The sequence below is a fragment of the Pseudomonas sp. 2FG genome (genome assembly GCF_005502935.1).
Classification (GTDB): Bacteria; Pseudomonadota; Gammaproteobacteria; order Pseudomonadales; family Pseudomonadaceae; genus Aquipseudomonas.
On the sequence record NZ_SCMP01000023.1, the window covers coordinates 1 to 44562 of the forward strand.

A 44562-nucleotide genomic window follows, 5' to 3' on the forward strand; every position below is an offset into this window, starting at 1 on the left:
CCTGCCGCATCGGCGAGAAGAGCGTATTTATCCTCGGGCTATCAGGCTCAAATCCCCGAAATATCCGATCAGAAACAAAAATGCCAATCAGCTTAACTGACTGGCATTAGCCCATGGGGCGCTTTTTTTGTGCCTGAGTGGCTTCAGTCCATGGCAAAGCCCTGCTGGCGCCAGGCCTCGTAAACCACCACGGCCACCGCGTTGGACAGGTTGAGGCTACGGCATTCGGGGCGCATCGGCAGACGCAGGCGTCGCTCGTCTGGAATCTGCGCGAGGATGTCGGCGGGCAGGCCGCGGCTTTCCGGGCCGAACAGCAGTAGATCGCCGCGGCGAAACTCGGTCTGCGCGTAGCTGTGGCTGGCTTTAGTGGTAAATGCCAAGACTCGGTCGGCAGAGGTTTCTGTGATACAGTCGGCCAGCGAATGATGGCGTTTTAGCGTCGCGTATTCGTGGTAGTCCAGCCCGGCACGGCGCAAGCGCTTGTCGTCCAGTTCGAAACCCAACGGCTCGATCAGATGCAACTGACAGCCGGTGTTCGCACACAGACGGATGATGTTGCCGGTATTCGGGGGAATCTCGGGCTGGAACAGAACGACATGGAACATAGAGCAGGCTCAGGGACAGGGCTGAAGGCAGCATTCTACAATTTAGTGCCGCGATCTGTCGTTCGCCTGGGGCGAAACCTGCGGATCGCGGCCGGCAGGGGAGCGCGCAGTTGCGGTGGTTCGCGAGAAAAAGAACAACAGCGGACGGATTACTGGGTATCGAAACCGGGCCTGAGGGCATTGCCCTGGCTCGCGTGCTGCGCACCCCCGGCGGATCACCGCGCCTGCTCGACTGCCAGTTTCGCCGGGCCGCGCCCGCGGAGCAGCCCGCGTTGCTGAAAACCATGGTCGGCGAATTGGGTCTCGGCGGCATGCCGGTCAACCTGCTGCTGCACCCCGCCACCTACCAGATGCTCCTGCTTGACAGTCCCGACGTGCCGGCCGAAGAGCTGCGCGACGCCATGCGCTGGCGGGTCAAGGAGCTGATCGCCGAACCCATAGATCAGGTCGTGGTGGACGCCTTCGCCCTACCCGCCGATGCCTACCGCGGTCGTTCGCGCATGGCTTACTGCGCCGTGCTGGCCAAGGCGCGCATGCAGGCCTGGGTGGACATGCTCAAACAGGCCGGTCTGACCCCGCTCAGCATCGACGTCACCGAAATGGCTGTGCGCAACCTCGGTCTGCTGGCCGGTGCCGCGGGTATGAACCTGGCGCTGCTGCGCCTGCGCTCCAGCGAGGGCTTGATCTGCGTGCAGCACGGTGGTGACCTCTATATGGCGCGGCGCATCGAGCAGGGCCTGGAGCAGGCCGGGCAGGATTTCGCTGCGGTGGCCCTGGAGATCCAGCGCTCCCTCGATTACTTCGAAAGCCAGCTGGGCAAGGGCTATCTCAATCGTTTGCTGTTGTTGCCGATGAAGCGCAACGGCGCGGCGGCCCTGCAGGCGCTGTCCGTAGGGCTGGCGGTGAAGTTGCAGGCCCTCGACCTGCGTGAACTGTTCCCCGGCCAGGCCGCCGCCGAGTTGGGCGAGCAGGAGCAGGCCTACTGCATGACCGCCGTCGGCGCGGCGCTGCGTCAGGAGGGGCTCTGATGCAGAACCTCAATCTCTACCAGGTCGAACGGCAGCGCCACAGCGGCCCGCAGAAGGCGCAGATGCTCGCTGGCCTCGCCGTGCTGGCGCTGCTCTGCCTGTTGCACGCGGTCTGGCAGGGCTGGCAACTGCGCCAGGGTGCGGCGCGTCTGGCTCAGGCCGAGAGCGCAGCACAGGAGCAGGAAACCCGCCTGGCCGCGGTTAAGTCCAGCTTTGTCGAGCCGCAGTTGGACGGCCGTCTGCCGACCGAGCTGGCCGAGCGCGAGGCCGGCAACCAGGAGCTGCAGCGCTTGATTGGCTACCTACAGCTGCTGGGCAGCCAGCAGAGCACGGGCTTTGTCGCGCCGCTGCAGGCGTTGGCCCAGTACCACCCGCAGAGCGGCCTGTGGCTGAGCGCCATCAGTCTGCGTGCCGGCGGTACCGAGGTGCGTCTGCAGGGTAGTAGCCAGGATCAGGAGCTATTGCCGCAGTATCTGCAGCGGCTGGGGCAGAGCCCGGTATTCAAGGGGCGCGAGTTCGCCCGCTTCGACGTGCGGCGTGGCGAGGATCAGCTGTTGCGTTTCGATCTGTCCTCGCGTGCCGATGACGGGGAGAAGGTCCATGAATAAGTGGTTGCAACGCTGGCAGGGCCTGGCGCCGCGCGAGCAGTGGCTGACCTACGCGGTTGGCCTGGTGGCGCTGGCTATGCTCCACCTGCTGCTGATCGGCGATCCACTGGCCGCCAGCCGGGCCAAGCAGGAGTCCGGCTACAAGGGGGTCGAGGCGCGCCGTCTGGAGGCCGAGTCCGCTCTGGCCGAGTTGCGGGCCAGGCTCGCGGCCGATCCCAATATGCCCTACCGCAGCGCCTTGCTGGCGGCCTCGGCCAGCCGCGAGGAGCTGATCCGCCAGATCGATCAGAACACCGCCGAACTGGTCACGCCGGACAAGATGAAGGCGGTGCTGGAAGACCTGCTGCGTGCCCAGCCGGGTCTGCGTCTGGTTGGCCTGGAGAGTTTCAGCGAGCCGGTGCAGCTGCCCTCCGTGGCCGCGGCCAAAGCGGCTGCCGGCGCAGCGGTCGCTGCGGCGCCGGTCACCCTCTATCGGCATGGCCAGCGTCTGCAGCTGGAGGGTGGCTACTTCGACCTGCTCAATTACCTGCAGGCCATCCAGGGCTGTAAGTGGAAGCTGAACTGGGACAGCCTCGACTATCGGGTCGGCGAGGCCGGTCCGCGGCGGGCGCAGATCAGTCTGCGGCTGTATACCTTGAGTCGTCAGGCGGGGTGGGTCGGTGTCTAGAGTCCTTCTATTGAGTCTGCTGCTGTGCAGCGGCATGGCCACTGCCGCGGTCGCGATCGACCCCACGCAGCCGCCGGCCAACCTGCTGCCCGCCGCCAGCACAGGCGACACGGCACCGGCAGCGCTGGTGCTGCAGTCGATCCTGCGCGGCGCCCAGGGCAGCCGCGCGGTGATCAGCGGCGAGGCGCTGCGCGTCGGCGATGAACGCGCCGGCGCCCGCGTGCTGGCCATCTACCCGCAAGCCGTACTGATTGAACGGCAGGGCCAGCGCGAGCTGCTACGCCTGGCCGAACCCGTTATGAAAACGAGCCGATGATGCCCATGACCTCATTTATGTCTAGCTTTGGCCGGCCGAGCCTCGGCCTGCTGAGCCTGGTTTGCCTGCTGAGTGCCTGCCAGACCTTCCAGGATGGCGACCAGCAGCTCTACGAGCAGAGCGGCAAACTGCTCGACGAAAGCCTGCAGCAGGCCCAGGGCAAGGTAGCGCCGCCGCCGTCGGTACAGGCCGCACTGATGCCGCCGCTGAGTGGCGGCAGTAGCCTGGACAGCGGCCCGCGCTTCGACGTGGCGGCCAAGGACATGCCGGCCCGCGAGTTCTTCCTCAGCCTGATGGAAGGTGCCGGGCAGAACCTGGTGGTGCACCCGGACGTGGGCGGCAGCATCACCTTCAGCCTGCGCCGGGTGACCCTGGAGGAGGTGCTGGCCGCGGTGCGCGACAGCTATGGCTATGACTTCCGCCGCAGCAGCTACGGCTACCAGATCCTGCCCAACCGCGCGATCACCCGCAGCTACAACCTCAACTACCTGAACCTGCAGCGCCTCGGCCAGTCCGATACCCGCGTCAGCTCAGGCCAGGTGGTCAGCACCGATAGCACCGAGAGCAGTGGCAGCAACAGTTACGGCAATAGCGGCAGCAGCAGCGACCGCTCGGTGACTACCCTCAATGCCAGCCAGGTGACCACTTCGAGCAATGTCGATTTCTGGCGTGAAGTGCGCGAGGTGGTGGCGATGATAGTCGGCGGCGAGCAGGGCAACAGCGTGGTGGTCAACCCGCAGGCCAGCCTGCTGGTGGTGCGTGCCAACAGTGCCGACCAGGAGAACGTCGCGCGGTTCCTCGCGCAGGCGCAGCGCAACTTGCAGCGCCAGGTGATCCTGGAGACCAAGATCCTCGAAGTGCAGCTGTCCGACGGCTTCCAGTCCGGAATCAGCTGGGAGCAGCTGGGGGGCGATGTCAGCACCAGCCTGGACGGCGAGGCGCTGAGCGGCCCGACCGGTATCGGCGGGGTATTCAGCAGCGTGCTGTCCTTCGGTGACTTCACCGCCCTGATCCAACTGCTGGAAACCCAGGGCGAGGTGCGTGTGCTGTCCAGCCCGCGGGTTTCCACGCTGAACAACCAGAAGGCGGTGATCAAGGTCGGTACCGACGAGTTCTTCGTCACCGAGGTGTCGTCGACCAGCTCGACCACCACAGTCGCCGGGGTCACCGAGCCGACCCAGGACATCACCCTGACCCCGTTCTTCTCCGGCATCTCGCTGGACGTGACGCCGCAGATCGACGAGAACGAGACCGTCACCCTGCACGTGCGCCCGACGGTCAGCCGCGTGCGCGACCAGAACAAGCTCATCGTCCTGGGCGAGGATAACGTGTTCAACTTGCCGCTGGCCTTGTCCACCACCCGCCAGTCCGACTCCATCGTGCGAGCCCGCAGTGGCCAGGTGGTGGTGATCGGCGGGCTGCTGCAGAACACCAACGAAAACACCGACGCCGAAATCCCCTGGGCCAGCACCCTGCCGATCGTCGGCAACCTGTTCAAGCAGCAGCGCAAGGCCCTGCAGAAGAGCGAACTGGTCATCCTGATGCGTCCGCAGGTGGTCAGCGACGAGGTCTGGCTGGATGAGCTGCGCAAGAGCGCGGAAACCTTCAAGGAACTGAGGTAAGGCGATGTACGAAGCCTTCTTCGGCCTGCGCGAGAAACCCTTCGCCCTGACCCCGAACACCGGATTCCTGGTGCAGCTGGCGCCCTATCAGGCCTGCCTCAATCTGCTGCGCGTGGCGCTGGCCGAAGGCGAGGGTTTCATCAAGGTCACAGGTGAAGTCGGCACCGGCAAGACCCTGCTGTGCCGCGCGCTGCTCAACCAGTTGGACGCCGAGCGCTACCAGTTGGCCTACCTGCCCAACCCGGGGCTGAGCCCGGTCGGCCTGCGCCAGGCGCTGGCCCGCGAGCTGCACATCGAGGGCTGCGAAGAGCTGGATGCCCAGGCTGTGCTGGAGGCTTTGCATCGCCGTCTGATCGAACTGGCCGCCGCCGGCAAGAGCACCGTAGTCCTGATCGACGAAGCCCAGGCGCTGCCCACCGCCACGCTGGAAGCGCTGCGCCTGCTGACCAACCTGGAAACCGAGCAGGCCAAACTCTTGCAGGTGGTGCTGTTCGGCCAGCCGGAGCTGGACGCCACCCTCGAACGCAACGAATTCCGTCAGTTGCGCCAGCGCATCACCTTTTCCTACCGCCTGCGCCCGCTGGACGTGAAGGACACCACTCGCTATCTACAGGAACGTCTGGCGGTCGCCGGCTACCGCGGCGAGCCGCTCTTCGCCCCGGCCGCGGTACGCCGGTTGGTGCGTGGCAGCGGCGGCATCCCGCGGCTGCTCAACATCCTCGCGCACAAGGCGCTGATGGCCGCCTATGGCGAAGGTCGCCGGCAGGCCACGGCCCGCCATGTGCGCCGCGCCCAGCTGGATACCGAAGGTGCGCAGCCGTTTCTGCGCCGCAACCCGCGCTGGCTGAGCTGGAGCCTGGCGGCCGGCGCCTTGTCGCTGCTGCTGGTGGGCGGCGCCTGGCCCTGGCTGGCGCACTGGCGGGAGCTGCTGCCATGAGCCTGGTCAACGACATGCTGCGCGATCTGGAAGAGCGCCGCGCCGCGCCGACCGAGCGCCTGCAGCTGGATGGCCTGCACGCCGTGGACGAGGCCGGTGCCGCTAACCGCGAGCGCCTGGAGCAGGTACGCCGGGGCCTGATCTGGCTGGTCGCGGCGGTGCTGCTCGGCCTGCTGGCGGGGCCGATGATCGGTAGGCTGGTCAACGAACCGCAGCCGCTGAGCAGTGCGCCGCCTGCTCCGGCGGCCCCTGCGGCTGTCGCACCCGTCGTAGCGCAGGTGCTGGAGGTCTTGCCGCAGCACGATGGCCGTGGCCTGGTGCTACAGCTGCTGCTGGACCGCGCGGTGCCCTACCAGCGCAGCGAGGAAAGCGGTGCGGTCAGCCTGCGCCTGGCCGGCGCGCAACTGGGCGGCGCGCCGCAGCAGGGCCGGCTGCAGCGTGACGGTCGCAGCCTGTCCTGGCGGGTGGAAGCCCAGGGCCAGGATGTGCAGGTACTGCTGGTCGGCCTGGGTGACGGCCTGGAGGTGCGCGATCGCCTGGAACCGGCCGGCGACCGCTGGCTGCTGTGGATCGAAGTGCCGCTGACGTCGTCGGCGCCGGCTGCCGAAGCGCCAGTCGAGTTGGAAAACCTGCCGGCTGCCGCACCGGCAACCCCGGCAGTAGAGGCACCGCTGCCGGCCTGGGCCAGCGCTCCCGTGCCGCCGGCCAATGCGCCGGTAGAAGCGGTGCCGGCGCCAGTCAGCCCTGAGCCGGTGCGGGTCAGCGGGCCGCCCGAAGTCAAGATCGCCCCCTACCAGCCGGATGCCCTGAGCCAGGCGCGTCAGGCCCTGCAGGCGGGCGACTATCCGCGGGCGATCCGCGAACTGGAGGCTCTGCAGCAAAAACGCGGGCGTGATCCCGAGGTGCTGCGCTGGCTGGCCCGCGCCTACCTGGCTGGCGGCGAGCAGGCGCGCCTGCTGGCCTGGCTGCCGGCGCAGTTGGCGCAGCTGCCCCATGACAGCGAACTGCGGGTGTTGCTCGCCCGTACCCAGCTGCAGGCTGGCGATACCCAGGGCGCGGTAGCGACCCTGGAGCAGAATCCGCCGGCGCTGGCCCAGGAACCCACCTATTTCGCCCTGCTGGCGGCCAGCTACCAGCAGACCGGGCAGTGGCAGGAGAGCGCCGCGCTGTACCGGCAGCTGCTCGCCCTGCGCCCCAGCCAGTCGACCTGGCAACTGGGCCTGGCGATCGCCCTGGAGCAACTGGATCAGCCGCTCGAGGCCGGCCGCCATTACCGCCAGGCCCAGCAGGGTCAAGGCCTGGACGACAGCGCGCGACGCTTCGCCAGCGAACGCGCTGCGGCGCTGGGAGCTCGTTGATGACTCAGGAAGACGTTCGTCAGCGCAAGATCCGCCTCGGCGACCTGCTGATCCAGGCCGGGCTGATCAGCGATGCGCAGCTGCAACTGGCCCTGCAGGAGCAGAAACGCACCGGCTCCAAGCTCGGTCGCACCGTGATCGACCTCGGCTTCGTCGGCGAAGTGCGGCTGCTCACCGCGCTGTCCGAGCAGCTGCAGATTCCCTTTATCGAGCTCAAGCACTTCAAATTCGACAGCCAGTTGGTGCAGAGCCTGCCCGAGGCGGTGGCCCGGCGTTTCCGGGTCATGGTCCTGTCCCGCGAGGGCGGCGGCCTGCTGGTCGGCATGGCCGACCCCCTCGACCTGTTCGCCCTCGACGAGCTGGAGCGCCTGCTGAAGGTCCGCGTGCAGCCGGCGGTGGTGCGCGAGGCCGAGCTGCTGGCGACCCTCGATCTGGTCTACCGGCGGACCAGCGAAATAGCCTCAATCGCCGGCGAGCTGGAAGGCGAGTTGCAGGACAGCGACTTCGACCTGTCCAAGCTGGGTGCCGACAATAACAGCGACGCGCCGGTGGTGCGCCTGCTGCAGACCCTGTTCGAGGACGCCGTGCAGATGAAGGCCTCGGACATCCATATCGAGCCGGACGAGGGCGTGGTGCGCATCCGCCAGCGTATCGACGGGGTGCTCAACGAGCAGGTGATGAAGGAGCGGCGCATCGCCTCGGCGCTGGTCATGCGCCTGAAGATCATGTCCGGCCTGGACATCTCCGAGAAGCGCCTGCCGCAGGACGGCCGCTTCAATATCCGGGTGAAGCAGCACAACATCGATGTGCGGGTTTCCACCATGCCGGTGCAGTTCGGCGAGTCGGTGGTGATGCGTCTGCTCGACCAGAGCAGCGGCGTCGCCAGCCTCGATGCCAGCGGCATGCCGGCGGATATGCTGGTGCGTTTCCGCCGCCTGCTGCAGCGGCCGTATGGCCTGGTGCTGGTCACCGGCCCCACCGGCTCGGGCAAGACCACCACGCTGTATGCCGGGCTGGCCGAATTGAACAGCCCGGAAAAGAAGATCATTACCGTCGAAGACCCGGTGGAATACCGCCTGCCGCGCATCAACCAGGTGCAGGTCAACGCCAAGATCGACCTGAGTTTCGCCCGCGTGCTGCGCGCCGCCCTGCGTCAGGACCCGGACATAGTGCTGGTCGGCGAGATGCGTGATCAGGAGACCGCCGAGATCGGCCTGCGCGCCGCCCTGACCGGCCACCTGGTGCTGTCCACCCTGCACACCAACGACGCCCTGACCTCGGCCATGCGCCTGGTCGATATGGGCGCCGAACCCTTCCTGGTCGCCACCGCCCTCAACGCCGTGCTGGCCCAGCGCCTGGTGCGCCGCGTCTGCGAGAACTGCATGGAAGAGCACGCGCCGGAGCCGCGTCAGCTGGCCTGGCTGGAGGGCCTGTACGGCAGCAGCCTGAGCGGGCGCAGCTTCAAGCGCGGCAGCGGTTGCCACCAGTGTCACAATACGGGCTACCAGGGGCGCCTGGGGGTCTACGAGCTGCTGGAAATGGACGAGGCAATGATCGCCGCGCTGCGCCGCAACGACCCGCAAGGCTTCGCCGAAGCCGCCCAGGCCAGCCCCAATTACCGGCCGTTGGCCGCCTGCGCGCTGGACTATGCGCTGGCCGGGGTGACCAGCGTCGCGGAAGTGCTCAAGGTCTGCGCCACCCTCACCGATGAGGTGCTGGCCTGATGGCGCAGTTCCGCTTTACCGGGCGTGACGCCCAGGGCGGCAAGGTCAGCGGTAGCCGCGAAAGCGGCTCGGTCGACGCGCTGGCCAGCGAGCTGCTGGCGCAGCAGATCACCCCGCTGACCATCGAGGAACAGGCGGCCCAGGGTGGCGCCGATGTGCTCGCCGTGCTGGCCGAGCGCCTGCGCCGCAAGCGCGTGGACCTGGAAGAACTGATCATCTTCTGCCGCCAGATGTACAGCCTGAGCAAGGCCGGGGTGCCGATCATCCGCGCCATCAACGGCCTGGCCGAGTCGCACCGCAACCCGTACTTGCGCGAGGTGCTGCAACAGGTGCGCGCCGACCTGGAGGGCGGCGTGGCCATGGCGGTGGCGCTGAACGCTCATCCCCAGGTGTTCAACCGCCTGTTTGTCAGCATGATCAGCGTCGGCGAGAACACCGGCCAACTCGATCAGGCCTTTCGCCAGCTCTCCGAGTACCTGGCGCTGGAGCGCGAGACGCGCAAACGGCTGAAACAGGCCACCCGCTACCCGATCCTCGTGTTGGTGGCGATGAGCGTGGCGCTGGTGGTGATCAACCTGTTCGTCATCCCGGCCTTCGCCAAGGTCTTCGCGCAGTTCCACGCCCAGCTGCCCTGGGCCACCCGCGTGCTGATCGCCACCTCGCAGTTCTTCCAGCACTACTGGTGGCTGCTGCTGATCGGCCTGATCGGCGTGCTGATCGCCTTCTTCAGATGGATAGAGACCGAGGCCGGCGCCCTGGCCTGGGACCGTGCCAAGCTGCGCCTGCCGATAGTCGGCGGGATCTTCGAACGCATCGCCCTGGCCCGCTTCACCCGCACCTTCGCCATGATGTACCGCGCCGGCGTGCCGCTGCTGCAGACCCTGTCGATCAACAGCGCGACGGTCGGAAACCGGCATATCGGCACCGCCATCCTTGGCATGCGCGAGGGCGTCGAGCGCGGCGAGGCGCTGACCCGCACGGCTTCGGCCAGCGGCCTGTTCACCCCGCTGGTGCTGCAGATGATGGCGGTCGGCGAGGAGACCGGCGCGCTGGATGACCTGTTCGTCGAGGTGGCGGACTTCTACGAGCAGGAAGTGGATTACGACCTCAAGCAACTGGCCGATGCCATCGAACCGCTGCTGATCGTCGCCATGGGCGTGCTGGTGCTGATCCTCGCCCTCGGCGTATTCCTGCCGATGTGGGAACTGGCCTCGGCGGCCCAGGGGAAAATGTGAGGGCGGAGTATGACAGCGCCGCCACCGTGCGCCGGGCGCGCCGGCTGGGCTGGGGGCTGACGGGCGTGATCCTGCTCGGCGTGGCGCTGACCCTCGGCTGGCGCATCCTGCAGGTCAGCGAGGCGCGGGCGCTGGACGCCATGCGGGAAAATCTGGCGGCCAGCCTCAACAGCCTGGCCGCCGAGGGTGTCGCCCAGCGCCGGCCGCCGGCAGCCGTCTGGCTGACGCTTAATCCTTTCGTCCTGCTGCGCTGGCAGCCGGACAGTTACTGCGGTGAGCTGGCCGAGGGCCAGGCACCGCGCCCGGGCTGCTGGCATTTCCTGCCGCGGCAGGCCTGGGTGCTGTATCGCGCGCGCTTCGCCGGCGCGCGCGCGGAAATGGTGGAGCAGACGCTGGCCTGGCGCCTGCGTCTGCTCCCCGAGCCGATGCGGGCCGGCACCGGTCAGGCCGAACCGCCGCTGACGGTGGAACTGCAGCCGGTGCCGGCCGCGGAGTTACGCAACAGTCTGTTCGCAGGCTAACCCTAGAGAGAGCTCATGAGAAAACAACAAGGCTTTACCCTGATCGAGCTGGTGGTGGTGATCGCCATCCTCGGCATCCTGGCGGCGGTGGCGCTGCCGCGCTATATGGACGCCACCCGCGATGCCCATCGGGCGGCCTTCAACGGCGTCGCCGGTGGTTTCAGCTCCGCCGTGGCGCTGGTGCGCGCACAGTTCGAGGTGAACAGGAGTGGTGGCCTCAATGGCTGCGCCGCTAGCAACTGCTTCGTCAACGTGGCCGGTTTTGGCGCCGGTAACCTGGACGTCAATGCCAACTTCTTTCCGATCGGTATTGCCGGCGCGGGTAACCCGCCTGCGGTTGCGACTCCTGCCCTAGGCGAATGCGTGAGCCTGTGGACAAACCTGCTGCAAGGCTCCGCTCCCAGCGTCGGGGCCGCGGCCGGCACGGTGGACTATGTGGCGACTGCCACCCCGGCCGACAGCTGCACCTACACTTACCAGCTGGATGGTGCCGACGACAGCATCGTTTACGACACCAGCACCGGCAACCTGACCCGCACCTTCAATTAGCCCCCCCCAAAAAAAACAGGGATTACTGAAAATGAAGAAACAACAAGGCGGTTTTACCCTGATCGAACTGATCATGGTCATAGTGATCCTCGGCGTTCTGGCGGCCTTTGCGCTGCCACGGTTTGCCGACCTGGGCCAGGATGCTCGTGTGGCTACATTGAATGGTGCGCTGGGCTCCGTGCGCTCTGCAGCAGCAGTTGCGCACTCTACCGCACTGGCAAGAAACACGACCGGCGCGGTCACTCTGGAAGGTCTGGCTATTACCATGGCTAACCAGTACCCGACAGCCGATGCCGCAGGGATTTTTGCTGCTGCCCAGCTGAGCGCTGAGTTCGACACCACTGGTGGCGGTGCTGCTGCGCTGGTGATCCGCGTAGCAGGAGCTACCACCCCGGCCAACTGTTCCTTCAGCTATACCGCCGCCGCCGCAGGCGCGGCTGCGGCGATCAGTGGCCTCACCACCAACGGCTGCTGATGACCGCTATGCGCGGCTTTACCCTAATCGAGCTGCTGCTGGTGCTGGTCATCCTCGGCATCTTGTCGGCCTTCGCGTTGCCACGTTTCGCCAGTCTCGGCACCGACTCGCGAGTGGCGTCTTTGCAGGGGTTGATGGGCGCCTTGCGTTCGGCTTCGGCTACGGCTCATACGTTGCAACTGAGCCGGGGGTTGGGGCAGAACGTGGCGGTGACTCTGGAGGGGCAGGTGGTAAGCATGCTCAATCGCTATCCGACGGCCAACGCCAATGGCATCGGCCGGGCGCTCATTGCGCAGGGGTTCACCCGAACCGGCGGCGGTGCCGGGGCAAATGCCATCAGCAACTTCGGAATCACCGGCTACACCCCCGCCAGCGGTCAATGCCGGGTGCGTTATCAGGCCGCCAACCCCGCAGCCGGTCGCCCGGCTCCGCTGTTGACCCTGCAGACCAACGGCTGCTGAGATGAGTAGAAGTCGCGGCTTCACCTTGGTCGAGCTGATTCTGGTGATAGTCATCATCGGCATCCTCGCCGCCGTGGTGGGGCCGCGTTTCTTCGACCGGCAGGTGTTCGACGGGCGCCTGTATTTCGAGGAGACCCGCGCCGCCGTGCGTTATGCGCAGAAGCTGGCCTTGGCCAGCGGCTGCCGGGTGCAGGTCGGTCTCGGCGCCGGTGGTTATAGCCTGCGTCGAGACGCCAACTGCGGCACCGGCAACCCGGCTAATTATGTGGCCCAGGTGCTAGGTCCGGATGGGCAGCCTTATGCGGATGCTCCTGCGCCCAGTGGTGTTGCGGTGGTTCCGAACAGTTTCCCCCTGGTGTTCGACTCCCTGGGCCGCCCGTCCAACGCGGCGAACGCCAACATCGGCGGCTTCGTGCTCAGCGTGAACGCCGACACCGGGCTGGTGCAATGAAGCGCCAGCGCGGCATGACCCTGGTGGAGCTGGTGATCGCCATAGTGATCATCGGCATCGCCGCGGCGGCGCTGTACAGCGCCATGGCCGCCATCAGCGGGCGCTCGGCCGACCCCCTGCTGCGTCAGCAGAGCCTGGCCATCGCCGAGGCCTATCTGGAGGAGATCCTCCTGCAAGCCTATCTGGACCCGAGCAGCGCCGTCTGCCCGGCCCCGCCGGCCAATCGCGCCGACTACGACAACGTCTGCGACTATGCGGGGCTGGTCGATAACGGCGCCCGCGACGCAAGCGGCCAGGCCATCGCCGCCTTGGCCGCCTACGGCGTGAGCGTCACCGTCACGCCCCAGGCCTGGAACGGCCTGGCCGAAGCCGCTGCGCTCTACGTCGAGGTGACGGTACTCGATCCCGCCGGCCAGAGCCTGGTCCTCGGCGGCTACCGGACGCGCTATTGATGACTGGTGCGATGAAAACTGTAGGAGCGAGCTCTGCTCGCGATCAGGGCCGCCGTCGGGCCATCGCTCGCGATGCTCGCTCCTGCGCTTGCGCCATGCCACAAACACGCGGTTTTACCCTGGTCGAACTGGTGATGGTGATCGCCCTCGCCGGCATAGTCGCGGTGATGATCGGCACCGTGCTGTCGAGCCCGCTGGAAGGCTTCGTCGCCCAGAGCCGGCGCGCCGGACTGGTCGATCTGGCCGCCACCGCGTTGAATCGCCTGAGTCGCGATGTGCGCCTGGCGGTGCCCAACTCGGTGCGCCTGTCGGCCGATGGGCTGACCCTGGAGACCCTCAATATTCTCAGCGCCGGCCGCTACCGGCCGAACCGGGTCGGTGGCGAGGGACTGCGCTTCGCCGCCGGCACCGATGCGACGTGCACGGCCATGGGCAATCGCTGCGATGCCTTTCAGGTGCTCGATCCGGCCTTGAACATCGCCGGGGCGCGCTGGCTGGTGCTGTACAACATCGGCGTCACCTCGGGCGGCAACCCGGTGACGGGCAATCTCTGGGCCGGCGTCAATCCCGGGGTGATCAGCCCGAACGCCGTGACCTTCGCCACGCCGGGCGGAGCGCCGGCGGGGGAAACCCTGGTGGTGCTGAACAACTTCGGCGGCGGTTTCAGTTTCGCCTACGCCTCGCCCCAGCGGCGTTTCTATTTCGCCGATCAGGTGATCGGCTATCGCTGCGATCTGCCCGGCAGGCAATTGCTGCGCTATACCGGCATTGCCCTGAGCGTAGCGGCGCCGAACGTGGCGCCGGCCGGCGCGCAGGTGCTGGCGAGCAATGTCAGCGCCTGCACGCTGACCTACCAGCCCGGCAGCACCCAGCGCGCCGGCCTGCTGACCATCGGCCTGGGCCTGACGGACCCCGCCAGCGGCGAAAGCATCCAACTCCTGCAGCAGGTGCACGTCGACAATGCGCCCTGAGCGAAGTGAACGCAGTGAGCAGGGTTTCGCCCTGGTGGCGGCGCTCTTCGTGATGGTGGTCATCGCCCTGGTGGTGGTGGCCATGGCGCGGCTGTCGGCCAACCAGCACGGCACCAACAGCCTGGCCATCCAGCAGGCGCGCGCCTACGAGGCGGCGCAGGCGGGGCTGGAGTGGGGTATCAATCAGGCGCTGGCCGGTAACTGCCAGCCGGTGCCGACAGCCGTAGGCCTCGCGGGTTCTAATCTGGCGGAATTCAACCTGCTGGTCGTTTGCAGCGTCGCCGCCTATGTCGAAAACGGCGCTGCGGTGAACATCTATCGGCTGACCGCCACGGCGGATAACGGTAACCCGGCCAATCGACCGGATTACGCCTATCGGCAGCTGACCGCGGTGGTGGAATGAACAATCCGTCGATGTCGCCGGCCCGGGCGGCGCTGCGCCGCCTCGGCCTGTTCGGACTGGCCCTTGCGGCCCTGCTCTGGAGTCTGGGCGCGCAGGCCTCGCCAGCGGTGCGCGCGGTGAGAGCGCCGACTTTCGTCGTCACCGCACTCACGACTGTGGTCGTACGCCAGCCGACCGGCACGCTCGTCGGCGACCTGTTGATCGCCACGGTTTATGTGCGCGGCAACGCGACCATAAACACCGTGCCGGCCGGCTGGAACCTTATAGTCAACACCGCGAACGGAACCAGCCTGCGCCAGGCCGTGTACTGGCGAGTCGCCACGACGGCCGGCACCGGCAGCCATACCTGGAGGCTCAGCGCCTCGGGGCTGACGCGGGGCGGCGGCATGCTGGCGATCAACGCCGGCTCGTTTGATGCGGGCACTCCCGTTGCCGCCGTCACGACCAGTAACACCGGCCAAAGCCGGGCGATGACGACGCCGGCCCTGGTGACCAGCGTCAATGACAGTCTGGTTCTCGCCGGCTTTGTTAGCGATCGCGGCAATCGAGCCCTGGTCGCCGTCAGCCCCGTTTCCACCGTCTTCAACGCGCGGAACAATGCCGCTGCTGGCCTGGCCACGCTGCTCACGCTCGCGACCCAGAGCACCGCCGGTAGTTTCAGCCCGATCAGTGCCACCGCGTTCAACGCCAGTGATCGCTGGGTCGCCCAGGCCTGGTCGGTCAGGCCGTCGAACCGCCCGCTCGCGCTGCGCTTGAGCTGGAACCTCGACGAAGCCGCCTGGACCGGCGCCCCAGGGCAAGTGCTCGACGGCTCCGGCAACAACCTGAACGGCACGGCTTTCGCCAGCGCAAACACCGCCGGGACCACGCCGGCGCTGACCACCAATGGCGCCGGCCAGGGCACTTGCCGTTACGGCAGCTTTACCAGCGCCAGCAGCCAGTATGCCCAGGTCGCCGACAACAACCTGCTCGATCTGGACAGCTATACGATTTCGGCCTGGGTTTACCCTCGAAGCTTGCCGTCGGGCGCGGCCCTGATGACCATCCTGTCCAAGGACGAGAATTTCGAGCTCCACCTGAAGTCGAGCGGCGTGGTCAACTGGTGGTGGCGGGACAATAGCGCCGTCCGCCAGTTCGACAGCACCAACAATGCAGCGGGACGCGCGCCCATCAACACCTGGACCCATGTCGCCATCCGCCTCCAGCCCGGCAGTCAGCGCCTGTATATCAATGGCGTATTGAACAACAGCGCGAGCAACGCCCTGGCTCCGCAGATCAATGCCGACCCCTTGCGGATCGCGTCCAACTCACCCGCTGTAGGCACTCATTTCAATGGCAGTCTCGACGAAGTCCGGGTTTACAGTGGCGCGCTCACTGACGCCCAGATCCTCGCCCTGGCCAGCGAACGGCATGCCTGTGCCGGCGCCGCGCCCCATCATCTGGAGCTGTTGCACGATGGCACGGCGCTGACCTGCCAGCCGGAGACCATCACCCTGCGCGCCTGCGCCGACGCCAGTTGCGCGACCCTGTTCACCGGCAGCGTCACCGCCGACCTCACGCCCAGCGGCTGGTCTCAAGGCGTGATCGTGAGCGACAGCCAGACCCTGACGGGCGGCACGGCGAGCCTGCAATTGCGCCAGAACAATTCGGGGCCGGTCGCGCTCGGGATCGTCTCGGCCAGCCCGGCGCCGAGCAACCCAGCCCAGTGCTATATCGGTGCGACCGCCAGTTGCAGCCTCGACTTCAAGGACACGGGTTTCATCTTCGACGTGCCCAGCCTGCTCGCCAACAAAGCCTCCGGCACCATCGACCTGATCGCCGCCCGCAAGGACGACAGCACCCAGCGTTGTGTGCCGGCGTTTGCGCCGGGCATGCGGACGGTGCAGTTCTGGTCCGGCTATGCCAACCCGGCGAGCGGCACGCAGAGCGTTAGCGTCAACAACACGCCCATCGGCGGCAGCCCCGGCACCAGCCTCAGCCTCAACTTCGATGCCAATGCCCGGGCCAGCATCGAGGTGCGTTATGCCGACGCCGGGCAGATGATGCTCAACGCCAGTTACACGGGCTCCGCCGGCAACGGCGACGCCGGCCTGGTCTTGACCGGTAGCGACCAGTTCGTGGCCCGCCCGGCGGGGCTCTGCGTGTACAGTGACTCGGCCAATAGCGACTGTGCCTCGGGCGCTGCCAGTTGTTCGGCCTTCGTGCCCGCCGGCGATGACTTCCGCCTGCGGGTGAAAGCCGCCGCCTGGGAGTCGGACACGGACACGGACTTCTGCAGTGGCAATGGCACTACGTCCAATTACCGCCAGACCGGGATCGCGCTAGGCAGCACTCTGATCGCGCCGGCCGGCGGCACGGCCGCCACCCTGGGCGTGGCCAGCGTCGATATCGCCGCCGCCGATCTGGGAGAGAAAGTGCTCAGCAACCAGACGGTTTCGGAGGTTGGCGTGTTCACCATCAGCGCCACGCCAGCGACCAACGGCTATTTCGGCGATACCGTCAGTGGCGGCACCAGCGTCAACATCGGCCGCTTCTACCCGGCCAGCTTCCTGCTCGCCGATCCGAGCCTGACGCCTGCGTGCAGCACCGGCTCCACTTACGCCGGCCTGGCCGCCCAGGCCGGCCCACCGGCGCAACCCGCCAAGGTCGGCCAGACCTTTAGCTTTACCGGGTCGCTCTCGGCGCGCAATCGGAGCGGCGCCGTGACTCGCAACTACACCGGCAGCTTCGCCAAGCTGACCGGTGCCGGTATCGGCTACGCCGATCCGGGGAGCGCCGGCACGCTCAACACCAGCAGCACCAGCCTGACCGAGCCCGGCGTTGGCGGCGCCGGCACCCTCGACTACAGCGCCAACGCCGCCAACTTCCTCTTCAGCACGCCACGCGCGCCCTACAACCTGGCGATCCGCAGCACCGCGACCGACAGCGATACCGTGACGGGCAGCGTGACCGACGCCCAGACCAGCGACTTCCGCCTGGGCCAGGCGCGCATCGGCAATGCCCATGGCTCGGAATTGCAGGATTTGCGTCTGCCGTTCAGCACGGCTTTCTTCAACGGCAGCGGTTATGCGCCGAATCCGTTGGACAGTTGCACGGTCTTCGACCCGGCGGCACTCGCTGGGCATCAGGGTAATCTGGCTGTCGGCGAGACCCTGTTGAGCTACCTCAACAGCGCGGGAGCGGCCGGTGCCCCCTATGTGGTGAGTGGCGGCAGCAGTCTGCTCGGTGGTTATCTGCTATCCGCGCCCGGTGCGGGCAATGACGGCAGCGTGCGCCTGACCTACAGCACGCCCAGTTGGCTGCAGTTCGACTGGGATGGGGACGGCGTACTGGAGGACGCAAGCGGTTTGGCCACCTTCGGCATCTACCGAGGCGCCGCCCGTCTGATCTACCGCCGTGAGCTGTACCGTGGACCGTAATTGCAGTGAGCACGATTGGGGCGGGGTGCACCAGAACTGTACCTGTTTGAACTACTGGGCTTGTCGGGCAAGAGCCGCTGTTACGCGCGGCTTATCTCGCTCAGTGAGGCCTTGGAACCTGGCTCTACCAGGTATCTAGCGGGCCTCAAAAGAAAAAGGCCACCCGCGAGGGTGGCCTTTTTGTTGGGGGGTAAAAGAGGGGAATCCCCGGCCTGCCTGTACCAAGGTCCCCGAAACTGGAGTCACCTGATACTAAGCATGAGGTGTGCCAGTTTTATTACCGCAGCTGCTGGCCGGCCCTTTGGGCCGGGTGCTGGGTTACGGTCTGCGGCCTACGCATCGTCGCCTTCGTCGTCGTCGCCGGCCACCTTCATGCCGAGTTCCTTGATCTTGCGCGTCAGGGTGTTGCGCCCCCAGCCGAGCAGCACGGCGGCGTCGCGGCGGCGACCGGCGGTGTGCTTGAGGGCGGTCTCGATCATGATCCGTTCGAAGGCCGGCACGGCGCTGTCGAGCAGGCTCGATTGGCCACGCGCCAGGGACTGGTCGGCCCACTGGCGCAGGGCCTGCTCCCAGTTGGTCGCCGGCGCGCTATCGTGCGGCTGGGTCAGCAGCTCCGGCGGCAGATCGTCGATATGCACTTCGCGCCCGGAAGCCATCACGGTGATCCAGCGGCAGGTGTTCTCCAGCTGGCGCACGTTGCCCGGCCACGGCAGGTTCTTCAGGTACTCCTCGGTCTCGCTTTTCAGCAGCTTCGGCTCGACCGCCAGCTCCTGGGCGGCGCGGTTGAGGAAGTGGCGGGCCAGGGTGGGGATGTCTTCACGGCGGTCGGACATCCGCGGGATATGGATGCGGATGACGTTGAGGCGGTGGAACAGGTCTTCGCGGAATTTGCCGGCCTGCACCAGGGTTTCCAGGTTCTGGTGGGTGGCGGCGATGATCCGCACGTCGACCTTGACCGGCGTGTGCCCGCCGACCCGGTAGAACTCGCCGTCGGCCAGCACCCGCAACAGGCGGGTCTGGGTGTCGGCCGGCATATCGCCGATCTCGTCGAGGAACAGGGTGCCGCCGTCGGCCTGCTCGAAGCGCCCGCGGCGCTGGTTGACGGCGCCGGTGAAGGCGCCTTTCTCATGACCGAATAGCTCGGATTCCATCAGGTCTTTCGGAATCGCCGCCATGTTCAGCGCGATGAAGGGTGAGGCCGCGCGCGGACTGTGGCGGTGCAGGGCATGGGCGACCAGCTCCTTGCCGGTGCCGGATTCGCCATTGATCAGCACGGTGATATTCGAATGGCTGAGGCGGCCGATGGCGCGGAACACCTCCTGCATCGCCGGCGCCTCACCGATGATCTCCGGCGTGCGGGCCAGTACGACCGGGACTTCCAGTCCCTGCTGCTCCTGGGCGTGCTGGAAGGCGCGCTTGACCAGGGACACGGCCTCGTCGACATCGAAGGGCTTGGGCAGGTACTCGAAGGCGCCGCCCTGGTAAGACGCCACCGCGCTTTCCAGGTCGGAATGGGCGGTCATGATGATCACCGGCAGGCGCGGGTGCAGCTCGCGAATCTTGGCCAGCAGTTCCAGGCCGCTGGCGCCGGGCATGCGGATGTCCGAGATGATCACGTCCGGCTGTTGCCGCGTCAGGCGGCCGAGGACGCCGTCGGCGCTGTCAAAGCTGGTGGTGGTCATGCCTTCCTGTTGCAGGGCTTTTTCCAGCACCCAGCGAATGGAGCGGTCGTCGTCGACGATCCAGACGGTTTCACTGCGGCTCATGACGAAGTAACTCCTTGTTCCAGCGGCAGGAAGATCGAGAACACGGTGTGGCCGGGATGGCTCTCGCACTCGATCAGGCCCTGGTGCTGACTAATGATGTTCTGGGTGATGGCCAGGCCCAGCCCGGTACCGTCCGGGCGGCCGCTGACCATGGGATAGAAGATGGTGTCTTGCAGCTCCGCGGGGATGCCGGGGCCGTTGTCGATGATCTCGACCTTGGTCACCAGGCGATGGCGGGTGTGGCCGATGGTGAATTGGCGCAAGGTGCGGGTGCGCAGGGTGATGCGGCCGAGGCGCAGTTCATTCTGCGTGCCAATGGCCTGCATGGCGTTGCGCACGATATTCAGCACCGCCTGGATCATCTGTTCGCGGTCGATCAGCAGGTCCGGGATGCTCGGGTCGTAATCACGCACCAGGGTGATGCTGCCCTGGCTTTCCGCCTCGACCAGGCTGCCGACGCGCTCCAGCACCTCGTGCACGTTGGTCATGGCGAGGCTCGGCAGCTTGTTCGAGCCGAGCATGCGGTCCACCAGGTTCCTTAAACGGTCGGCCTCTTCGATGATGACGTTGGTGTAGTCCTTGAGGCTCTCGTCCGGCAGCTCGCGGGCCAGCAGTTGGGCGGCGCCGCGGATGCCGCCCAGCGGGTTCTTGATCTCATGGGCGAGGCCGCGCACCAGCAGTTTGGTGGTTTCCTGCTTGGACAGCTGCGCCTCTTCCTTGGTGATCCGCAGCAGCCGGTCACGCGGATGGACCTCCAGCAGCAGCAGGGTTTCGCCGCGATTGAGAATCGGCGTCACCGCATAGTCAACGGTCAGGGTTTGCCCGGTCAGGGCCGTCAGCACCGCTTCGCGCTTGTTGAACGGGTGCGCCTGTTCCACCGCCTGGCGCAACGAGGCCAAGGCCTCCGGCGACTCGGTGAACAGTTCGCTGATGAATTGGCCATGGCTGCGTTGGCCACTGACGGCCAGCAGCATCTCGGCCGCCGGATTCATGTACTCGAGGCGCAGTTCGGCGTTGAGCAGCAGGGTCGCGGTGGTCAGGTTATCCAGCAGCAGTCGGTGCAGGGCGTCGTTGATGGTCATCGTAGGGATCCCAGGAATGGATCTGAAAATGCAAAAAGCAAACCAAAGCCCCGAAAAGACGCGCGAACACTGCCAGGCGGGGGCCTTGGGCTACTTTCCTGCGCCAACCAGGCCGGTTGGCGAACCAAAATGGGGAGTGTATAGAAAGTGGTGCGGGCTATCGCACCAAATCAGTGCGATAGCCTGTGGGATTAGATGAAGGGGACGTACGGGACGTCCTTCTTCTCCACCGGCTTGTCCTTCAGCGGACACTCGGGGCGCACGCCGTACTCGTCTTTCTGGCAGGGTTTGACCCTGCGTTTTTGTTCCAGGGAAATGCGCAGGACGTGTACCGGTTGGGTCGGCGTGCGCTCCAGGGTGCGGCCGTTGCCGTCGAGGATTTCCACGGCCAATTGGTGGGTGCCGCGTGGCAGATTGCTCAACGGGAAGACCGGACTGCGGCTGGGTTCGCCCACCGTCTGGCCATCGAGCAGCAGGCGGTAGTTATGCCCGGCTAGCAGGCTGGGCTCGCTGGTGGCGGTGACGATCAGGTCGCCGGAGGCGCCGTCGCGGATCGTCGCATCCGGCTCGGGGACCAGGATGCGCAGGAGCTGATAGGCCGGCGGCGCGGCTGGAGCGGCCTGCACCGGCGCGGGTGGCGGCGGGGCAGGGCTGGCCGACATGCCGTTGGACGGGGCCAGCTCGATGCGCTTGGCATTGCCTGGCTTGGGGCGGTCGGTGAAGACGCGATTACCCTCGCTGTCGATATAGGTGTAGACCTCGGCGGCAACCGGCAGGCCGATCAGCAGTAGGCTAAGCAGAAAAAATCGCATGTTTAGGGGGCAGGCTTCGGTGTGGGGGCGGGCGGGCGCAGCGCTGGACTGCTGGTGTTGACGCGTTGCACGGTAAAGGTCGCGGTGGCGCTTTGTTGCAGCGACTGCTCGCCGCTGAGGACTTCCACCGCCAGGCTGTGTTCGCCGCGCGGGATATTACTCAGCTGCAGGCGCGGCAGATTGCTCGCCTGGCCATAGGGTTTGCCGTCCAGAAGCAGGCGCAGACGGTGGCCGGGGCTCAGGCGCGGTTGCAGCTGCACGCCGACGCTGAAGGTGCCGTTATTGGCGCGCAGGGCTTCCTCGGAAGGCAGGTCGGTCAGCTGTAGCACGCTGTAAGCGGCTTTCGGCGCCTGGCTATTCGCCGGGTCGGCTGTGGGTGCGCTCGGCGCCTGCATGCCCACGCTGTTGGTGGGTGGCAGTTCGACGGTTTCGCTCGGTGCACCGTCTGGCGGCTGGTTGGTGTACACCGTGTTGCCGTTGGCGTCGGTGTATTTGTAGATCTGCGCGGCGGCCGGCAGGGTCAGGGCAAGCAGCAGACAGGTAAGCGTGAGGCGCATGGCTGGTTTCCCGTTGAGGGTGTGTTGCTTAGCCTTGCACTGGCGGGCGGCGCTGGCAAGTTCGTACATTTATAGCTGTGCGCGCAAGCAAATAAAAAACACCAAATAAAAAAGGCCTCCCGAAGGAGGCCTCTAACCACGCTGCTTGCGCAGGTGCTACTGGCTTAGACGCTGTAGTACAGGTCGTATTCCAGCGGGTGCACGAAGGTGCGCACCTTGATTTCTTCTTCGTTCTTCAGTTCGATGTAGGCATCGATGAAGTCGTCGCTGAATACGCCGCCCTTGGTCAAGAACGCACGGCCCTTGTCCAGTTCTTCCAGCGCTTCTTTCAGGCTGCCGCAGACTTGCGGGATCAGCTTGCTTTCTTCCGGTGGCAGGTCGTAGAGGTTCTTGTCGGCAGCATCGCCGGGGTGGATCTTGTTCTGGATACCGTCCAGGCCAGCCATCAGCAGTGCAGCGAAGCACAGGTAGGGGTTGGCAGCCGGATCCGGGAAGCGCGCTTCGATGCGGCGGGCTTTCGGGCTGGAAACGTAGGGGATGCGGATCGAGGCGGAACGGTTACGTGCCGAGTAAGCCAGCATTACCGGGGCTTCGAAGCCTGGAACCAGACGCTTGTAGGAGTTGGTGGCCGGGTTGGTGAAGCCGTTCAGGGCCTTGCCGTGCTTGATGATGCCGCCGATGAAGTACAGGGCGGTGTCGGACAGGCCGGCATAGCCTTCGCCAGCGAAGGTGTTCTTGCCATCTTTGGCGATGGACAGGTGTACGTGCATGCCCGAGCCGTTGTCACCGTAGAGCGGCTTCGGCATGAAGGTAGCGGTCTTGCCATAGGCGTCCGCGACGTTGTGCACGCAGTATTTCAGGGTCTGAACTTCGTCAGCCTTGGCTACCAGGGTGTTGAACTTCACGCCGATTTCGTTCTGGCCGGCAGTCGCCACTTCGTGGTGGTGAACTTCGATGACCAGACCCATTTCTTCCATGGCGTTGCACATGGCAGTACGGATTTCGTGGTCGTGGTCGAACGGCGGAACCGGGAAGTAGCCGCCTTTGACGCCTGGGCGGTGACCCTTGTTGCCGGTTTCGATGTCGGCGTCGGACATCCAGGAACCTTGTTCGGAGTAGATCTTGAACATGGAGCCGGAAATGTCGGATTTGAATTTCACTTCGTCGAAGATGAAGAATTCGGGTTCCGGGCCGACGAATACGGTGTCACCGATACCGGTGGTCTTCAGGTATTCCTCGGCGCGGTGGGCGATGGCGCGCGGGTCGCGGTCGTAGCCTTGCATGGTCGAGGGTTCGATGATGTCGCAGACCAGAATCAGGGTCGGCTCTTCGGTGAACGGGTCGAGCACGGCGGTGCTGTCGTCCGGCAGCAGGATCATGTCGGAGGCTTCGATGCCTTTCCAGCCGGAGATGGAGGAGCCGTCGAACATCTTGCCGATTTCAAAGAAATCGTCGTCCGCATCACGGGCCGGCATGGTCACGTGGTGCTGTTTGCCTTTGGTGTCGGTGAAGCGCAGATCAATCCACTTCACGTCGTGTTCTTTGATGAGTTGAAGCGACTTCGACATGGTGTCCTCCAGATGGATGGGGGCTGGGTCAGGGTTAGCCCCCAAAAATAAACGGGTGAAGCCGGGCGGGCATACTCCGCCAGGGCAACCTGCCTCACAAGGGAGCAAATTGCATGCCAGTGCCCTGAAGTGGGCTTGGCCCGTGAAAGTCAGGCGTGACGGGGGCTGCGTGGCCAATTTTGACGGCTATGCGCACTGATATGGAGCGTGAAATAATCGTTATGCTTTGTTTTGGTGCGCTGCAGATCTTTGTGCTCGATAGCTGGTTAAACCTTGAGCAATTTCCGCTATAATCCTGCCCCCTCTTTTTCGGCTGACCTCGCGCGCGCTGTTTCATGAAACTTATCGTTAAAGTCTTCCCTGAAATCACCATCAAAAGCCGGCCGGTGCGTAAGCGCTTTATCCGCCAGCTGGCGAAGAACATTCGCATGGTGCTGCGTGACCTGGATCCAGACCTGGTGGTGGACGGCGTGTGGGACAACCTCGACGTCGAGACCCAGCTGACCGAGCCGAAAGTGCTGCGCGAGATGATCGAGCGCCTGACCCGTACCCCGGGTATTGGGCAATTCCTCGAGGTCAACGAATACCCGCTGGCCGATCTCGATGACATGGTCGCCAAGTGCAAGGCGCATTACGCCGACCTGCTGCCTGGCAAGGTCTTTGCCGTGCGCTGCAAGCGCGCCGGCAAGCACAGCTTCAGCTCGATGGATGTCGAGCGTTATGTCGGCAGCCAACTGCGTCAGCAGTGCGGGGCGGCCGGGATTTCCCTGAAAGCGCCGGAAGTCGTAGTGCGCCTGGAGATTCGCGACCAGCGCCTGTTCGTCATCCATCATCAGCATGAGTGCATCGGCGGTTATCCGCTGGGCGCCATCGAGCACGCGCTGGTGCTGATGTCTGGCGGCTTCGACTCGACGGTAGCGGCCTATCAGATGATGCGCCGCGGGCTGGTCAGCCACTTCTGCTTCTTCAACCTCGGTGGCCGTGCCCATGAACTGGGGGTGATGGAGGTGGCGCACTACCTCTGGGACAAGTACGGCCGCTCGCAGCGGGTGCTGTTCGTCAGCGTGCCGTTCGAGGAAGTGCTCGGCGAGATTCTCGGCAAGGTCGATAACAGCCATATGGGGGTGGTGCTCAAGCGTATGATGCTGCGCGCCGCCAGCACTATCGCCGATCGCCTGGATATCGACGCGCTGGTCACCGGCGAGGCGATTTCCCAGGTCTCCAGCCAGACCCTGCCGAACCTCGCGGTGATCGACCGGGCCACCGACAAACTGGTGATCCGCCCGCTGATCGCCAGCCACAAGCAAGACATCATCGACATGGCGACGCAGATCGGTACCGCCGAGTTTGCCAAGCACATGCCGGAATACTGCGGGGTGATTTCGGTGAACCCGACCACCCGCGCCAAGCCCGAACGCGTCGTCTACGAAGAGGCCCAGTTCGATATGGCCGTGCTGGAGCGCGCCTTGGCGCGCGCTCGCCTGGTGCCGATCGACCGGGTGATCGACGAGTTGGGCGAAGACATCCAGGTCGAGGAAGTGAGTGAAGCCTTGCCTGGGCAGATCGTCCTGGACATCCGTCATCCGGATGCTCAGGAAGACCTGCCGCTGGAGCTGAACGGCATCGAGGTCCAGCCTTTGCCGTTCTTCGCACTCAACAGTCGCTTCAAGGAACTGGATATCACCCGCCAGTACCTGCTGTATTGCGACAAAGGCGTGATGAGCCGCCTGCATGCCCACCACTTGCTCAGCGAGGGGCATGCCAATGTGCGCGTTTATCGTCCGGCATAAAACGCCGGGTCTGTTTGGCGGCAGTATCCGCCACCGCCCCCCCGACCGACGGGGCTGCCCCGCCACTTCATTATTCATACTGGCCGCTTAAACTTAGCGGCGAACCGAATCCTCTGATCGAGATACACAAGTGATCGAAAATCTACGCAACATCGCCATCATTGCTCACGTTGACCATGGTAAGACCACCCTGGTAGACAAACTCTTGCGTCAATCCGGCACCCTGGAACGCGGCGAGCTCAACGACGAACGCGTGATGGACTCCAACGACCAGGAGAAAGAGCGCGGTATTACCATTCTGGCGAAAAACACCGCCATCAACTGGAACGGCTACCACATCAACATCGTGGATACCCCGGGCCACGCCGACTTCGGCGGCGAAGTTGAACGCGTAATGTCGATGGTTGACTCCGTTCTGCTGCTGGTTGACGCTCAAGACGGCCCTATGCCGCAAACCCGTTTCGTGACCAAGAAGGCGTTCGAAGCCGGCCTGCGTCCAATCGTGGTCATCAACAAGGTTGACCGTCCAGGTGCGCGTCCGGACTGGGTTCTGGACCAGATCTTCGACCTGTTCGACAACCTGGGCGCTACCGAAGAGCAGCTGGACTTCCAAGTCGTTTACGCCTCCGCGCTGAACGGTATTGCCGGTCTGGAACACGCCAACATGGCTGAAGACATGACGCCGCTGTACCAGGCGATCATCGACCACGTACCGGCTCCGAAAGTCGACCGTGACGGTTCGTTCCAGATGCAAATCTCGGCACTGGACTACAACAGCTTCCTGGGTGTTATCGGCGTTGGTCGTATCGCTCGTGGTCGCGTCAAGCCGAACACTCAAGTTGTGGCCATCGACGTTGACGGCAAGAAGCGTAACGGTCGTATCCTCAAGCTGATGGGGCACCACGGTCTGCACCGTATCGACGTTGAAGAAGCAGCTGCCGGCGATATCGTCTGCATCAGCGGCTTCGACGAGCTGTTCATCTCCGACACCCTGTGCGACCCACAGAACGTTGAAGCGATGAAGCCGCTGACCGTTGACGAGCCAACCGTTTCCATGACCTTCCAGGTCAACGACTCGCCGTTCTGCGGTCGCGAAGGCAAATTCGTCACCAGCCGTAACATCAAAGAACGTCTGGACAAAGAACTGCTCTACAACGTAGCCCTGCGCGTTGAAGAAGGCGACACCGCCGACAAGTTCAAAGTCTCCGGCCGTGGTGAGCTGCACCTCTCGGTACTGATCGAAACCATGCGTCGCGAAGGCTTCGAAATGGGTGTCGGTCGTCCGGAAGTGATCATCCGTATGGTTGACGGCGTGAAGCACGAACCCTACGAAAACGTCACCATCGACGTGCCAGAAGTTTCCCAGGGCGCTCTGATGGAGCAAATGGGTAACCGTAAAGGCGACCTGACCAACATGGTTCCGGATGGCAAAGGCCGCGTTCGCCTTGAGTACAACATCCCGGCCCGTGGCTTGATCGGTTTCCGTAACGAGTTCCTGACCCTGACTTCCGGTGCCGGCATTCTGACCAGCATCTTCGATCGTTACGACGTGATGAAGTCCGGCGATATGTCCGGCCGTCAGAACGGCGTACTGGTTTCGGTGGCTACCGGTAAGGCGCTGACCTACTCGCTGGAAACCCTGCAGGCGCGTGGCAAGTTGTTCCTCGGCCACGGCGAAGACGTGTACGAAGGCCAGATCGTCGGCATCAACAGCCGCGACAACGACCTGGGTGTGAACCCGACCAAAGGCAAGAAGCTCGACAACATGCGTGCTTCCGGTAAAGACGAAACCATCGCATTGGTTCCGCCGATCCGCTTCACCCTGGAGCAAGCTCTGGAATTCGTCCAAGAAGACGAACTGTGTGAAGTGACGCCGAAGTCGATCCGTCTGCGTAAGAAAATTCTTGGTGAGAGCGAGCGTACCCGCGCTGCTAAGAAAAGTAGCTGATACGCTACGAAGCTGAAAAAAACCGCCATCCTCGATGGCGGTTTTTTTTGCCTAAGCGAATAGTCGCTGAGGCGTGCCGAGCATGCCCTGACGTTTTATCAGCCGTGTACTATCCAGCATCTTGTCGATGCCCGACGGCATCCCGCAACTTTTCCAAGGAGTCCCGACATGGCCGGAGTCAGCCTGCTGACCCTGATTGACGATATTGCCGGCGTGCTGGACGACGTGGCGGCGATGACCAAGGTGGCCGCGAAGAAAACCGCGGGAGTGCTGGGCGATGACCTCGCACTGAATGCCCAGCAGGTTGCCGGCGTCAAGGCCGACCGCGAGCTGCCGGTGGTCTGGGCAGTGGCCAAGGGCTCGGCATTGAACAAGCTGATTCTGCTGCCGGCGGCGTTGCTCATCAGCGCATTCGCACCCTGGGCGGTGACGCCGCTGCTGATGCTGGGCGGTGCCTACCTCTGCTTCGAGGGCTTCGAGAAGCTGGCGCACAAGTGGCTGCACAGCGCAGCGGAGGATCAGGCCGAACATGCGGCGCATGCCGAGGCGCTGGCCGACCCCGAGGTCGATCTGCTCGCCTTCGAGAAGGACAAGATCAAGGGCGCGATCCGTACCGACTTCATCCTCTCCGCCGAGATCATAGTGATCGCCCTGGGCACCGTGGCGGGCGCCGTCTTCGGCACCCAGGTGGCGGTGCTGGTGGGCATCGCCGCGGTCATGACGGTCGGCGTCTATGGCCTGGTGGCCGGCATCGTCAAGCTGGACGATCTGGGGCTGTATCTCAGCCAAAAGGGCAACGGGCTGGCCCGGGCCATCGGGGGCGGCCTACTGCGCGCGGCGCCTTACCTGATGAAGGGCCTGTCCGTGGTCGGCACGGCGGCCATGTTCCTGGTCGGCGGCGGCATCCTGACCCACGGCATGCCGGGCGCCCATGAGCCGCTCCAGCATCTGGCTCAGATGGCCGGCGCCGTGCCGGGGATAGGGGGTGTGCTGAAAGTCGTACTGCCGACTCTGCTGAACGCCCTGGTGGGGATCGCCGCGGGTGCGCTGGTGCTGGCGGGCGTGAGCCTGGTGAAGCGGTTGATCCCGGCCGGCAAAGGCTGAAACCGCCAGCGGCCCTGCGCGATGTTCAGCCGAGCTGGGCATCGCGCAGGGCCGACGCACAGCAGATCATGAACAGGTCCTCAGGCCTTCGGCTTGTAGGCGCAATAGCCAGGCCGTGGGCCAATCTTCGGGTGATTGCGGCAGGTGTCTGGGCGCTGGTCGTAGATGCTGCACAGGCGCGTCTTGCGATCCAGATAGAGGCAGTCGTTATTGCCCATGCGGGTCAGGGTGTAGATGCCATATTTCTGGTTGAAGCGCTCGACCACACCCTCTTTCATCAGGCGCTTGGCAATCTGCTTGGGCGGCTCGCCGCGTTCGAACTCCTGCACCAGTCCGATGCGCAGCAAATCGGTGAAGCGCACTTCCACCGGCATGGTGCAGCAGCTGGAAACGCAACTGCTGCACATGGTTCTTTCGTATTTGATCCAGGTGTCCGTGCGATCGAGCTCGGCACCGACGATCAACAGCTTGGTCATTTATCCACACCTGCAGGGCGTTCTGGGCGCGGCATGATAGCGGGGCTGGCGAATTTGTGAACAACCATCTGCCGGCTGGTCGCACTGGCTGGATTGTTTTGAACCTGTGCGGCGCAGCGCATTCGCCGCTATAAGCTGAGGTGGCGGGGCCGATATACTGGCCGGCAGCTTAATTGCGCCGGCCTTGCGGGCTGCAGCGCAGGGCCGCCGGTGGTGTGTTCGTAACCCGATGGGGAAATCAGTGCATGCAATGGATCTTCATGCTGGTCGGTCTGCTGGTCGGCGCCTCGGTGGGTGAGTCGGTTACTGGCGGGTTCTTGGGCGGATTGCTCGGTCTGGGTCTCGGTCAGGCGCTCAAGCTGCAGCGCCTGCAAGCGCAGAACGCCGAGCTGCGCCAGGAGTTGAAGCGCTTCGCCGAGCGCTTCGAGCGCGGTACCGAGGCGATGCATCAGCGCTTGCTCAAGGTCGAGCAGGGTCAGGCGCCCGAAGCGGCGCAAGCCGCCGCGCCGGTCGAGCCGGCAGCGCCGCCGCAGGCGGCCGCCGAGGCGCCGGTCACCGCGAGGGTCGAGCCCGAGCCGCTTGCTGAAGCCGAACTGAGTTGGGAGCTGCCTGCCGAATTGCTGGCCGAGCCGGCTGAACCCGCACCCGCGCCGCGTGCCGCCGCGGCCAGTGCCTGGACCGCCGAAGCCCAGGGCGCCGAGCCGCCGCGCCGAGCCGCCGCACCTATTCCGCCACAGCCGCGCGAGCCTTCGCCGATCGAACGGGCGATCGACGTGGCGCAAGCCTGGCTGTTCGGTGGCAATACCGTGCTGCGCATCGGTGTGCTGCTGTTGTTCCTCGGCCTGGCCTTCCTCCTGCGTTACGCCACCGAAGGCATGCTGGTGCCGGTGGAGATGCGTTACGCCGGGGTGGCCGCGAGTGCGATCGCCTTGCTTGGCCTGGGGTGGTGGTTGCGCCTGCGTAATCCGAACTATGCGCTGATGCTGCAAGGCACCGGGATTGCCGTGTTGTACCTGACGGTGTTCGCCGCCATGCGCCTGCATCCGCTGCTGTCGCCGGGAATGGCGCTGTCGCTGCTGGTGGTGGTGACGCTCTGTTCGGCGATCCTGGCGGTGGCGCAGAACGCCATGGGCCTGGCCGCGGTGGCGGCTTTGGGCGGGTTTGCCGCACCGATCCTGACCTCGACCGGCAGCGGCGACCACGTCGCGCTGTTCGCCTATTTCGCGCTGTTGAATGCCGGCATCTTCGCCATCGCCTGGTTCAAGGCCTGGCGCCTGCTCAACCTGATCGGCTTTGTCGGCACCTTCGGCATCGGCTTCGCCTGGGGGCTGAGCTCCTACACGCCTGAACTGTTGTGGAGCACCGAGCCGTTCCTGATCCTGTTCTTCCTGATGTACCTGGCCATCGGCCTGTTGTTCGCCCGGCGCCGGTTGCGTGAAGTGGGCACCGGGCCGGAGGACGACAGTCGCGCGGCGTTGCTGCGCTGGTCGGCGCGCCAGGGCGACTATGTCGACGGCACCGTGCTGTTCGGCCCGCCCATAGTCGGTTTTGGCCTGCAGTTCGCGCTGGTGCAGCACCTCGAGTTTGCCGCCGCCTTCAGTGCGCTGGCGCTGGGGTTGTTCTACCTGGGCCTGGCGCGGCTGCTGGCTGGGCGGGCGCCGGGGCGCGTCTTGCTGCTGGTGGAAACCTGCCTGGCGCTGGGGGTGGTGTTTGCCACGCTGGCGATCCCCTTGGGTCTGGATGCGCGTTGGACGGCGGCGGCCTGGGCGGTGGAGGGTGCGGGCATCTACTGGCTGGGCCTGCGTCAGCAGCGCACCCTGGCCCGCGCCTTTGCCTTGCTGTTGCAGCTGGGGGCGGCGCTGGCGTTCCTGGCCGAACTGGAGTCGGGCGTGGATAGCTTGTTGAGCGGTGCGCCACTGGGTGCGCTGCTGCTCGGTGCGGCCTTGCTGTTCAGTCATGAGCGGTTGCGTCGTGCATTGCCTGCACAGGCGACGAGTTGGGAGCGGCGTGGCTTGCCGGTCCTGGCCTGTGCCGGTCTGGCCTTCCTCTATCTCCTGGCGCCGTTGAACCTGTTGGCCGAGGCCACGGCGATTGGCTGGGCGCTGGCCGGTTTGGCGACCTTGTTCGCCGGGCTGCGCATCCATTCGCGCAGCTTCCTGTTCAGCGCCTTCGCCGTGCAGTTGCTCGGCGGCGCGCTGTTCCTGCTGCAGCTGAAAACCGCCTCGGGGACCGAGACCGGTGTATTCAGTGCCGGTTGGCGTGGCTTGGTCACTGCCTCGCTGATCGGCCTGGCGCTGATCGGCGGCATGCTGATCGCCGCGCGCGACAAGCAAGTCAGCAGCGATGCGCGCTTGATGCGCGGCTTGTCGCTGGTGCTGCTGGTCGGCCTGGTGTTTATCAACCTGGCGGTACTGTTCGTGCTGCCTTGGCAGACCGCCAGCGCGGTGTGGGCGGGTAGCGGGTTGTTGATCATCTGGCTCAGCTTGCATCTGCAACAGCGCGCGAGCTTCGTCTTCGGCCTGCTGCTGCAAGCGCTGGGCGGGGTGGCCTTCCTGGCGGCGAGCCCGCTGTTGCTCGGTCAGTTGAGTGCGCAAGGCTTGCGGCCGCTGGCACATGCCGGATTCTGGACCCCGGCGGTGCTGGCGCTAGCCGCGTTGATCGGCGCCTGGCGGCTGTTCCTGGCGGCCAGGCGTGACGACGAGTCGATGGGCGCGCTGAGCCTGGAGCGGCTGTCGCAGTTGCTGCTGGTCTGGGGTGCGGGCTGGTGGACGCTGGCGTTGGTCGGCGAGGTGCTGCGCTTCGCGACAATGGACTTGCAGGTGCCGCTGCTGTTGATGGTCGCAGCCGGCACGGTGGCGCTCTGGACCTTGCTGGCCGTGCGTGTGCAATGGCGAGCGCTGGCGCTGCTCTGCCCGTTGCTGGTGCCGGCCGCCGGCGTGGCGCTGCTGTATGCCTGGCAGGCGGACTACCACCCGGCGGCGAATTTCGGCTGGCTGGCTTGGGGGCTGTTGTTTGCCGTGCATCTAGGCTCCTTGCAGCGCCTGGCCACGCTGCTGCCCGCGGGCGCCTTGAGTGCGGCCCATGTGTTTGGCTGCTGGCTGATCATCGGCGTGCTGGCGTTGGAGTTGCGCTACCTGCTGTATGTCTTGTCCGAGCATTACAACGCTTGGCGTTGGCTGGGCTGGGCGTTGCTGCCAAGTGGCTATCTATTGCTGATGGCTCAGCCGCTGAAGGCTCCACTGCCGATGGCCGCGGCGCGTAGCTTGCCGTGGCCGGTGCGGGCCTACCCGCGCGAGTATCGAGTGCTCGCCGCCGGGCCCTTGGCACTGTTGATGCTGGCGTGGTTCTGGCTGGCGAATAGCGCCAGCGATGGCGGCGCCGAGCCGCTGCCGTATCTACCGCTGATCAACCCGCTGGAACTGGGCTTGCTGTTCGCCTTGCTCGGCGTGTGCAACTGGCTGCGCAGCGGCTTGCCGCAATTGGGCTTCGCCGCCGGCCAGCTGAGCTGGCTGCCACAACTGGTGGCGGGCGCCTCGTTGTTTGCCTTGTGCACCGCCGCGGTGTTCCGCACGGCGCATCACTGGGGTGGCGTGCCTTATCAACTGGCGGCGCTGCTCGAGTCGATGCTGGTGCAGGCGGGTTTGTCCATCGTCTGGACGCTGATCGCCCTGGCCTTGATGATCGCCGGCCATCTGCGCAGTCGCCGCGAGTTCTGGCTGGTGGGTGCGGTGCTGATTGCCGTGGTGGTGGCCAAACTGTTCTTCGTCGAGCTGGGCAATCGCGGCGGCCTGGAACGCATAGTGTCGTTTATCGGAGTCGGCGTGTTGTTGTTGATCGTCGGCTATTTCGCCCCGTTGCCACCCCGGCAGCCGGCATCTGAAGCAGAGCAGGGCCGTACATGAGTGGTTTTTCTTCCTTGCGACGTGTGCGGCTGCTGCTGGCGGCTGCCGGGCTGCTGGTCACGGCGCTGGCCGGCGCCCAGGAGCAGCGCGGCGACTATGCCGCACAGGTGCCGCTGACGCTCAGCGGTGAGGGGCCCTGGTATCGCCTGGAGTTGCCGATGGCGCTGCATTTCGCCGCGCGCTTCGGCGATCTGCGCGACTTGCGGGTGTTCAACGCCGAGGGCGAGGCCCAGGCCTATGCCTTGACCCTCGGGAGTGCCCAGCACAGCGAGACGCATACGCAAACCGCGGTCAAATGGTTCCCGCTCTATAGCCAGGCGGATGCCGTGCAGGCTCTGCCGAGCATTCGGGTGCAGCGCAGTACCGGCGGCACCTTGGTGGAGCTGGCGCCGGAAGGTGCGACTGCCGGCGACCAAGAGGTGCTGCGTGGCTGGCTGCTGGACGCCAGTGCGATCCAGGCGCCGCTGCACAAGCTGATCCTCGATTGGAGTGCCGAGCGTGACGGTTTCCAGCGCTTTTCCATCGAGGCCAGCGATGACCTGCAGCACTGGCGAGCCTGGGGTGACGGGCAGATTGCCCGGCTGGCATTCGCCGATGAGCGCATTGACCAGCGTGAAGTCAGCCTGCCGGGGCAGCGCGCGCGTTACCTGCGCCTGCTCTGGCTGGCGCCGCAACAAGCGCCGGCACTGACCGCGGCCCGTTTGCTCAGCGCCAGTAGCAGCGCGCCGGCGCCGATGGCCTGGTCGGCGGCGCTGGCTCCGAGCCGCGTGAAAGCGGGCGAGTACCGCTGGGACTTGCCCCTGGCGTTGCCGCTGGAGCGTGTGCGGGTCGAACTGACACAGCCCAATACCCTGGCGCCGGTGATTCTCAGTGGCCGTCGCGATGGCCAGGTGCAGTGGCAACCGCTGGCGCGCGGCCTGCTCTATCGCCTGCCGCAGAACGGCGCAGAGGTGACCCGCAATGAACTGGAGCTGCCTGCGCAACGGGTACAGCAATTGCGTTTGCAGGTCGACGAGCGCGGTGGCGGGTTGGGCAGTGCCGTGCCGCAGCTGAGGGTCGGGTTGCGGGCGACGCAAGTGGTGTTCCTCGCCCGCGGCACGCCGCCCTATGTGCTGGCGCTTGGCAATGCGGCGGCGCAAGCGGCCAATCTGCCGCTAACGACCCTGATTCCTGGCTATGACGATGAGCGCCTGGCCAAGCTGGGGGTGGCGCAAGCTGGCGCCGAGCCGCAGGTGCAGGCGGCCGTCGAGTCCAGTGCGGTGCAGACGGCCAGTTTCGACTGGAAGCGCCTCGGACTTTGGAGCGTGCTGTTACTCGGGGTCGCTCTGCTGGTGCTGATGTCCTGGAGCCTGCTGCGCGCGCCGGCGGCCAAGCCCTGATGGCCAACTGAGATGCAGAAAGTCATCAGGCCACTGAAAGCCTTGGCATATCCTTGGCTCGGCACGCAGCCCTGTGCAATTCGTCAGCCTGGTGTCAGGTCGGGAAGTCCTTTGCGTAACTACCTTTCGAGTACTTTGCATGTGGCTCCGATAGCCCCCAGGCGCCTGCAGGCGTGCAGTCATGAGCGCCTGCAGTAATTCGGGCTGGGCGCTGAGCGCGCCGGTCCTCCTCACCGGCGTGGTCTGTATCGGCGTCATCCTGCTGGCGCGCTGGGTCACCCGGCAGCGTTATTTTCCGGGGCGCGACAGTTTTATCCTGCTGCATCTGGCCAGTCTCTGGTGGATGCTCGCGGCGAGCGTCGAGATGGCCGCCCAGGGCGCCAGCTGCAAGATGTTCTGGGCCAGCATGGCCTGGCCAGGCATAGTCGGAGCGCCGACCTTCTGGGCGGTCTTCCTTTGGCAATACGTGAACAGCGAACGTCAACCGTTGCCGTTACGCCATGTCCTCGCTCTGACCGTGGGGCCGGCGTTGGTCTGGCTGCTGGCCCTGAGCAATCCCTGGCATGGTCTGTTCTACGCTGCCGGCAGCGCGCCAATCTCCGCTGTGCCGGGGGCGCCGATTCGCTACCAGCATGGCCCGCTGTTCTATGCCACGGCGGTCTACGTCTACCTCTTCATGCTGTTCTGCCTGGCTGTCGTGATTCGTGCGGCGCTGCTCAGCCGGGGCCTGCACCGCCGGCATTATCTGGCCTTCGCGCTAGTCACCGCGGTGCCCTGGACGGCGAATATCGGCTATGTGCTGTTCGGTTGGATGCTCTTTGGTTTCGACCCGACGCCCTTCTGCTTTGCCTTCACTTTGGCGGCTTTTGCCTGGCTGATAGTCGGGGTGCGCCTGTTCGACCTGCTGCCCGTGGCGCGCCATCTGCTGTTGCAAGAGCTGCTCGATCCGGTGCTGGTGGTCGACCCGCAGCAGCGGGTTATCGAAGCCAATCCGGCGGCGCTCAAACTGGCGGGTTTAACCAGTGCTTGGCAGGGCCGGGTGCTGGAGCACTGGCCGGTATTTGGCGTGGACTTGCACGCCTTGCTCCAGGAGCCACCGAGCTGCGAACAGGATCGACTGCTGACCCTGGCCAGCCCAGTGCACTATTTCGAGGTGCGCACGCGGGCCATCGAACGGGTTACCCGCACCGGCACCTTCGTACTCGGACAGATGCTCTATCTGCGCGACGTGACCCAGCGCCACCTCAGCGAACTCAAGCTGGCCGAGGCCCTGGCGACCAGTGAGGAGCGTCTGCGCACCATCTCCAGCCTGCATGAGCAGTTGCAGGAGCAGGCGCTGTGCGATCCCTTGACCGGGCTCTACAACCGCCGTTATCTGGATGAATTCTTCGCTCGGGAACTGGCCCGCGCACAACGCGAACAGATGCCGATCGCCTTGGCGTTGATCGATCTGGATCACTTCAAGCGGCTCAACGACACGCACGGCCATTTGGTCGGCGATGACGTGCTCAAGGTCGTGGCGCAGCACCTGACCGACAGCCTGCGCAGCTCGGATGCGGTGTTTCGCATCGGCGGCGAGGAGTTCCTGCTGATCCTTCCGGGCGCTGGCGTGCAAGAGGCGCAGCAACGGCTGGCGCTTATTTGCCGGCAATTGGCCGGCAGCCCGCTGCCCACCCGCAGCGGCCCCCAGACCGTGACCCTGTCGGCCGGTCTGGCCTTCTGGCCAGCCCAAGGGCAGACGCTGGACGAGCTGATGCAAGCCGCCGACGCGGCACTCTATGAAGCCAAGCGCAGTGGACGCAACCAAGTCTGCGCGCTGGCGGGCGCCTCTACACTCTGAGCGCAGGTCCGCGCCGCCGGTCACAGTACGTTCGGAGCAAGCGCTTGCTGCGGCGTCGGTAAAATAGAGCTAAAGTCCCAACTTCGTACCTGAGCCAATAACAACGATAAGGACTCACCCGATGATGCGAGCGCTCACCCCGCTGGCGGCGGCTTGCCTGTTGGCAATCGCCGCGGCCCCCCTGTCCGCCTCTCCCTATTCCAACCTGGTGGTCTTCGGCGACAGCCTGAGCGATGCCGGGCAGTTTCCCGATACCGGCGGCCCTGCTGGTTCGACCCGGCGCTTTACCAACAGGGTCGGCCCGACCTATCAGGGAGGCAGCGGGGAAATTTATGCCTCGAATGCCACCCAGCTACTCAGCCAGCAGCTCGGCCTGGGCGCCCTGACCGGCTCGACCTCGCCGGTGAATGCCGCGTTGGGGCTGCCGGATGGCACCAACTATGCGGTGGGTGGCAATACCACCGCACAGATTGCCGACTCCATCATTGGCACGGGTGAGGGCTCGGTCGTCGAATTGACCGATGGCACCAACCTGCGGACGCGCCCCGGCTACCTGGCGGAGCTGGCCAGTCGCGGCGAGCGGATCGATCCCAATACCCTGTTCTATGTGAACGGTGGCGGTAACGACTTTCTCGATGTGATCATCAATCCGTTCGCGCCTCCCGCCGTGGCAACCCAGCAGGCACAGGATGCGGCGATCCGCCTCGCGGATGGGATCCGTGCGCTGGAAGCGGCCGGGGCTCGCTACATCGTGGTGTCCCTCCTGGGGGATGTGGGCAAGACGCCTAACGCCGCCTCCCTGGGGACATTGATCCCGAGCTTGCCTGCGACAGTCTCCGGGCTGGTGGGGGATTTCAACCAGGAGTTGGTCAGCCAGCTGGAAGGTCTGAACGCGGAAATCATTCCGCTGAACGTGCCGCTGCTGGTCAGTGAAGTCGTTGCCGACCCGGCAACCTACGGGTTGGACCCGACCCAGAACTTGCTGGGCACCTGTTTCGATGCGAGCGGTGGCGGTTGCGTGGAAAACGCCACCTATGGCCTGACCAGCGGCAACGCGGATCCGACCCGGCTGCTGTTCAATGACAGCGTGCACCCGACCAGCACCGGCCAGCAGCTATTCGCCGACTATGCCTATTCCTTGCTGGCTGCGCCCTGGGAGCTGACCCTGCTACCGGAAATGGCCCATGGCACGCTGCGTTCCCATCAGGATCAGTTGCGTAACCAGTTCCAGGCCGACTGGGAATCCTGGCAAGCGCCGGGCCAGTGGCGCGTCTTCGTCAATGGCGGCGGCCAGCGTCTGGACTTCGACGAGCAGGACAGCTCCGCCAGTGGCGACGGCAATGGCTACAGCCTGAATCTGGGCGGCAGTTATCGCTTGAACGAGGCTTGGCGCGCCGGCGTCACCCTGGGCCTCTACGAGCAAGAGCTCGAGGCGGGGGCGGCGGATTCCGACTACGACCTGCGCAGTTACCTGGGCAGCGCCTTTGTCCAATACCAGCAGAACCGCTGGTGGGCCGATGGCGCGCTGAGCGCCGGCTACCTCGACTACGACAGCCTCAAGCGCAAGTTCGAGCTCGGCATCAGCGAGCGCAGCGAGCAAGGCGATACCGACGGTTACCTGTGGGCGCTGAGCGGCCGGCTCGGCTATGACATCGCGCAGCCCGGCAGCACCTGGCACCTGAGCCCCTTTATCAGCGCCGATTACGCGCGGGTGGAAGTCGACGGCTATCGGGAGCAAGGCAGCAGCGCCACGTCCTTGCACTTCGACGATCAGAAGCGTTCCTCCAAGCGCCTCGGTGCCGGCCTGCAAGGGCGTATCGAAGTGACTCCCGCGACCCAGGTGTTCGCCGAGGTGAGCCGCGAGAGGGAGTACGAGGACGACGCCAGCGAGCTGACCATCGCCCTCAACAGCCTGCCGGGTCTCGACTTTAGCTTGCAGGGCTATGCCCCCGAGGACCGCCTGACCCGTGCCAGCATCGGTTTCAGTCAGAAGCTCGCCGCCGATCTGGCTTTGCGCGGTGGTTACAGCTTCCGCAAGGGCGAGAACGACACCCAGCAAGGCGCCAGCTTGTCGTTGGTCTGGGACTGGTAGCGGCCAGGAACTCACGCGCGGTTGTCGGTGTCGGGAGGCGCCGACCCGGGTTACAGGTTAAACTGCGCGCGAGTTTTTCCATCCTCCGGAGCCTTCCATGTCCCGCGTTACCCTGAGCCGCTATTTGATCGAGCAGACCCGTTGCAACAACACCCCGGCCGATCTGCGTTTCCTTATCGAAGTGGTGGCGCGCGCGTGCAAGGAAATTAGCCATGCGGTCTCCAAAGGCGCGCTGGGCGGCGTGCTCGGCAGCATGGAAACCGAGAACGTGCAGGGTGAGGTGCAAAAAAAGCTCGACGTCATTTCCAACGAAATCCTGCTGGAAGCCAACGAATGGGGCGGTCACCTGGCCGGTATGGCGTCCGAAGAGATGGACAACGCCTACCAGATCCCCGGCAAGTACCCGAAAGGCGCTTACCTGTTGGTATTCGACCCGCTGGACGGCTCCTCGAACATCGATGTGAACGTTTCGGTCGGCACCATTTTCTCGGTGCTGCGTTGCCCGGACCGCAACGGCAACGACGGCGACCTCGGTGAAGAGGCGTTCCTCCAGCCGGGCACCGAGCAAGTCGCCGCCGGTTACGCGATCTACGGCCCGCAGACCATGCTGATGCTGACCCTCGGTGATGGCGTCAAGGGTTTCACCCTCGATCGCGAACTGGGCAGCTTCGTCATGACCCACGACAATATCCGCATCCCGGAAAAGACCGCCGAATTCGCCATCAACATGTCCAACCAGCGCCACTGGGAAGCCCCGGTGAGCCGCTATGTCGACGAGTTGCTGGCCGGCAAGAGTGGGCCGCTGGGCAAGGACTACAACATGCGCTGGGTTGCCGCGATGGTCGCCGACGTGCACCGCATCCTCACCCGTGGCGGGCTGTTCATGTACCCGCGCGACTCCCGCGAGCCGGAGAAGCCGGGCAAGCTGCGCTTGATGTACGAGGCCAACCCGATGTCGTTCATCGTCGAGCAAGCGGGCGGTGCGGCGACCAATGGTTCGCAGCGGATCCTCGACATCCAGCCGACCTCCCTGCACCAGCGGGTCGCGGTGTTCCTCGGCTCCAAAGAAGAAGTCGAACGGGTTACCGCCTACCACCAGGAGTAAGCCATGGGCGCGCCTTGGCAGCCGTTGCTGGACTGGTGGTTCGGTTCAGCCGTGACGGCTGCCGAGGTCGCTGCCGCGCGCGCTGGGCTCTGGTTCGGCAAGCAGGACAGTCAAGATGACCAGGCGCGTGAGCGCTTCGCCGAGCAGGTGGAGCAGGCTCTGAGTAGTGGTTTGCCGGAGTGGCTGGCCGAGCCCGCAGGCTGGCTGGCGCTGATCCTGCTGCTGGATCAGTTGCCACGGATGATCCATCGCGACAGGCCACAAGCCTTTGCCGGCGATCGCCGCGCGCAGCAGCTGGTTCGCGAAGGCTTGGCACATGGCTGGGAGACCGGGTTGGCGCCGATCCAGCAGGTCTTTATCTACCTCGTGCTCGAACATGCCGAAGACCTGCCCAGCCAGACTCAGGCGTTGGCGCGGTTTGCCGCGTTGCACGCTGGTGCGGCCGCGTCGGAGGACAAACTCTTCGCCGATTACCTGGACTACGCCGAGCGGCATCGGCGGGTGATTGCCCGCTTTGGCCGTTTCCCCCATCGCAACAGCATCCTCGGCCGGGTTTCCACGGCAGAGGAAGTTGCATTCCTGCGGGAACCGGGCTCGCGCTTCTGACGTCCAACCGGGCAACCCGCGGTTTGCTGTGCCAAGCTTGCCGCCAATGTCCCGTCTAGGAGTCGCTTCATGTCCCTGCGTCGCTTCGCCCTGTTGTCGTTCTGCGTGCTGTTAGCCGCGTGCAGCAAGATCAATCAGGAAAACTACTCGAAGATCAAAACCGGCATGAGCAAGGCCGAAGTGGAAAGCCTGCTCGGAGCCCCGACCGATTGCTCCGGCGCACTGGGTTTCTCCAGTTGCACCTGGGGTGACCAGAAGAGCTTTATCAGCATTCAATACGCCGGCGACCAGGTCCTGATGTTTTCCGGGCAAGGGCTGAAGTAATGATGCGGTTATTTTTTACTCTGTGCGCGGCGTTATGGCTGGCCGGCTGCGCCAACTCGGGCACTGGGCCGGTGCCACCGAAGACCGTCGATGAGGTCGATCTGCAGCGCTACCAGGGCGCGTGGTATGAGCTGGCGCGTTTGCCGCTGTTGTCCCAGCGCAACTGTGTGCAGGCCGAGGCGCACTATCAGTTGCAGGGCGATGGCAGTCTCGCGGTGACCAACCGCTGTCGCAGCCAAGACGGCGAGTGGCAGCAGGTCATCGGGCGCGCCGAGCCGCAGGTCGCCGGCGAAACCGACAAGCTTTGGGTGCGCTTCGATGACGGCTTCTCGCCGGTGTTGCCAGGCCTGGGCAAGGGCGATTACTGGGTGCTCTACCTGGATGACGACTATCGCACCGCCCTGGTGGGCAGTCCGGATCACGACCACCTCTGGTTGCTATCGCGCACGCCTGAGGTAGCGCCCGCGACCCGCGACACGCTGCTCAGGGTGGCGAACGACCGCGGCTATGCGGTCGAGGAACTGATCTGGCGCATACCGGACGCCAAGATCCCGTAGGCGCGGCCCATGGCCGCGAACACCTTTAGCTCAGCAGTTCCCGCAGCAGCTGGGCAAAGGCCTGCCCGGTCTGCTCCTGGGCGGCGTGCCGGCCTTCGCGGATCACCCAGCGGCCGCCCACCATGACATCGCGAATCTGCCGGTCGCCGCCGGCGAACAGCCAGCGGTTGAGGATCGCGTCGGCCTCGGCTGTGGCGATGTACGGGTCGTCGCCATCCAGTACCAGCAGGTCGGCGCGTTTGCCGACTTCGAGCGCGCCGATCGACTGCCCCAGCGCCTGGGCGCCACCGGCGAGGGCGGCGTCGTACAGGGTGCGGCCGATCATCGGCTGGTCGCTGCGGTACAGGCGGTTGCGCTTCTGATCGCGCAGGCGCTGGCCGTATTCGAGCCAGCGCAACTCTTCGGCCACGCTGACCGACACATGGCTGTCGGAGCCGATCCCCAGGCGCCCGCCTAGGGCGAGGTAATCGACTGCCGGGAAGATGCCATCGCCCAGATTGGCCTCGGTGGTCAGGCACAGCCCGGCCACGGCGCCGCTTTGCGCCATGCTGCTGACCTCCTCGGCGCTGGCGTGGGTCGCATGCACCAGGCACCAGCGTCGATCCACCGGTGCCTGTTCATATAGCCACTGCAAAGGCCGGCGGCCGCTCCAGGCCAGGCAGTCATCGACTTCCTTCTGCTGTTCGGCGATGTGGATATGGATCGGGCAAGCGCTGCTGTCTGCGGCCAGCACCGCGGCGATCTGCTCGGGGGTGACCGCGCGCAGGGAGTGGAAGCACAGGCCCAACTGCTGCGCCGGTTGTTGTGCCAGCAGCGGGCGCAGGCGCTGCTGCAGGGCCAGGTAGCTGTCGGTGCTGTGGATAAAGCGCCGTTGCCCTTCGCTCGGTGGCTGCCCGCCGAAGCCGGCGTGGGAATACAACACCGGCAGCAGGGTCAGGCCGATACCCGCATCCGCCGCGGCCCGGCTGATGCGTAGCGCCAGTTCCGCCGGGTCGCTGTAGGGGCGGCCGGCGCTGTCGTGATGCACGTAGTGGAACTCGGCGACGCTGGTGTAGCCGGCCTTGAGCATCTCGATATACAGCTGGCGGGCGATGACTTCGATCTGCTCGGGGTCGAGCTGGCCGACCAGGCGGTACATCAGCTCGCGCCAGGTCCAGAAGCTGTCGTTCGGGTTGCCCGCCACCTCGGCCAGCCCGGCCATGGCGCGCTGAAACGCATGCGAATGCAGGTTGGGCATGCCCGGCAGCACCGGGCCATGCAAGCGCTCCGCCCCCTCGGTCGAGCCGCCGATGGTGATTTTTTCCAGGCTGCCGGAGGCGGATATCTCCAGGCGAACCTCGTGCGCCCAGCCTTCGGGTAACAGTGCGCAGGGCGCTATGAATGCAGGCATAATGGCTCACCTAAGTACTCGCATTTATTTGTATATACATATACGTGTGTTTGCGGCGAGAGTAAACTACCGTCCAGGCTGACAAGGAGAATCACATGTCGAAACAGCCCTCGAGGTCTTCTTCGCTGGCCGATCAGCTCAGTGATGTACCGGCGCCTCTCTATGTGCAGGTCAAGCAGATGATCATCCAGCAGATCCAGAGCGGCGCCTGGCTGGCCCATCACCGAGTCCCCTCGGAAAGCGAGCTGGTGGAAGAGCTGGGATTCAGCCGCATGACCATCAACCGCGCCCTGCGCGAACTCACCGCCGATGGTTTGTTGCTGCGCATGCAGGGGGTAGGCACCTTCGTCGCCGAGCGCAAAGGCCGTTCGGCTTTATTTTCGGTGAATAACATCGCCGATGAGATCAGCGCGCGCGGCCATCGCCATCATTGCAAGGTGATTCGCCTGGCCGAGGAACTGGCCAGCCCGGAGCGGGCCCTGACGCTGGATATGCGTGAAGGGCAGCGGGTGTTTCATTCGCTGATCGTGCACTACGAGAACGACGTGGCGGTGCAGCTCGAGGATCGCTATGTGAATGCCGCAGTGGCTCCGGATTACCTCCGGCAGGATTTCACCGTGCAGACCCCCTATGCCTACCTGTCCCGGGTCGCGCCGCTGACCGAGGGTGAGCACGTGGTCGAGGCGATCCTCGCCGAGGCCGAGGAGTGCCGGTTGTTGCAGATCGAGCGCAACGAACCCTGCCTGTTGATTCGCCGGCGCACCTGGTCCGGCAGCCAGGCCGTCACTTCTGCGCGCCTGCTGCATCCGGGCTCGCGGCACCGCCTGGAGGGGCGTTTCAGTTCATGACCCGGATTAATACCTATAGGGCCGCCGACTATCCGCGCATGCCCTGGAAGAACGGCGCGGGCAGCACCCTGGAGATCGCCCGGGACGGCGGCGAAAGCCTGGACAGTTTTGGCTGGCGCCTGTCGATCGCCGATGTCGGCGAGTCGGGGGGCTTCTCTGCCTTCAATGGCTACCAGCGCATCATCACTGTCCTGGAAGGCGGCGGGATGCAGTTGCAGGTGGATGGTCGGCTATCGCGGCCACTGCCGGCCCTCGAGCCCTTCGCCTTTGCCGGTGACAGTCAGGTGGATTGCCGTTTGCTGGCCGGTGCCATCCGAGACTTTAACCTGATCTATGCGCCCGAGCGTTACCTGGCGCGCCTGCAATGGCTGGCGCTGGAGCAGCCGCAACGACTGTTCAGCTCGGCGTCTAGGCTGCTGTTGTTCAGTGCCGGTGACGGGCTCGAGGTGCGCCTGGATGACGCAGTTTGCGCCGTCTTGGGCCGTTACGATTGCCTGCACCTCGAACGCGAGCCTGGGCTGGCAGAGTTGCAGATTCAGGCCGCAACCGCGGGCAGCTGCTGCCTGATCGAATTAACCCCTAGATAACTCTTAACTGCTGCCAGTAACGCCGGTGGAGCCCCTGGCGGGGCCCCCTCGGGGCTACAGCACCTGGCGCAGGAAGGCCTGCGCCCGCGGGTCCTGCGGCTGGTCGAAGAACTGCGCCGGCGGCGCATCTTCCAGCAGCTTGCCGTGGTCGAAGAACAGCACGCGGTCCGCCACTTCGCGGGCGAAGCCCATCTCGTGGGTGACGCAGACCATGGTCATGCCTTCCAGCGCCAGGGTCTTCATCACGTCGAGCACCTCGCCGACCATTTCCGGGTCGAGCGCCGAGGTCGGCTCGTCGAACAGCATCACCTTCGGCTCCATGCACAGCGCCCGGGCGATGGCCACCCGCTGTTGCTGGCCGCCGGACAGCCGTGAGGGGAACTCGTTGGCCTTCTGCGCGATGCCGACCTTGGCCAACAGCGCCCGCGCCTTCTCCTCGCGTTCGGCCTTGCCGCGCTTGCGCACCACCTTCTGCGCCAGGCAGAGGTTCTCCAGCACGGTCATGTGCGGGAACAGGTTGAAGTGCTGGAACACCATGCCGACTTCACGGCGGTAGGCGTTGACGTCGGTCTTCGGGTTGGCCAGGTCGAGGCCGTCGATGCTGACCGAGCCGGAATCGAGCTCCTCCAGGCCGTTCAGGCAGCGCAGGAAGGTCGACTTGCCGGAGCCGGACGGGCCGATCACCACCAGCACCTCGCCCTTGTCCACCCGCGTGCTGACGTTATCCACCGCGCGCACGACCTGGCCGCGGGCGTCAAAGACTTTGAGTAGTTCACGGACTTCAATCACTTTGGGCGAGCCTCCGCTCCAGTCGGTTGGCAATTTGCGATAGCGGCAAATTGATCAGTAGGTACAGCGCGGCGACGCAGAACCAGATCTCGAAGGTGGAAAACGAGGTGGTGATGGCCTCGCGGCCGCTCTTGGTCAGTTCGGTGATGGCGATCACCGAGACCAGCGAGGTGTCCTTGACCAGGCTGATGAACTGCCCGGCCAGCGGCGGCAGCACGCGTTTGAACGCCTGCGGCAG

General features: G+C 65.2%; 41 protein-coding genes. 31 read left to right on the forward strand and 10 right to left on the reverse strand.

The window, feature by feature from the left end; translation table 11 throughout:
• Nucleotides 1-143: 143 nt before the first annotated feature.
• A complete protein-coding gene (trmL, locus tag FFS13_RS18295) occupies nt 144-605 on the reverse strand; it encodes a tRNA (uridine(34)/cytosine(34)/5-carboxymethylaminomethyluridine(34)-2'-O)-methyltransferase TrmL (RefSeq protein WP_137820486.1) in 462 nt (153 codons plus the stop codon).
• 194 nt (nt 606-799) lie between these two features.
• Here trmL and FFS13_RS18300 point away from each other — a divergent pair, with 194 nt between their 5' ends.
• From FFS13_RS18300 to FFS13_RS18385, 18 genes are all read left to right on the forward strand, one after another.
• The gene (locus tag FFS13_RS18300) at nt 800-1633 is read left to right on the forward strand and encodes an MSHA biogenesis protein MshI (protein WP_256657945.1); all 834 of its coding nucleotides are present in this window, start codon (nt 800-802) and stop codon (nt 1631-1633) included.
• A complete protein-coding gene (locus tag FFS13_RS18305; RefSeq protein WP_137820488.1) occupies nt 1633-2241 on the forward strand; it encodes a PilN domain-containing protein in 609 nt (202 codons plus the stop codon). The genes FFS13_RS18300 and FFS13_RS18305 overlap by 1 nt, the downstream gene beginning before the upstream one ends.
• Complete coding sequence (gspM, locus tag FFS13_RS18310; RefSeq protein ID WP_137820489.1) at nt 2234-2908, forward strand: type II secretion system protein GspM; 675 nt, start codon at nt 2234-2236, stop codon at nt 2906-2908. The genes FFS13_RS18305 and gspM overlap by 8 nt, the downstream gene beginning before the upstream one ends.
• A complete protein-coding gene (locus tag FFS13_RS18315; RefSeq protein WP_256657946.1) occupies nt 2901-3224 on the forward strand; it encodes a Type II secretory pathway component in 324 nt (107 codons plus the stop codon). The genes gspM and FFS13_RS18315 overlap by 8 nt, the downstream gene beginning before the upstream one ends.
• A complete protein-coding gene (locus FFS13_RS18320; protein ID WP_256657947.1) occupies nt 3224-4846 on the forward strand; it encodes a pilus (MSHA type) biogenesis protein MshL in 1623 nt (540 codons plus the stop codon). Before FFS13_RS18315 ends, FFS13_RS18320 begins: the two co-directional genes overlap by 1 nt.
• Before the next feature lie 4 nt (nt 4847-4850).
• The gene (locus FFS13_RS18325; RefSeq protein WP_137820491.1) at nt 4851-5783 is read left to right on the forward strand and encodes an ExeA family protein; all 933 of its coding nucleotides are present in this window, start codon (nt 4851-4853) and stop codon (nt 5781-5783) included.
• Nucleotides 5780-7141, forward strand: a complete 1362-nt coding sequence (locus FFS13_RS18330; RefSeq protein WP_137820492.1) for a lipopolysaccharide assembly protein LapB — start codon at nt 5780-5782, stop codon at nt 7139-7141. The genes FFS13_RS18325 and FFS13_RS18330 overlap by 4 nt, the downstream gene beginning before the upstream one ends.
• Entirely contained in the window at nt 7141-8865 is a 1725-nt protein-coding gene (locus FFS13_RS18335) for a GspE/PulE family protein (protein WP_137820493.1), read from the forward strand. Before FFS13_RS18330 ends, FFS13_RS18335 begins: the two co-directional genes overlap by 1 nt.
• Nucleotides 8865-10100, forward strand: a complete 1236-nt coding sequence (locus FFS13_RS18340; protein ID WP_137820494.1) for a type II secretion system F family protein — start codon at nt 8865-8867, stop codon at nt 10098-10100. Before FFS13_RS18335 ends, FFS13_RS18340 begins: the two co-directional genes overlap by 1 nt.
• A complete protein-coding gene (locus FFS13_RS18345) occupies nt 10097-10621 on the forward strand; it encodes a hypothetical protein (protein ID WP_137820495.1) in 525 nt (174 codons plus the stop codon). Before FFS13_RS18340 ends, FFS13_RS18345 begins: the two co-directional genes overlap by 4 nt.
• Nucleotides 10622-10636: 15 nt before the next feature.
• Nucleotides 10637-11170, forward strand: coding sequence for a type II secretion system protein (locus FFS13_RS20295; RefSeq protein WP_137820496.1), 534 nt, complete (start codon nt 10637-10639; stop codon nt 11168-11170).
• Nucleotides 11171-11201: 31 nt separating this feature from the next.
• The gene (locus FFS13_RS20300; RefSeq protein WP_137820497.1) at nt 11202-11645 is read left to right on the forward strand and encodes a prepilin-type N-terminal cleavage/methylation domain-containing protein; all 444 of its coding nucleotides are present in this window, start codon (nt 11202-11204) and stop codon (nt 11643-11645) included.
• On the forward strand, nt 11645-12106 hold the full coding sequence (locus FFS13_RS20305) for a prepilin-type N-terminal cleavage/methylation domain-containing protein (RefSeq protein WP_137820498.1): 462 nt from the start codon (nt 11645-11647) through the stop codon (nt 12104-12106). Before FFS13_RS20300 ends, FFS13_RS20305 begins: the two co-directional genes overlap by 1 nt.
• Before the next feature lies 1 nt (nt 12107).
• Nucleotides 12108-12557 carry a prepilin-type N-terminal cleavage/methylation domain-containing protein gene (locus FFS13_RS18365; RefSeq protein ID WP_137820499.1) on the forward strand — a complete coding sequence of 150 codons (450 nt, stop codon included), beginning with the start codon at nt 12108-12110 and terminating at the stop codon, nt 12555-12557.
• Nucleotides 12554-13009 (forward strand): prepilin-type N-terminal cleavage/methylation domain-containing protein, encoded by a 456-nt coding sequence (locus FFS13_RS18370; RefSeq protein ID WP_137820500.1) that lies wholly within the window; start codon nt 12554-12556, stop codon nt 13007-13009. The genes FFS13_RS18365 and FFS13_RS18370 overlap by 4 nt, the downstream gene beginning before the upstream one ends.
• Nucleotides 13010-13104: 95 nt before the next feature.
• Complete coding sequence (locus FFS13_RS18375) at nt 13105-13980, forward strand: type II secretion system protein J (protein ID WP_137820501.1); 876 nt, start codon at nt 13105-13107, stop codon at nt 13978-13980.
• Nucleotides 13970-14383, forward strand: a complete 414-nt coding sequence (locus tag FFS13_RS18380; RefSeq protein WP_137820502.1) for a hypothetical protein — start codon at nt 13970-13972, stop codon at nt 14381-14383. Before FFS13_RS18375 ends, FFS13_RS18380 begins: the two co-directional genes overlap by 11 nt.
• The gene (locus tag FFS13_RS18385; RefSeq protein WP_137820503.1) at nt 14380-17802 is read left to right on the forward strand and encodes a LamG domain-containing protein; all 3423 of its coding nucleotides are present in this window, start codon (nt 14380-14382) and stop codon (nt 17800-17802) included. The genes FFS13_RS18380 and FFS13_RS18385 overlap by 4 nt, the downstream gene beginning before the upstream one ends.
• 332 nt (nt 17803-18134) lie before the next feature.
• Here FFS13_RS18385 and ntrC read toward each other — a convergent pair whose 3' ends face one another.
• The 5 genes from ntrC to glnA all read right to left on the reverse strand — a co-directional run bounded on the left by ntrC (nt 18135) and on the right by glnA (nt 23587).
• A complete protein-coding gene (gene ntrC / locus FFS13_RS18390) occupies nt 18135-19568 on the reverse strand; it encodes a nitrogen regulation protein NR(I) (protein WP_137820504.1) in 1434 nt (477 codons plus the stop codon).
• Nucleotides 19565-20650, reverse strand: coding sequence for a nitrogen regulation protein NR(II) (gene glnL, locus FFS13_RS18395; protein ID WP_137820505.1), 1086 nt, complete (start codon nt 20648-20650; stop codon nt 19565-19567). The genes ntrC and glnL overlap by 4 nt, the downstream gene beginning before the upstream one ends.
• A gap of 191 nt (nt 20651-20841) precedes the next feature.
• Entirely contained in the window at nt 20842-21462 is a 621-nt protein-coding gene (locus tag FFS13_RS18400) for a DUF4124 domain-containing protein (protein WP_137820506.1), read from the reverse strand.
• A 2-nt stretch (nt 21463-21464) separates the two neighbouring features.
• On the reverse strand, nt 21465-22019 hold the full coding sequence (locus FFS13_RS18405) for a DUF4124 domain-containing protein (RefSeq protein WP_137820507.1): 555 nt from the start codon (nt 22017-22019) through the stop codon (nt 21465-21467).
• Nucleotides 22020-22183: 164 nt separating this feature from the next.
• The gene (gene glnA, locus FFS13_RS18410; protein WP_137820508.1) at nt 22184-23587 is read right to left on the reverse strand and encodes a glutamate--ammonia ligase; all 1404 of its coding nucleotides are present in this window, start codon (nt 23585-23587) and stop codon (nt 22184-22186) included.
• Between the two features lie 335 nt (nt 23588-23922).
• Here glnA and thiI point away from each other — a divergent pair, with 335 nt between their 5' ends.
• The 3 genes from thiI (at nt 23923) to FFS13_RS18425 (ending at nt 28429) form a co-directional block, all read left to right on the forward strand.
• Nucleotides 23923-25377, forward strand: coding sequence for a tRNA uracil 4-sulfurtransferase ThiI (gene thiI, locus FFS13_RS18415; protein ID WP_137820509.1), 1455 nt, complete (start codon nt 23923-23925; stop codon nt 25375-25377).
• 130 nt (nt 25378-25507) lie between these two features.
• Nucleotides 25508-27325, forward strand: a complete 1818-nt coding sequence (typA, locus tag FFS13_RS18420; RefSeq protein WP_137820510.1) for a translational GTPase TypA — start codon at nt 25508-25510, stop codon at nt 27323-27325.
• A gap of 168 nt (nt 27326-27493) precedes the next feature.
• Nucleotides 27494-28429 (forward strand): DUF808 domain-containing protein, encoded by a 936-nt coding sequence (locus tag FFS13_RS18425; RefSeq protein ID WP_137820511.1) that lies wholly within the window; start codon nt 27494-27496, stop codon nt 28427-28429.
• Between the two features lie 80 nt (nt 28430-28509).
• On the opposite strand, the gene FFS13_RS18430 is transcribed toward FFS13_RS18425, so the two are convergent.
• Nucleotides 28510-28905 carry a YkgJ family cysteine cluster protein gene (locus FFS13_RS18430; protein WP_137820512.1) on the reverse strand — a complete coding sequence of 132 codons (396 nt, stop codon included), beginning with the start codon at nt 28903-28905 and terminating at the stop codon, nt 28510-28512.
• A gap of 245 nt (nt 28906-29150) precedes the next feature.
• Between FFS13_RS18430 and FFS13_RS18435 the strand changes: the two genes are divergently transcribed.
• The 8 genes from FFS13_RS18435 to FFS13_RS18470 all read left to right on the forward strand — a co-directional run bounded on the left by FFS13_RS18435 (nt 29151) and on the right by FFS13_RS18470 (nt 40710).
• Nucleotides 29151-32807: a DUF2339 domain-containing protein gene (locus FFS13_RS18435; protein ID WP_137820513.1), complete on the forward strand. Its 3657-nt coding sequence runs from the start codon at nt 29151-29153 to the stop codon at nt 32805-32807.
• Nucleotides 32804-34186 carry a DUF3999 domain-containing protein gene (locus tag FFS13_RS18440; RefSeq protein WP_137820514.1) on the forward strand — a complete coding sequence of 461 codons (1383 nt, stop codon included), beginning with the start codon at nt 32804-32806 and terminating at the stop codon, nt 34184-34186. The genes FFS13_RS18435 and FFS13_RS18440 overlap by 4 nt, the downstream gene beginning before the upstream one ends.
• A gap of 181 nt (nt 34187-34367) precedes the next feature.
• Nucleotides 34368-36026 (forward strand): histidine kinase N-terminal 7TM domain-containing protein, encoded by a 1659-nt coding sequence (locus FFS13_RS18445; protein ID WP_137820515.1) that lies wholly within the window; start codon nt 34368-34370, stop codon nt 36024-36026.
• A 121-nt stretch (nt 36027-36147) separates the two neighbouring features.
• Nucleotides 36148-38118 carry an autotransporter domain-containing SGNH/GDSL hydrolase family protein gene (locus FFS13_RS18450; protein WP_137820516.1) on the forward strand — a complete coding sequence of 657 codons (1971 nt, stop codon included), beginning with the start codon at nt 36148-36150 and terminating at the stop codon, nt 38116-38118.
• Between the two features lie 97 nt (nt 38119-38215).
• Nucleotides 38216-39223, forward strand: coding sequence for a class 1 fructose-bisphosphatase (locus FFS13_RS18455; RefSeq protein ID WP_137820517.1), 1008 nt, complete (start codon nt 38216-38218; stop codon nt 39221-39223).
• 3 nt (nt 39224-39226) lie between these two features.
• The gene (locus FFS13_RS18460) at nt 39227-39829 is read left to right on the forward strand and encodes a DUF924 family protein (RefSeq protein WP_137820518.1); all 603 of its coding nucleotides are present in this window, start codon (nt 39227-39229) and stop codon (nt 39827-39829) included.
• Between the two features lie 69 nt (nt 39830-39898).
• The gene (gene bamE / locus FFS13_RS18465; protein WP_137820519.1) at nt 39899-40153 is read left to right on the forward strand and encodes an outer membrane protein assembly factor BamE; all 255 of its coding nucleotides are present in this window, start codon (nt 39899-39901) and stop codon (nt 40151-40153) included.
• A gap of 2 nt (nt 40154-40155) precedes the next feature.
• Complete coding sequence (locus tag FFS13_RS18470; RefSeq protein ID WP_137820520.1) at nt 40156-40710, forward strand: lipocalin family protein; 555 nt, start codon at nt 40156-40158, stop codon at nt 40708-40710.
• Nucleotides 40711-40735: 25 nt separating this feature from the next.
• Here FFS13_RS18470 and FFS13_RS18475 read toward each other — a convergent pair whose 3' ends face one another.
• Nucleotides 40736-42100 carry a formimidoylglutamate deiminase gene (locus tag FFS13_RS18475; RefSeq protein ID WP_137820521.1) on the reverse strand — a complete coding sequence of 455 codons (1365 nt, stop codon included), beginning with the start codon at nt 42098-42100 and terminating at the stop codon, nt 40736-40738.
• Nucleotides 42101-42195: 95 nt separating this feature from the next.
• Here FFS13_RS18475 and hutC point away from each other — a divergent pair, with 95 nt between their 5' ends.
• Both hutC and FFS13_RS18485 read left to right on the forward strand, forming a co-directional pair.
• A complete protein-coding gene (gene hutC, locus FFS13_RS18480) occupies nt 42196-42948 on the forward strand; it encodes a histidine utilization repressor (protein WP_137820522.1) in 753 nt (250 codons plus the stop codon).
• Complete coding sequence (locus FFS13_RS18485; protein ID WP_137820523.1) at nt 42945-43535, forward strand: HutD family protein; 591 nt, start codon at nt 42945-42947, stop codon at nt 43533-43535. Before hutC ends, FFS13_RS18485 begins: the two co-directional genes overlap by 4 nt.
• A gap of 54 nt (nt 43536-43589) precedes the next feature.
• On the opposite strand, the gene FFS13_RS18490 is transcribed toward FFS13_RS18485, so the two are convergent.
• A complete protein-coding gene (locus tag FFS13_RS18490) occupies nt 43590-44324 on the reverse strand; it encodes an amino acid ABC transporter ATP-binding protein (RefSeq protein WP_137820524.1) in 735 nt (244 codons plus the stop codon).
• Nucleotides 44317-44562, reverse strand: a 246-nt coding sequence (locus tag FFS13_RS18495; RefSeq protein ID WP_137820525.1) for an ABC transporter permease subunit, incomplete at its 5' end; no start/stop codon positions are given. The genes FFS13_RS18495 and FFS13_RS18490, both read right to left, overlap by 8 nt.

What these genes read in the sequence shown, in the direction of transcription:
- trmL (WP_137820486.1), bottom strand. Translation starts at nt 605, where the DNA reads ATGTTCCATGTCGTTCTGTTCCAGCCCGAGATTCCCCCGAATACCGGC.
- FFS13_RS18305 (WP_137820488.1), top strand. Translation starts at nt 1,633, where the DNA reads ATGCAGAACCTCAATCTCTACCAGGTCGAACGGCAGCGCCACAGCGGC.
- gspM (WP_137820489.1), top strand. Translation starts at nt 2,234, where the DNA reads ATGAATAAGTGGTTGCAACGCTGGCAGGGCCTGGCGCCGCGCGAGCAG.
- FFS13_RS18320 (WP_256657947.1), top strand. Translation starts at nt 3,224, where the DNA reads ATGCCCATGACCTCATTTATGTCTAGCTTTGGCCGGCCGAGCCTCGGC.
- FFS13_RS18325 (WP_137820491.1), top strand. Translation starts at nt 4,851, where the DNA reads ATGTACGAAGCCTTCTTCGGCCTGCGCGAGAAACCCTTCGCCCTGACC.
- FFS13_RS18330 (WP_137820492.1), top strand. Translation starts at nt 5,780, where the DNA reads ATGAGCCTGGTCAACGACATGCTGCGCGATCTGGAAGAGCGCCGCGCC.
- FFS13_RS18335 (WP_137820493.1), top strand. Translation starts at nt 7,141, where the DNA reads ATGACTCAGGAAGACGTTCGTCAGCGCAAGATCCGCCTCGGCGACCTG.
- FFS13_RS18340 (WP_137820494.1), top strand. Translation starts at nt 8,865, where the DNA reads ATGGCGCAGTTCCGCTTTACCGGGCGTGACGCCCAGGGCGGCAAGGTC.
- FFS13_RS20295 (WP_137820496.1), top strand. Translation starts at nt 10,637, where the DNA reads ATGAGAAAACAACAAGGCTTTACCCTGATCGAGCTGGTGGTGGTGATC.
- FFS13_RS20300 (WP_137820497.1), top strand. Translation starts at nt 11,202, where the DNA reads ATGAAGAAACAACAAGGCGGTTTTACCCTGATCGAACTGATCATGGTC.
- FFS13_RS20305 (WP_137820498.1), top strand. Translation starts at nt 11,645, where the DNA reads ATGACCGCTATGCGCGGCTTTACCCTAATCGAGCTGCTGCTGGTGCTG.
- FFS13_RS18365 (WP_137820499.1), top strand. Translation starts at nt 12,108, where the DNA reads ATGAGTAGAAGTCGCGGCTTCACCTTGGTCGAGCTGATTCTGGTGATA.
- FFS13_RS18370 (WP_137820500.1), top strand. Translation starts at nt 12,554, where the DNA reads ATGAAGCGCCAGCGCGGCATGACCCTGGTGGAGCTGGTGATCGCCATA.
- FFS13_RS18375 (WP_137820501.1), top strand. Translation starts at nt 13,105, where the DNA reads ATGCCACAAACACGCGGTTTTACCCTGGTCGAACTGGTGATGGTGATC.
- FFS13_RS18380 (WP_137820502.1), top strand. Translation starts at nt 13,970, where the DNA reads ATGCGCCCTGAGCGAAGTGAACGCAGTGAGCAGGGTTTCGCCCTGGTG.
- FFS13_RS18385 (WP_137820503.1), top strand. Translation starts at nt 14,380, where the DNA reads ATGAACAATCCGTCGATGTCGCCGGCCCGGGCGGCGCTGCGCCGCCTC.
- ntrC (WP_137820504.1), bottom strand. Translation starts at nt 19,568, where the DNA reads ATGAGCCGCAGTGAAACCGTCTGGATCGTCGACGACGACCGCTCCATT.
- glnL (WP_137820505.1), bottom strand. Translation starts at nt 20,650, where the DNA reads ATGACCATCAACGACGCCCTGCACCGACTGCTGCTGGATAACCTGACC.
- FFS13_RS18400 (WP_137820506.1), bottom strand. Translation starts at nt 21,462, where the DNA reads ATGCGATTTTTTCTGCTTAGCCTACTGCTGATCGGCCTGCCGGTTGCC.
- FFS13_RS18405 (WP_137820507.1), bottom strand. Translation starts at nt 22,019, where the DNA reads ATGCGCCTCACGCTTACCTGTCTGCTGCTTGCCCTGACCCTGCCGGCC.
- glnA (WP_137820508.1), bottom strand. Translation starts at nt 23,587, where the DNA reads ATGTCGAAGTCGCTTCAACTCATCAAAGAACACGACGTGAAGTGGATT.
- thiI (WP_137820509.1), top strand. Translation starts at nt 23,923, where the DNA reads ATGAAACTTATCGTTAAAGTCTTCCCTGAAATCACCATCAAAAGCCGG.
- FFS13_RS18425 (WP_137820511.1), top strand. Translation starts at nt 27,494, where the DNA reads ATGGCCGGAGTCAGCCTGCTGACCCTGATTGACGATATTGCCGGCGTG.
- FFS13_RS18430 (WP_137820512.1), bottom strand. Translation starts at nt 28,905, where the DNA reads ATGACCAAGCTGTTGATCGTCGGTGCCGAGCTCGATCGCACGGACACC.
- FFS13_RS18435 (WP_137820513.1), top strand. Translation starts at nt 29,151, where the DNA reads ATGCAATGGATCTTCATGCTGGTCGGTCTGCTGGTCGGCGCCTCGGTG.
- FFS13_RS18440 (WP_137820514.1), top strand. Translation starts at nt 32,804, where the DNA reads ATGAGTGGTTTTTCTTCCTTGCGACGTGTGCGGCTGCTGCTGGCGGCT.
- FFS13_RS18445 (WP_137820515.1), top strand. Translation starts at nt 34,368, where the DNA reads ATGAGCGCCTGCAGTAATTCGGGCTGGGCGCTGAGCGCGCCGGTCCTC.
- FFS13_RS18450 (WP_137820516.1), top strand. Translation starts at nt 36,148, where the DNA reads ATGATGCGAGCGCTCACCCCGCTGGCGGCGGCTTGCCTGTTGGCAATC.
- FFS13_RS18455 (WP_137820517.1), top strand. Translation starts at nt 38,216, where the DNA reads ATGTCCCGCGTTACCCTGAGCCGCTATTTGATCGAGCAGACCCGTTGC.
- FFS13_RS18460 (WP_137820518.1), top strand. Translation starts at nt 39,227, where the DNA reads ATGGGCGCGCCTTGGCAGCCGTTGCTGGACTGGTGGTTCGGTTCAGCC.
- bamE (WP_137820519.1), top strand. Translation starts at nt 39,899, where the DNA reads ATGTCCCTGCGTCGCTTCGCCCTGTTGTCGTTCTGCGTGCTGTTAGCC.
- FFS13_RS18470 (WP_137820520.1), top strand. Translation starts at nt 40,156, where the DNA reads ATGCGGTTATTTTTTACTCTGTGCGCGGCGTTATGGCTGGCCGGCTGC.
- FFS13_RS18475 (WP_137820521.1), bottom strand. Translation starts at nt 42,100, where the DNA reads ATGCCTGCATTCATAGCGCCCTGCGCACTGTTACCCGAAGGCTGGGCG.
- hutC (WP_137820522.1), top strand. Translation starts at nt 42,196, where the DNA reads ATGTCGAAACAGCCCTCGAGGTCTTCTTCGCTGGCCGATCAGCTCAGT.
- FFS13_RS18485 (WP_137820523.1), top strand. Translation starts at nt 42,945, where the DNA reads ATGACCCGGATTAATACCTATAGGGCCGCCGACTATCCGCGCATGCCC.